The sequence below is a fragment of the Fusobacterium perfoetens genome, assembly GCF_021531595.1.
Classification (GTDB): Bacteria; Fusobacteriota; Fusobacteriia; order Fusobacteriales; family Fusobacteriaceae; genus Fusobacterium_B.
This window is the reverse complement of the sequence record NZ_JADYUD010000008.1, coordinates 57,672-111,249: the sequence shown is the minus strand read 5'-3', so window position 1 is coordinate 111,249 and position 53,578 is coordinate 57,672. Positions and strand designations below refer to the sequence as shown.

The 53,578-nt window shown below is 30.2% G+C and carries 50 protein-coding genes and 2 tRNA genes (1 of these 52 running past the window's edge); 11 read left to right on the top strand and 41 right to left on the bottom strand.

Annotated elements, in window-relative coordinates; all coding sequences use genetic code 11:
• The 3 genes from I6E17_RS06355 to galE form a co-directional block, all read left to right on the top strand.
• Nucleotides 1-194: hypothetical protein (locus I6E17_RS06355; RefSeq protein ID WP_235236231.1), on the top strand; the 194-nt coding region annotated here is incomplete at its 5' end.
• Nucleotides 195-484: 290 nt separating this feature from the next.
• Nucleotides 485-1,444, top strand: a complete 960-nt coding sequence (locus I6E17_RS06350; protein WP_235236229.1) for a YheT family hydrolase — start codon at nt 485-487, stop codon at nt 1,442-1,444.
• 120 nt (nt 1,445-1,564) lie between these two features.
• The gene (galE, locus tag I6E17_RS06345; RefSeq protein ID WP_235236227.1) at nt 1,565-2,578 is read left to right on the top strand and encodes a UDP-glucose 4-epimerase GalE; all 1,014 of its coding nucleotides are present in this window, start codon (nt 1,565-1,567) and stop codon (nt 2,576-2,578) included.
• Between the two features lie 132 nt (nt 2,579-2,710).
• Here galE and I6E17_RS06340 read toward each other — a convergent pair.
• From I6E17_RS06340 to I6E17_RS06260, 17 genes are all read right to left on the bottom strand, one after another.
• Nucleotides 2,711-2,786: transfer RNA gene (locus tag I6E17_RS06340), tRNA-Lys, on the bottom strand.
• A gap of 18 nt (nt 2,787-2,804) precedes the next feature.
• Nucleotides 2,805-2,880: transfer RNA gene (locus tag I6E17_RS06335), tRNA-Gly, on the bottom strand.
• A 270-nt stretch (nt 2,881-3,150) separates the two neighbouring features.
• On the bottom strand, nt 3,151-4,473 hold the full coding sequence (dsdA, locus tag I6E17_RS06330) for a D-serine ammonia-lyase (RefSeq protein WP_235236226.1): 1,323 nt from the start codon (nt 4,471-4,473) through the stop codon (nt 3,151-3,153).
• 129 nt (nt 4,474-4,602) lie between these two features.
• Complete coding sequence (locus I6E17_RS06325) at nt 4,603-5,277, bottom strand: uracil-DNA glycosylase (RefSeq protein ID WP_176829339.1); 675 nt, start codon at nt 5,275-5,277, stop codon at nt 4,603-4,605.
• A gap of 32 nt (nt 5,278-5,309) precedes the next feature.
• On the bottom strand, nt 5,310-7,076 hold the full coding sequence (locus I6E17_RS06320) for a TIGR03960 family B12-binding radical SAM protein (protein WP_235236224.1): 1,767 nt from the start codon (nt 7,074-7,076) through the stop codon (nt 5,310-5,312).
• Between the two features lie 211 nt (nt 7,077-7,287).
• Nucleotides 7,288-7,710 carry an HD domain-containing protein gene (locus tag I6E17_RS06315; RefSeq protein ID WP_235236222.1) on the bottom strand — a complete coding sequence of 141 codons (423 nt, stop codon included), beginning with the start codon at nt 7,708-7,710 and terminating at the stop codon, nt 7,288-7,290.
• Nucleotides 7,707-8,555 carry a KH domain-containing protein gene (locus I6E17_RS10005; RefSeq protein WP_235236220.1) on the bottom strand — a complete coding sequence of 283 codons (849 nt, stop codon included), beginning with the start codon at nt 8,553-8,555 and terminating at the stop codon, nt 7,707-7,709. The genes I6E17_RS06315 and I6E17_RS10005 overlap by 4 nt, the downstream gene beginning before the upstream one ends.
• 167 nt (nt 8,556-8,722) lie before the next feature.
• The gene (locus tag I6E17_RS06305; RefSeq protein ID WP_235236219.1) at nt 8,723-9,961 is read right to left on the bottom strand and encodes a dicarboxylate/amino acid:cation symporter; all 1,239 of its coding nucleotides are present in this window, start codon (nt 9,959-9,961) and stop codon (nt 8,723-8,725) included.
• Nucleotides 9,962-9,997: 36 nt separating this feature from the next.
• Nucleotides 9,998-10,258: a glutaredoxin gene (locus I6E17_RS06300; protein ID WP_176829344.1), complete on the bottom strand. Its 261-nt coding sequence runs from the start codon at nt 10,256-10,258 to the stop codon at nt 9,998-10,000.
• Between the two features lie 176 nt (nt 10,259-10,434).
• Nucleotides 10,435-12,495 carry a sigma-54 interaction domain-containing protein gene (locus tag I6E17_RS06295; protein WP_235236217.1) on the bottom strand — a complete coding sequence of 687 codons (2,061 nt, stop codon included), beginning with the start codon at nt 12,493-12,495 and terminating at the stop codon, nt 10,435-10,437.
• 175 nt (nt 12,496-12,670) lie between these two features.
• A complete protein-coding gene (locus tag I6E17_RS06290; protein WP_235236215.1) occupies nt 12,671-13,948 on the bottom strand; it encodes a serine dehydratase subunit alpha family protein in 1,278 nt (425 codons plus the stop codon).
• Nucleotides 13,949-13,992: 44 nt separating this feature from the next.
• A complete protein-coding gene (locus I6E17_RS06285) occupies nt 13,993-15,177 on the bottom strand; it encodes a MalY/PatB family protein (protein WP_235236213.1) in 1,185 nt (394 codons plus the stop codon).
• Between the two features lie 262 nt (nt 15,178-15,439).
• A complete protein-coding gene (gene udk / locus I6E17_RS06280; protein WP_235236211.1) occupies nt 15,440-16,060 on the bottom strand; it encodes a uridine kinase in 621 nt (206 codons plus the stop codon).
• Between the two features lie 38 nt (nt 16,061-16,098).
• Nucleotides 16,099-17,616, bottom strand: coding sequence for a lipase family protein (locus I6E17_RS06275; protein ID WP_235236209.1), 1,518 nt, complete (start codon nt 17,614-17,616; stop codon nt 16,099-16,101).
• A gap of 15 nt (nt 17,617-17,631) precedes the next feature.
• Complete coding sequence (ybeY, locus tag I6E17_RS06270) at nt 17,632-18,093, bottom strand: rRNA maturation RNase YbeY (RefSeq protein ID WP_235236236.1); 462 nt, start codon at nt 18,091-18,093, stop codon at nt 17,632-17,634.
• 34 nt (nt 18,094-18,127) lie between these two features.
• The gene (locus tag I6E17_RS06265) at nt 18,128-20,200 is read right to left on the bottom strand and encodes an HD family phosphohydrolase (RefSeq protein WP_235236208.1); all 2,073 of its coding nucleotides are present in this window, start codon (nt 20,198-20,200) and stop codon (nt 18,128-18,130) included.
• A 17-nt stretch (nt 20,201-20,217) separates the two neighbouring features.
• On the bottom strand, nt 20,218-22,662 hold the full coding sequence (locus I6E17_RS06260; protein WP_235236207.1) for a helicase C-terminal domain-containing protein: 2,445 nt from the start codon (nt 22,660-22,662) through the stop codon (nt 20,218-20,220).
• 249 nt (nt 22,663-22,911) lie between these two features.
• Here I6E17_RS06260 and rpsT point away from each other — a divergent pair, with 249 nt between their 5' ends.
• Nucleotides 22,912-23,172, top strand: coding sequence for a 30S ribosomal protein S20 (gene rpsT / locus I6E17_RS06255; protein ID WP_176829044.1), 261 nt, complete (start codon nt 22,912-22,914; stop codon nt 23,170-23,172).
• 141 nt (nt 23,173-23,313) lie between these two features.
• Here the strand turns inward: rpsT and I6E17_RS06250 are convergent, their stop codons facing one another.
• On the bottom strand, nt 23,314-24,054 hold the full coding sequence (locus I6E17_RS06250; RefSeq protein ID WP_235236206.1) for a DUF368 domain-containing protein: 741 nt from the start codon (nt 24,052-24,054) through the stop codon (nt 23,314-23,316).
• A gap of 229 nt (nt 24,055-24,283) precedes the next feature.
• Here I6E17_RS06250 and I6E17_RS06245 point away from each other — a divergent pair, with 229 nt between their 5' ends.
• Entirely contained in the window at nt 24,284-25,324 is a 1,041-nt protein-coding gene (locus I6E17_RS06245; RefSeq protein WP_176829042.1) for a 2-hydroxyacid dehydrogenase, read from the top strand.
• 82 nt (nt 25,325-25,406) lie between these two features.
• On the opposite strand, the gene nhaC is transcribed toward I6E17_RS06245, so the two are convergent.
• The 5 genes from nhaC to I6E17_RS06220 all read right to left on the bottom strand — a co-directional run bounded on the left by nhaC (nt 25,407) and on the right by I6E17_RS06220 (nt 29,437).
• On the bottom strand, nt 25,407-26,864 hold the full coding sequence (nhaC, locus tag I6E17_RS06240; protein WP_176829041.1) for a Na+/H+ antiporter NhaC: 1,458 nt from the start codon (nt 26,862-26,864) through the stop codon (nt 25,407-25,409).
• Nucleotides 26,865-27,317: 453 nt separating this feature from the next.
• Nucleotides 27,318-27,656: a histidine triad nucleotide-binding protein gene (locus I6E17_RS06235; RefSeq protein WP_176829040.1), complete on the bottom strand. Its 339-nt coding sequence runs from the start codon at nt 27,654-27,656 to the stop codon at nt 27,318-27,320.
• A 31-nt stretch (nt 27,657-27,687) separates the two neighbouring features.
• Nucleotides 27,688-28,116 (bottom strand): ribose 5-phosphate isomerase B, encoded by a 429-nt coding sequence (rpiB, locus tag I6E17_RS06230; protein ID WP_176829039.1) that lies wholly within the window; start codon nt 28,114-28,116, stop codon nt 27,688-27,690.
• A 139-nt stretch (nt 28,117-28,255) separates the two neighbouring features.
• On the bottom strand, nt 28,256-28,735 hold the full coding sequence (locus I6E17_RS06225; protein ID WP_176829038.1) for an FKBP-type peptidyl-prolyl cis-trans isomerase: 480 nt from the start codon (nt 28,733-28,735) through the stop codon (nt 28,256-28,258).
• Nucleotides 28,736-28,816: 81 nt separating this feature from the next.
• Nucleotides 28,817-29,437, bottom strand: a complete 621-nt coding sequence (locus tag I6E17_RS06220) for a DJ-1/PfpI family protein (protein ID WP_176829037.1) — start codon at nt 29,435-29,437, stop codon at nt 28,817-28,819.
• 128 nt (nt 29,438-29,565) lie between these two features.
• Between I6E17_RS06220 and I6E17_RS06215 the strand changes: the two genes are divergently transcribed.
• The 6 genes from I6E17_RS06215 to argS all read left to right on the top strand — a co-directional run bounded on the left by I6E17_RS06215 (nt 29,566) and on the right by argS (nt 38,702).
• A complete protein-coding gene (locus I6E17_RS06215) occupies nt 29,566-31,917 on the top strand; it encodes an aminotransferase class I/II-fold pyridoxal phosphate-dependent enzyme (protein ID WP_176829036.1) in 2,352 nt (783 codons plus the stop codon).
• A gap of 133 nt (nt 31,918-32,050) precedes the next feature.
• Nucleotides 32,051-32,278, top strand: a complete 228-nt coding sequence (gene secG / locus I6E17_RS06210) for a preprotein translocase subunit SecG (protein WP_176829035.1) — start codon at nt 32,051-32,053, stop codon at nt 32,276-32,278.
• Nucleotides 32,279-32,347: 69 nt separating this feature from the next.
• Entirely contained in the window at nt 32,348-33,580 is a 1,233-nt protein-coding gene (locus I6E17_RS06205; RefSeq protein ID WP_235236233.1) for a replication-associated recombination protein A, read from the top strand.
• Nucleotides 33,581-33,616: 36 nt separating this feature from the next.
• On the top strand, nt 33,617-34,858 hold the full coding sequence (gene hisS, locus I6E17_RS06200; protein ID WP_235236205.1) for a histidine--tRNA ligase: 1,242 nt from the start codon (nt 33,617-33,619) through the stop codon (nt 34,856-34,858).
• Nucleotides 34,859-34,884: 26 nt separating this feature from the next.
• Nucleotides 34,885-36,660, top strand: coding sequence for an aspartate--tRNA ligase (gene aspS / locus I6E17_RS06195; RefSeq protein WP_235236204.1), 1,776 nt, complete (start codon nt 34,885-34,887; stop codon nt 36,658-36,660).
• Between the two features lie 329 nt (nt 36,661-36,989).
• A complete protein-coding gene (argS, locus tag I6E17_RS06190) occupies nt 36,990-38,702 on the top strand; it encodes an arginine--tRNA ligase (protein WP_235236202.1) in 1,713 nt (570 codons plus the stop codon).
• Nucleotides 38,703-38,778: 76 nt separating this feature from the next.
• Here argS and I6E17_RS06185 read toward each other — a convergent pair whose 3' ends face one another.
• The 18 genes from I6E17_RS06185 to I6E17_RS06100 all read right to left on the bottom strand — a co-directional run.
• Nucleotides 38,779-39,783: an ABC transporter ATP-binding protein gene (locus tag I6E17_RS06185; RefSeq protein ID WP_235236200.1), complete on the bottom strand. Its 1,005-nt coding sequence runs from the start codon at nt 39,781-39,783 to the stop codon at nt 38,779-38,781.
• A gap of 17 nt (nt 39,784-39,800) precedes the next feature.
• On the bottom strand, nt 39,801-40,601 hold the full coding sequence (locus I6E17_RS06180; RefSeq protein ID WP_176829030.1) for an ABC transporter permease: 801 nt from the start codon (nt 40,599-40,601) through the stop codon (nt 39,801-39,803).
• Between the two features lies 1 nt (nt 40,602).
• On the bottom strand, nt 40,603-41,454 hold the full coding sequence (locus I6E17_RS06175) for an ABC transporter permease (protein WP_235236198.1): 852 nt from the start codon (nt 41,452-41,454) through the stop codon (nt 40,603-40,605).
• Between the two features lie 3 nt (nt 41,455-41,457).
• Nucleotides 41,458-42,279, bottom strand: a complete 822-nt coding sequence (locus I6E17_RS06170) for an alkaline phosphatase family protein (protein ID WP_235236196.1) — start codon at nt 42,277-42,279, stop codon at nt 41,458-41,460.
• An 18-nt stretch (nt 42,280-42,297) separates the two neighbouring features.
• Nucleotides 42,298-43,380, bottom strand: a complete 1,083-nt coding sequence (locus tag I6E17_RS06165) for an ABC transporter substrate-binding protein (protein ID WP_235236194.1) — start codon at nt 43,378-43,380, stop codon at nt 42,298-42,300.
• Between the two features lie 45 nt (nt 43,381-43,425).
• Nucleotides 43,426-44,238 (bottom strand): histidinol-phosphatase HisJ family protein, encoded by an 813-nt coding sequence (locus I6E17_RS06160; RefSeq protein WP_235236192.1) that lies wholly within the window; start codon nt 44,236-44,238, stop codon nt 43,426-43,428.
• A gap of 124 nt (nt 44,239-44,362) precedes the next feature.
• Nucleotides 44,363-44,770 (bottom strand): NfeD family protein, encoded by a 408-nt coding sequence (locus I6E17_RS06155; RefSeq protein WP_235236190.1) that lies wholly within the window; start codon nt 44,768-44,770, stop codon nt 44,363-44,365.
• Nucleotides 44,771-44,799: 29 nt separating this feature from the next.
• Nucleotides 44,800-45,204, bottom strand: a complete 405-nt coding sequence (locus I6E17_RS06150) for a hypothetical protein (protein WP_176829024.1) — start codon at nt 45,202-45,204, stop codon at nt 44,800-44,802.
• Between the two features lie 27 nt (nt 45,205-45,231).
• Nucleotides 45,232-46,068 carry an NAD+ synthase gene (locus I6E17_RS06145; RefSeq protein WP_235236188.1) on the bottom strand — a complete coding sequence of 279 codons (837 nt, stop codon included), beginning with the start codon at nt 46,066-46,068 and terminating at the stop codon, nt 45,232-45,234.
• Entirely contained in the window at nt 46,058-46,951 is an 894-nt protein-coding gene (ylqF, locus tag I6E17_RS06140; RefSeq protein ID WP_176829022.1) for a ribosome biogenesis GTPase YlqF, read from the bottom strand. Before ylqF ends, I6E17_RS06145 begins: the two co-directional genes overlap by 11 nt.
• 12 nt (nt 46,952-46,963) lie before the next feature.
• Nucleotides 46,964-47,704 (bottom strand): 16S rRNA (cytidine(1402)-2'-O)-methyltransferase, encoded by a 741-nt coding sequence (gene rsmI / locus I6E17_RS06135; protein ID WP_176829021.1) that lies wholly within the window; start codon nt 47,702-47,704, stop codon nt 46,964-46,966.
• Between the two features lie 23 nt (nt 47,705-47,727).
• Nucleotides 47,728-49,011 carry a S41 family peptidase gene (locus tag I6E17_RS06130; RefSeq protein WP_268825961.1) on the bottom strand — a complete coding sequence of 428 codons (1,284 nt, stop codon included), beginning with the start codon at nt 49,009-49,011 and terminating at the stop codon, nt 47,728-47,730.
• Nucleotides 49,011-49,826: a TlyA family RNA methyltransferase gene (locus I6E17_RS06125; RefSeq protein ID WP_176829020.1), complete on the bottom strand. Its 816-nt coding sequence runs from the start codon at nt 49,824-49,826 to the stop codon at nt 49,011-49,013. Before I6E17_RS06125 ends, I6E17_RS06130 begins: the two co-directional genes overlap by 1 nt.
• Nucleotides 49,810-50,664 carry a phosphohydrolase gene (locus tag I6E17_RS06120; protein ID WP_235236187.1) on the bottom strand — a complete coding sequence of 285 codons (855 nt, stop codon included), beginning with the start codon at nt 50,662-50,664 and terminating at the stop codon, nt 49,810-49,812. The genes I6E17_RS06125 and I6E17_RS06120 overlap by 17 nt, the downstream gene beginning before the upstream one ends.
• Nucleotides 50,651-52,456 carry a 1-deoxy-D-xylulose-5-phosphate synthase gene (gene dxs, locus I6E17_RS06115; RefSeq protein WP_235236186.1) on the bottom strand — a complete coding sequence of 602 codons (1,806 nt, stop codon included), beginning with the start codon at nt 52,454-52,456 and terminating at the stop codon, nt 50,651-50,653. The genes I6E17_RS06120 and dxs overlap by 14 nt, the downstream gene beginning before the upstream one ends.
• A gap of 18 nt (nt 52,457-52,474) precedes the next feature.
• Nucleotides 52,475-52,939 carry a divergent PAP2 family protein gene (locus I6E17_RS06110; RefSeq protein ID WP_176829017.1) on the bottom strand — a complete coding sequence of 155 codons (465 nt, stop codon included), beginning with the start codon at nt 52,937-52,939 and terminating at the stop codon, nt 52,475-52,477.
• Between the two features lie 21 nt (nt 52,940-52,960).
• Nucleotides 52,961-53,263, bottom strand: a complete 303-nt coding sequence (yhbY, locus tag I6E17_RS06105; protein WP_176829016.1) for a ribosome assembly RNA-binding protein YhbY — start codon at nt 53,261-53,263, stop codon at nt 52,961-52,963.
• A gap of 55 nt (nt 53,264-53,318) precedes the next feature.
• On the bottom strand, nt 53,319-53,578 hold the 3' portion of the coding sequence (locus I6E17_RS06100) for a ribonuclease J (RefSeq protein WP_176829015.1). Its footprint extends 1,549 nt past the window's final position; the window shows 260 of its 1,809 coding nt (coding positions 1,550-1,809); its start codon lies off the right edge, out of view; the stop codon is at nt 53,319-53,321.

The following is a 53,578-nucleotide window of genomic DNA, read 5'->3' as shown; positions in this document are numbered from 1 at the left end:
CAAGATATACTCTTTATGGAAAAGAAATAGCTCTTACAGGAGAAGAAGATATTGCAGATAACAGAATTGAAGGTCATATAGGAGCAGAATATATCCATGAAAATGGTGTAGGTGTAGACGCAAAATATGAAATGATTTGGACAGATAAAGGAGATAACTCAAGAGTAACAGCAGGAATCTCTTATAGATTTTAGTAAATAAAATCTTAACTAAATAAGCACCCAAATAAAATCCTTAATAAAAACAGAACTCAGTCTTGGTGTTTTATACACTGGGGCTGAGTTTTGTTTTATAAGAATATATTTTAATAAAAAAATATTAAAATAGAAATAGCTTATAAACCTATTATTTACTTTTTATGAAAAAAAAGGTATAATATTTATAAAAATAAGGGTGTCTCGCTACCGATTTAAAGGCGAATGATAATATTTAAAAAGGGTAAGTTGAAAACTTGCCCTTTTATTTTAAAAGGAGGAAAAATATTATGATTGATTATAAACCTAGTTTTATTTTCAGAAACAGACATATAAATACTTGTTTTCCTACCCTTTTCAGAAAAATAAATGTTTCATATAAAAGAGAAAGATATGATACATATGACGGCGATTTTATAGATGTTGACTGGATAAAAAACAATAATGACAGAGCCGTTATTTTATGCCATGGGCTTGAAGGAAGTTCAAAAAGTAAATATATTCAGGGAATGAGCAGATATTTTTCAGAAAGAGGCTGGGATACTGCTGCTATTAACTACAGAGGTTGCAGTGGAGAAGTCAACAGAAAGGTAACTTTCTATCATGCTGCTCTTACAGATGATATAAAGCTTGTAATTGAAAAGTGCAAAAACTATAAATATATAGTTGTTATTGGATTCAGTCTTGGAGCAAATATGACCTTAAAATATTTTGGAACAGAAAAAGATATTCCTGATAATGTCATATGTGGAACTGCTGTCTCTCCCCCTTGTGAATTTTTTTCTTCAAGTGAAAAACTAAAAAAGTTTGAAAACATAATTTACAAACTTAAATTTCTCGGCCCTCTTAAAGAAAAGGCTATTGCAAAAGCAAAAGATTATAAAGGGCTTGTAGATGTAGAAAAAATAAGAAAAGCTAAAAATATAGAGGAATTTGACGATGCTTTCACTGCAAGATTTTTTGGATTTAAAGGAGTTAAGGACTACTATAAAAAAGCAAGTTCTATTAAAGATATTCCAAATATAAAAAAACCTGTTTATATTCTTATGCCTTTAGATGATCCAATTATGGGAAAAGAATGTTATCCTTACAAAGAGGCTGAAGAAAATAAATTTATCACACTAGAAACACCAAGATATGGAGGGCATGTAGGTTTTTCATCTTTTAAGCATTATCCCTATATAACTGAAGAGAGAATTTTTGATTTTGTTAATGAATGTGTCAAAAAATCTGAAAATAAGGCAAAATAAATATATCTTTATGTATTTTATTAAAAAAGTTTTTTAGAATTTTCAAATTATAGTAAAATAAATTCATCAAAGATAGTATAATAAAAATATAAAACTTAAATAAAAGGAGAGGATATCATTATGGCAGTATTAGTAACAGGCGGAGCAGGATATATTGGAAGTCACACTGTGGTGCAGTTATTAGAAGACAACAGAGAAGTAGTGATAGTTGACGATTTAAGCAACAGCAGTCCTAAAGTTATAGACAGAATTGAAGCTATAACAGGAAAAAGACCAAAATTTTACGAAGTTAACATATTAGATGAAGAAAAAATGGATGAAATTTTCAAAGAAAATGAAATTGATTCTGTTATTCACTTTGCAGGATTTAAAGCTGTAGGAGAATCAGTAGCAAAACCTCTTGCATATTATACAAATAACTTAACAACAACACTTATAGTTTTAAACTTAATGAAAAAATACGGTGTTCGTAACTTTGTATTCAGTTCATCAGCAACTGTTTACGGAGATCCTCATACATGCCCTATTTTAGAAACATTCCCTTTAAGTGCTACAAATCCTTATGGAAGAACTAAACTTATGATTGAAGAAATGCTTGTTGATATATGTAAAGCAGATAAAGAATTAAATGTAGCTCTTTTAAGATACTTCAATCCAGTTGGAGCACATGAAAGTGGAACAATAGGAGAAGAACCAAATGGAATTCCTAACAACTTAATGCCTTACATTACAAAAGTTGCTGTAGGAAAATTAGAAAAACTTAGCGTTTTCGGAGATGACTACAATACTCCTGACGGAACAGGTGTAAGAGACTATATCCATGTTGTAGACTTAGCAAACGGACATTTAAAAGCTCTTGCAAAACTTGAAACTAATTCAGGACTTGTAATCTATAACCTTGGAACTGGAAAAGGATATAGTGTTCTTGACATGGTAAAAGCATTCAGCAAAGCTTGTGGAAAAGACATTCCATATGTTATAGCTCCAAGAAGACCTGGAGATGTTGCTATGTGTTATGCTGATGCAACAAAAGCAAAAGAAGAATTAGGTTGGGAAGCTAAATATGATTTAGACAGAATGTGTGCTGATTCATGGAGATGGCAAAGTCAAAATCCTAATGGATACAATGATTAATTAAATTAAATTAAATTTAAAATGAGAGTTCAAAATATGAGCTCTCATTTTTTTATGCTTTATTATATTTATAATTTTAATTTTTCCAAAAAATAAAAAAAGGCTGTCGCGAAAGGCAGTCTTAGCTTTCAATGGTGCATCATACTGGACTTGAACCGGTGACCGTACGATTAAGAGTCGTATGCTCTACCAACTGAGCTAATGATGCATTACCTATATAAAAAAATGGAGCGGGAAACGAGGGTCGAACTCGCGACATTCAGCTTGGAAGGCTGACGCTCTACCAACTGAGCTATTCCCGCAATCTTTATCACAGGAATAATTATAGCACTCTCAAAAAAAATTGTCAAATATTTTTTTAATTTTTTTATTCTAAAGATACCTATGTATGTGCTGTTCAGAATCTTTTCCTTTAAAATCAAGGAAATATAGACTTGTTGTAGTTGCTCCTATAACTACATATATAGCTTCTTTTATATACTCTCTTCCAGATAATAAAAAATTATAACAAAAATACCCAGAAATTATCTGGGTATTTTTAGTTTTTTTAATATAAATTTAAAATTTTTATGCTATTTTAAATGAGTAGCAAGGAATTTTTCCATATCTTCATGAGGAACCATTCTTCCCCCTGTTGCCCAACAAATTTGATAAGCATTTTCTATATTTTTTCCTATTCTCCCTTCAATATATTTTCTGCTTTCTTCATGTTTCATAAGGGTAACTGCTCCTTCAAAAGCAGCACATGAAGAAGGTTCTATTCTCTCATGCTCACTTGAATCAAGACATCTTAAATAATCATAAAGCTTATAATCTTCAAGAGTAAATATTCCACTTAAAATAGAATCCATAAGTTTTCCTACAAGCCCTGAAGGTCTTCCTACTGCAAGTCCATCAGCATGAGTAATTCCTGTTATTCCTATATCACGGACACTTATTTTTTCATGAAGTCCTGTTGCCATTCCAAGAACCATACATGGAGCAAGTACTGGTTCTACAAAGAATATATAAACATTTTCTTTAAATATTCTCTTAAGTCCATATGCAACTCCTCCAGGAGCTCCTCCTACTCCACATGGAATATACACTATAAGAGGGTGCTCTTTATCTATTACAATTCCTTTTTCATCAAATTGCTTTTTTATTCTTGAAGCTGCAACAGTATATCCTAAGAATAAATTCATTGATTTTTCATCATCTACAAAATAACTTTTAGGATCTGCATCAGAGCTTTTTCTTCCCTCTTCAACAGCTTTTCCATAGTCATCTGCATATTCTATTACAGTTACTCCTTTTGATCTAAGCATATCTTTTTTCCATTGCTTTGCATCAGCTGACATATGAACTATTACCTCAAATCCAAGAGCAGCACTTGTTATTCCTATGCTAAGTCCTAAATTCCCTGTTGAACCTACCTGAACTTTATAACCTGAAAAGAATTTTTTAAATTTCTCATCTGCAAGAATTGAATAATCATCTGTTACAGAAAGCATTCTAGCTTCAATAGCTAAATCTTCTGCATGTTTTAATATTTCATAAACTCCTCCTCTAGCTTTTATTGAACCTGCTACTGGAAGGTGACTGTCCATTTTTAAATATAATTTTCCTGGTATTTCTGTTTCATATTTTTTTTCAAGTTCTTTCTGCATTGCAAAAATTGGTTCTAAAGGTGATTCTATTATTCCATCTGTTTCTGCTGTTTCAGGGAAAGATTTCTTTATAAATGGAGCAAATCTTTTTAGACGCTCTTCTGCATCTTTTAATTCTTCATCTGATACAGGAAGATTTTTTTCATACTCTCTATAATCCATCTCTTTAGGATTTATCCATACTATTTCTTGTTTTTCTGCTATTTTTTTTACTGTTTCATTTTTCATTAGTTCTTCTATATTCATTTTTTCTCCAATTTTTATTTTTTATAAAAAGGAGTTATTGCAAATTTATTTGCAGTAGCTCCTTTCTCTAATTAAAAGTAAATCTTCCTAACATTGAAAAGCAATTTATGATTTACAAACAATATTTTTTTAAATATTTGGTATCTGCCAGTTTATTTCTTTCTTTCCTAAAGATTTTAAAATTTCGTTTACTTTTTTAAAATGTCCACAGCCAAAAAATCCTCTGCTTGCTGAAAGAGGACTTGGGTGAACTCCCTCTATTATAAAATGTTTAGGATTTGTTATAAGTCTTTTTTTACTTTTTGCATTATTTCCCCATAAAATAAAGATTACTGGCTCTTCTTTTTCATTAAGAAGTTCTATTATTCTATCTGTAAAGATTTCCCAACCTTTTCCTTTATGAGAGTTTGCCTGTCCATCTCTTACTGTAAGAGCTGTATTTAAAAGAAGGATTCCCTGTTCTGCCCATGGCATAAGATATCCATTATTTGGAATTGTACAACCAAGTTCATCTTTTAATTCTTTATACATATTTTTAAGAGAAGGAGGTGCAGGAATTCCTGGTTTTACAGAAAATGCCATACCATGAGCCTGTCCCTGACCATGATAAGGATCTTGTCCAAGAAGAAGAATTTTTGTATCTGCATAACTTGATACTTTTAAAGCTGAAAAAATATCATTCATATCAGGGTGTATAATCTGAGTTCTGTACTCACTTATTAAAAATTCTCTCAGTTTTTTATAATACTCTTTTTCAAATTCATCTTTTAATAGTTCGTCCCAGTCATTTCCTAAATTAACCATATGCTTCTCCTTAATTTTAAATCATAGATTTATTATTCTTTGTTTGTTGTAAGATTACCACATTCTGGAATTATTCTTCTCATTCCACATCCTAGGCAGCCTTTTCTGCAGTCATGTGAAAGAGCAGCTTCTTCAGATTTTTTAAGCTCTCTTTTAAAAAATTCTTTTGATACTCCCACATCTATTATATCCCATGGAAGATCTGCTTCTATATCTCTTTTTCCTAGATATTCTTCAGGAGTTATTCCAAGTTCTTCCATAGCTTCCATCCAAAGATTGAAGTTATCTCTGTAGTCATCAAGTTTAACTCCTTTTTTGAATGCAAGTTCTATTAAATCTCCTGTTTTTTCATCTCCTCTTGAAATAAATCCTTCAAGATAAGATTTTTTAGGAGGGTGTATTTTAAGAGCTACACCTTTAAGACCTGCAAAAAGATCTCTTAGATAATTATGTTTTTCAGCCATTTCCTCCATGCTCATCTGTTTACACCATTCATAAGGAGTGTGAGGTTTTGGAATAAAGTTTGAAACACTTACAGTTATATTTATTCTTTTATTAATAGGTCTGCAAAGTCCTATTACTTTTTTAGCAAGATCATAAATTCCTTTTACATCTTCCATAGTTTCAAAAGGAAGTCCTATCATAAAATAAAATTTAAGACTTACCCAGCCTGCTTTTACTGCTTCAACAGCTGTTTCAAGAATTTCATGTTCCTCAACACCTTTATTTATTACATCTCTCATTCTTTGAGAACCTGCTTCAGGAGCAAAAGTAAATCCTGTTCTTTTTCCTCCACTTATTTGTTCAGCAACTCTTACTGAATGAGGATTCATTCTAAGTGATGGAAGAGAGATTCCAATATTATCATCTTTATATTTTTCCTGCAGTGTTTTTAAAAGTGTATCTATATTTGTATAGTCACTACTGCTAAGTGAAGATAGAGAAATTTCTGAATATCCTGTACTTGAAAGCATTGATTCAATAAGCTTTAAATTATTTTCAAGGCTTCTTTCTCTTACAGGTCTATATACCATTCCTGCCTGACAGAATCTGCATCCTCTTGTACATCCTCTTTGAATTTCAACAGAAGCTCTGTCATGGACTATTGATATATAAGGCACTAACTGATTTTCATACATTTTAGAATTATTTATATCTTTTAAAATAGCTCTTCTTATTTTCTTTTTTCCATCATGGAAGGCTGGAATATATACACCTTCAAGGTGTTCAATGGCTCTTAATCTTTCTTCTTTTGATTTTCCTTCAGTCTGAACAAAAATTTCGGCAAGCTTAACCATTGTTTCTTCTCCATCTCCTACAACTAAAAAGTCAACAAACTTTTTAAGAGGAGCTGGATTCATAACACAAGTTCCCCCAGCCATAATAAGAGGATGACTTTCATCTCTGTCCTCTCTTCTTATAGGAATTCCTGCAAGGTCAAGAGCATTAAGCATATTTGGATAACACATTTCATAAGAAAGAGAAAATCCTACAATATCAAAGTCTTTCAGTTCTCTCTTACTTTCAAGTGAAAACATAGGAATATTATCTCTTCTCATAATCTCTTCCATGTCATCAAAAGGAATAAATCCTCTTTCAAGTGCAAAACCTTCAACTTGATTCATAAGAGAATAAAGTATTCTTATTCCAAGATTTGACATTCCCACTTCATATACATCAGGGAAAAATAGACACATACTCGCTTTATAATCTGTTTTATGATAACTGTTTATCTCATTTCCCAGATATTGTGCTGGCTTTTCAACAGCCAACAAATATTTATCAATATTTACTTTCATTATTTCTCCTTATTTTTATAATTTCCCTTGCATTAAAAAAATTTTCGTAATTTATGCAGTGAGTTGAACGATAAAAAATGACATGTCTGAGGCAGAGCCGAGTTTGTCATTTTTAGTGAAACGAACAATATAAATAGAAAATCTTTTTCACCAGCAAGGCAGTTTTCTTTTGGTTCATTTTCTTTGGCTGCACAAAGAAAATGAACAATATTTATTTATCATCTAATTTTTGAAATTCTCTCATTTTTATATCTTCTGTTTTAGTATGATGATTAAGAGCTAGTTCAGCAACTTTTAAATTTATATTTTTTAATTTTTCAAAAGATTTATAAGGGTGTTTTTCAATATGCTTATCACCAATAATAACTTTTTTAATCCTTCTAAAAAGAGAATAATTTTCTTTTCCACAGTCATGAAGAAGTGCAAGTTTTAAATAATCTATGTCCTCTTTAAGAAGACTGTTTTTTTCTGTAAGTTTGTATAAATTAAAAGAGTGAATTTTATCATACTCACTCATTTTATCAAAAATATGAAATTCTTCATTACTTAAAATTTTTTTTACTGAAGAATCATTTTCTTCATGATATTTTCCAAAAAGAAAAATAAGTCCCTGTTTTATTCTTGCAGAAGTCATATTTCCCTCACAATAATAGTTCCATACTCTTTTCTAAGTTTCTTTATATTTCTTCCATTTTTTCCTATTACTTCCCCTTTTTTATCTTTTGATACATAAAAAACAGAGAAAGTTTTGTCTTCTGTTCTTTCAACTTTTTCAACATTTTCAATTTTAATATCTTTATCCTCTGTAAGTATATTTTTAAGAAGTTCTTCTTTCAAATATATCTTTTCAAGTGTCAGATATTTTCCTGGAAGTGCTGTTATTTCCCCTGTAAGAATATATCCACTCATTATTCTTACTTGTTTTGGCATAAAAGAATTTCCTATAAATATAAGCTCTCCATCTTTATAACTTACTTCTACAGTTCTTATATGTTCTTTCAGCTTTTCTCCCTTTGTATCTGTAAATCTGCTCACATCATAAGTTCCTGTAAGTTCTTTACACATATTATCAATTTCTTCTTCTGATTTTGTGATTTTTTTCTTTGGAAATCTATAAATATATTTTCTTTTTTCCACATAATCAGGAAAAATTAAATTAGGAAAAGTTTTTCTCACTCCTGTTATTTTTATTTTTCCCTCTGCTCTGCTGTTAAAATCACAAACTATCTTTTGAACATCTCTATTGAAATTACTGCTGACATAAAGACAATTATTTCCACTAACTTTAGCATCTGTTCTTCCTCCCTGCTGAATCCCCTTCGCCCATGTAAACCCAAGTGAATTCATTATTTCTTTAAAATAACCTTTTACTGTTGCTTTGCCATCTATCTCATCAAAGGCATCAAAGCCACTGCCTCTGTAGAACACATCAAATATATAACCTGTTTTCTTGCTTTTTTCTAAAACTCTTATATCCACAGTATATCTTCCTAAATTTAAAATTTTACATTCTTTTTTATTATACCATAATATCCTCTCCTGCTCAATAAAATCAAAGTAATTTTAAAATATTTTTAAAATAAAAAATCAGGTAGTTTGACTTCTACCTGACTTTTTGGGATTAAAATTTTATTTTAAATTCTTGGTTATGCTAATTGTTTTTTAAGCCAGTCTTTTCCTTCAACAACTCTTGTTACAAGCATAGAAGCTATTGTATCTCCACTGGCATTAATCATTGTAGCAAATGGATCTACAAGATATCCTATTGTTGCAATTATTGGAAATGCTTCAGCTGGGAATCCATACATTGTAACTATAAACATTTCTCCTATAAGTCCTCCACCTGGAACACCTGACATTACAACTCCTCCTGCTATTGAAAGAAGAAGAGCACTTGCATAAGTTCCTACACCTTCAAAAGGCACTTGGAAAATTCCAAATAGGAATGATATTTTTAAGATTGAACTTAAAACTGTTCCATCCATATGAGCTGTTGCTCCTATTGGAAGAATAATTTCTCTGATATCTTTTGGAACACCGATTTTTTCACATGCTTCAAGGTTTACTGGAAGTGTTGCAATAGAACTTTGAGTAGCTACAGCTGTAACTGCTGGAGAAACTACATATTTTAATCTTCTTACACCTTCCATTCCTCCTGAAATCCAAGCATAAAGAGGAAATGCTGTAAACATATATACAAGACAAAGAGGATAATAAACTGCCATTGCTCTTGCATAAGAACCTAAAAGTTCTTTACCATGCTCACCAATAAGAGCTGCAAAATAAGCACCTAATCCAATTGGAGCATAATACATTAAAAGTCCAACTATTTTTAAGAATACTTCTGAAAGTGCATCAAGCCCTTTTGCTATTACTTTTCCTTTTTCACCAATCATATTTGTGCATATACCAAATACTATTGAAAATATAATTAAAGGTAACATATTTTTTCTTGAAATAAGTTCAGGGAAATCTGTAACAGTTATAGCTGATACAATTTGATCTCCTGTTTGGAAAGGTTTAAGTGCTTCAGCAGCTGGCATTGCAAGTGAAACTCCTTCAGCTGGTGGGAATACTTTAACTGTTATAAATACATAAACAGCTGCAACCATTCCTGTTCCCACAAATGTTATAAGCATAGTTTTTAAAATTTTTCCAAGTCTGTTCATATCACTCATTCCTGCTATTGAACTACTGATTGTTACAAAAACAAGAGGAACTACTACCATGAACATACCATTTATAAACAAATCTCCAAAAGGCTTAAACATTGTAGCCTTTTCTCCCATTTGAATACCTACAATACTTCCTATAAATATTGCTCCAAGAAGTATGATTGAAAACTTATAAGCTTCCCATATACTTTGTTTTTTACTTTCTCCCATTTTTTTCCTCCCAAAAGTTATTTTATTTTATATATATTAAGAAAGTTTTGATAATACAACTGTAAGATCAAGAGTTTTAGTTCCATCTTCAAGAATAAAGCATGGAATTCCTATTCCTCCAGCAGCTCTTATTCCTGCATACATATCACTTGTCTCACGAACAGAAAGATATTTTTTTAATGAATCTAAACTTTCTGATAAATTTTCAAAATTTACTTCTACATTTTTTTCTTTTAAAACTTCAAGTGCATTTCTTGTGTCTTCACATAAGTGACTTCCGATTACTGTTAATTTCATATTTCTTCCTCCTAAATTTTTATTGTTTTCACTATAATATAAAGCAATTTTTATGCCACTAATAAAAATTTTTTTCTTATTATTTTCACACACTTTTTTTATATTTTTTTTATAATGAAACAAATAAAATAAAAAAATGGCAGAATAAATCAACCCTATTCTGCCATATAACCCATTTATTTTATATTTTTCAAAAACTCTTCTCCCTGTTCTGAGATAATATTTCCTTTTCTTCCCTTGAAAACTTTAATAAAATCTATTTTTTCAAGATTTTTTAAAATTCCTCTTATCTCTTGTTCAGATAAATCAATGCCGTTTTTTTCACATATTTTACATAAATTTTTTCTTCCACTGCTCATTCCAGATTTTTGATTTTCTTTTATCTTTTTTAAAATAAAAATATATTCTTTATATCTATGTCCTGCTATTTCTTTCAATATATTTTCATCACTGATTTCTTCTTTTTCTTCTATTTTATGTTCAAGATAATATTCTTTTACTGCTAAAGGCATATCTTCAAAATCAATATATTCTTCTCCCATGAAATTAAAGAACTCTACATAGTTTTTAAGTTCTCTTATATTCCCTTCCCAATTATACATTTTAAAAGCTTCTTTTGCCTTGGAAGTGAATTTAAAGTCTGCACCTATTTCATTTTTAAATCTTTCTAAAAGAAGATATATATCATCTTCTCTTTCTCTTAAAGGAGGAATCATTATAGGAAGAGTGTTTATTCTGTAATATAAATCTTTTCTAAATTTATTTTCTTTTATAAGTTTTCTTAACTCTTCATTTGTGGCAGCTATAATCCTTACATCTATGTTTATAACCTTATCTCCACCTATTCTCATTATCTCTTTTTCCTGAATCACTCTTAAAAGTTTTATCTGAAGAGCTGGGCTCATTCCCTCAATTTCATCAAGAAAAAGTGTTCCCATATGAGCAAATTCAAACAGTCCTATCTTTCCCCCTCTTTTTGCTCCTGTAAATGCTCCCTCTTCATAACCAAAAAGCTCACTTTCCAAAAGGTTTTCAGGAATTGCTGCACAATTTACTGCAACGAAAGGATAATCTTTTCTGTCAGAATAATTATGAACTGCGTGAGCAAAAAGTTCTTTTCCTGTTCCACTCTCTCCTGTAATAAGAACTGCTGAATTAGTTTTTGCCATTTTCTTAGCAATTTCTTTTATCCTTTTTATAGCTCCTGATTCTCCAAGAATATCATCAAAAGTATATTTTGCCTTGTGCCCTTTATTAAGAAGCTGCCTTCTAAGTTCATGCTGCTTTTGTTCTTCTTCTTTAAATCTTTGAAGAACTGCAAAAGCTCCCATATAATTTTCTGCTTTTATAACTGGAGTGATATTAAGATTCACATACTCCCCATTTACTTGAACAAGCCTTGATCTTATCTCTTTTCCTGTTTCACGAACTTCGCTGAAAGGAACACACGAAAGAATATCACAAGCACTGTTTCCTATAAGATTTATACTTTTTTTATTTAAAATTTTCTCTGCACTTTCATTGCACGAACAGATAAAATTATCTTTATCAACACCTATTATAGCAATATCAAGTATTCCCATAAGAATTCCAAGCTGACTTTCTGACTGTGTTGCCTTTTCAAGAATCTTACTTAAACTGTAGTCATTTGTTGCAACACTATCAAGATATTCTTTTATTTTTTTATAATAAAGAATATGTTCAAATTCAAGTTTTAAAGCAATTTCAATTATAGTATTTGCATCTAATATTCTATGTCCTATATCAATAATCTCTCTTCCTTGTGCTTCTTCTGGAAGTAACTTTGTTTCTGCAGGGGTTATTATAAGAGAATTTTCAGGAAATTTTTCCATATCTGGATAAGCAGGAATAAATTCTATATTATTTACTCCTAGATGATACATCATAGCAATAGCTTCCATACACATTTTCTGTGTTACATTAAAGAAAATTGCTTTTGTTCCCTTAGGAAAATTTTTCAAGAAATTTTTTCTTTCTTTAGTTATTGTATAGTCAACTATAACTATATTTTTATTTTTTAAAAATTTTTCATCAAGATACTCATTAGCACTGCTTGAAATAACATAAAGATCTGATTTTTTTAGATTATCTACAGTATTATCTTCAAGACTATGTATACTTGTTTCCACTAGATCTCCGAAAATCATATCAATCTGATCTTTCATAGAGTTTCTTATTTCTTTTGCTCTTGTTATTACAGCTACCTGTTTTTTCATATTCTCTCACCTATGCAAAATAAATTTTATATCATAATTGTAACTTATATTTAAAAAACTGTAAAATAAAAAACTGCCAATATAAATGAGGTTGCTGCATTTTCTAATTTATAAAAAATAAAATTTTATTTTTATAGATTTACAACAGCTCCATAATATAAGCAGTTTTTTATTTTTATTTTATTTTATTTTCAAAAATTTCAACTATTGTTTTTTCTGTTCCTGTCATTCCTGGAGAGGCTATAAGTCCCATATTTCTCATAGTTTCTTCAGGTGTATTACCATTTATTCCATGAACATTATAAATATATACACCATTCATGGCAAATTCTGCTGAACGAAAAGCTGTATCAGTTGCAGCAATTCCTTTCATTGTACACCCTTGATTTCCTCCGTCACAAATCATTCCAGTTATACTTGAAGCCATGTTATTTATTGTATGAGACATTTCCTCATAAGAACCATTTCTCATAAAAACAATAGCACATGCCATTCCTGTTCCTGCTGCTATTCCACAACCACAGAAAGCAGATAAACGCCCTGAATATTCTTTTATATACATACAAACAAGATAACTTAAAGCTGCCCCTCTTAAAAGTATTTCTTCAGAAAGATTTTTTACTTTCTGTTCTGCAAGTAAAGGCATAACAGCTATTATTCCATGAGCACCAGAACCTGTTATGCTCATTGCTGGCTTATCAAGTCCTATTACCCTCGCTTCAATAGCTCCATTACATAAAAGCTGAGCTGTTTTTAAAACATCATCTGAAAATATTTTTTCTCCATTCATTTTAAAAAGCTGATGTATAAAAGTTGATTTTGAGCTTTTAAGCCCTTCGTTAAAAAGCTCCATATTAACTTCAAAGGCTTTTTTTATAAATTTTATCTCTTCTATATCTACATTTTTTGCATAATCAATAATCTCTTTTAAAGTATATTTATGGATAAGAGGAATTTCTTCTCCTTCATTTTCTTTTTTCTCATCTGCTTTTTCAAAAACTGTTTTTCCATTAAGAGATATTTTTACAATATTTGTATGAGTATCTTTAATAGTTACCACACAAATATCTGTTTCTGTTTTAACTGTAGCTTCTATAAATATATCTGAACTTATTCCAGAAAGTTTAACCTTTACCCTTCCTTCTTTTACAAGCTTTTCAGCTTTTTTATTATCTTCTTCTGTTACATCTGCAAGAGACTCAAGACCTTTTTCAGGATTTCCTGCTATTACTCCAAGAGCTGCTGCAAAAATATTTCCTACTTCATCTGAATTAGGAATTCCACATGTAAAAGCATTTTTATACATTCCTGAATTCATTTCAACAGAAACTTCTTCTACATTTCCTTTTGTAAAACTTACAGCTTTTGACGCTGCAAAAGCTATTGCTCCTGGCTCTGTTACTCCAAGAGCAGGCTTCATGTCATTAAAAATTAATTCTGTTAACTTTTCCATAAAATCTCCTTAAAATTTCTCTTTTGTCTCTGCATTTATAAATATTATTTTTTAATATTTCTTACAGCTTTTTCTATTCTTTCCATAGCATCTTCAACCATATATCTTGGACATGCTATGTTTAATCTTGCAAAACCTGTTCCATTTGCTCCAAATCCTGCTCCGTCATTCATTGCAACTTTTGCATCTTTTAAAAGCATATCTGTAATTTCAGCTGGAGTAAGATTAAGACCGTTGAAATCAAGCCACATTAAATAAGTTCCTTCAGGTTTAAATGTTTTTATTTCAGGAATTCTTTCTTTTATAAAATCAACAACATACTGTGCATTTCCATCTAAATGTTCAAGAAGTTCTGAAAGCCATTCTTCTCCATGTTTATATGCTGCTTCAAATCCTACAAGACTGAATGGATTATTTCTTTTTATATCCATTTCTCCCAATTCTGTATCAAAAGCTTTCCATTCCTCTTCTCTTGGGAATGTTGCAAATGATGCCTGAAGTCCTGCTATATTAAATGTTTTTGTAGGAGAAAAACAAGTTATTGTTATATCTTCTATTTCTTTGCTAATTGAAGCTATAGGTGTATGAGTATGTCCTGGAAGAACAAGGTCTCTCCAGATTTCATCTGCAAGAATTCTTACATTATATTTTAAACAAAGTTCTCCTACTTTTTCAAGTTCTTCTTTCTTCCATACTCTTCCTACAGGATTATGAGGGCTACAAAGAATGAAAAGAGTTACTTTTTCATCTGAAAGTTTTCTTTCTAAATCTTCAAAATCCATTGTATAATATCCATTTTCATCTTTTACAAGTTCATTTGTAACAAGAGTTCTCTTTCCATTTTTTACTGACTCTGCAAAAGGTGGATAAACAGGTGTCTGAATTAATACCTTTTCATCTTCTTTAGTAAGAGATTTTACAAGCATATTCATGCTTGGAACAACTCCTGGACTATGAATAAGTGTTTTAGGATTTATTTTATATCCAAATCTTTTTTCAAGCCATTGTGCTGCTGTTTCATAGTATGAATCAGGTCTGTATACATAACCAAATATAGCCTGATCAGCCTTTTCTTTTATTGCTTCAACAACTTCAGGAACTGTTTTTATATCCATGTCTGCAATCCACATTGGAAGAAGATCATCTGAACCAAATTTTTTACCCATTTCCTCCCATTTTGCTGCATGATTTTTACTTCTGTCAACTTTCTCATTAAAATTAAATTTCATTTTATGCTCTCCTTAATATATTTTCTTTATATTAATATATTAAGCAAATTTTATGCCACTATTTTGATTTTTAATTTTTTATCTTTTCTGCTGCTTTTTTACATTTTTTTCACTATCAGAACTTATCTTATTTTTTATTAGGTTAAATTGGTTAAATATTCTTTCTTTTTATCCTATTTTATTATATCATAAAATTAAAAATAAAAAGACAGATATACTGTCTTAATTTTTTCACAAAACATATATCTGTCTTAAAATATTTTTATTTATTTAAATATCCTTTTAAAGTACTTATAACCATATCAACAGCAACTTTATTTTCTCCACCTCTTGGTATAATTATATCTGCATAACGCTTACTAGGTTCACAGAACTCAAGATACATAGGTTTTACTGTTGCAAGATACTGGTCTCTTACAGATTCAAGGCTTCTTCCTCTTTCATTCATATCTCTTTCTATTCTTCTTAATATCATTTCATCTGCATCTGTATCAACGAAAATTTTCATATCAAAAAGTTCTCTTATTTCAGGAACTGCAAATATTAATATTCCCTCAACTATTATTATCTTTGAAGGATTTATTTTCACTGTTCCCTCTTTTCTTGAATGAGTTGTAAAATCATAAATAGGTCTTTCTATTGATTCTCCATTTTTTAATGACTCTAAATGTTTTCTAAGAAGTTCAAATTCTATTGAATCAGGATGGTCAAAGTTCACCTTCGCTTTTTCTTCCATAGTCATATTTATAAGCTCTCTGTAATAAGCATCTTGTTCCACCAAAGCTGCGTCTTCTGCTTTAAAAGCTTTTACCAGATTATTGGCAACAGTTGTTTTTCCACTTCCACTTCCTCCTGCCACTCCTACTAAAATGCAGTTTTTCATATTTTTCCTCCTGTTTCAATACTAACCGTTAAATTTTTTTATATATAATTTTTTCTAAAAACAATTAAGTCATAAATATCCTGACTTATATAAGGACTTGGTATTTTTTCTATTGTCTTTTCCCATAATGTTTTTAATTCTTCATAGTCCATAAGCTGAATCTTAGCTTTTGCTTTATCTTTATAGAGAATATCATCTCCTGTTTTCTCAATTCCATTTATAATACTTGTTTTAAAGTTCTGAAAATTTTCTTCTGTAATTTCTGTTCTCATAAAATAAAGTCCTAGAAATTCTTTTGTAAAAGTATATTCAAGATAAATTACTTTTCTTAAAACACTGCTTATATAATTTATTGATAAAAAGTCAGCAAATGCTCCACTAGAAGTTATAAAAGGAATAAAGACATCTTCAAAATGATAACTTTGCACAGATTTTTTAAATATAGAAAAATTTCTGAAAAAACTGCTTTTTCCAGCATCTTTCTTCATAAAATTAAGGTCTGCCTGATAAGTAGTTCCTATATGTGGGAAAAGAAAACTTACTAAATCTTTTGAATGGCAAAAATTAACTACATTATTTTCAAATACTTTATTCTCATTTAAAATTTTAATAAATCCAACTGCCTCATAAAGAAGTTCCGTAAGATTATCTATTTGAAACAGTTTATCTATAATTTCTTCATTAAGAAGAAGTTCTCTTCTTCTTTCAAGAGAAAGTTTATTTAATATTTCTTTAAAATTTGTCTGCTTTGAAAGAGCTTCCACAAACACATCATCTATTTGAAAATAAAAAGTTGAATATTTGTCAATAAGAACTGTTCTGTTATCTTTTATTACCTTATATTTTTTCAATTCCTTTAAAAAGAATTCTAAATAAGATTCTTTAAAATCTTTAAAAATTTCTTTTTCTTCTTCTGTCATATGACATGAATCAAGAATTTTTTCATAATCTATAAAATCTTCCACTCCAATAATACCATCACGGTTTATTCCCACTGCATTCCATGTACATACTCTTGGAACTTTTTTATATTTTTTATAGAGCATAACAGCAGCAAACTGTGCTATTCCCCCTCCTAAAGAGTGCCCTGTAATACTTATATTTTCAAAGAGAATTCCTTTTGAGAGAAGGTCTTCAAAAACTTCAAGTCCTTCCCAAAACTGAAGAGGCTTTTTCCCCATTCCTATACGAAGATCTGTTTCTATAAAATCTCTGTATGCTTCTTCAAAAGGATATGTTTCACTTCCTCTATAGGATATTACATATTCGTCCCCCTTATTGAATACAATTGCAAAAAAACTAGACTTTGATTTTCCATTTCCTCCTGAACCTGTTCTGTTGTCTATATCATAAATTTTCCAGCTTTCAAGTTCATTCATAAAATATTCTGTACATCTGCCATAGGCATCATCTCTGAAAAGATTTGCATTAGTTGATATGCTTCTTCCAAAATCAATTCCTTCCAGTGAATTTATAAGAAACTGTCCCTTAACCTCATCTGTAAGGTTATAGTATGAAAGAATACTGAAAAGCAAATATTCTTTTGAAGTCTGCATAATTATCACCTGCTTTTAAATGTCTCTTGTATATCCATAATGTGTTAAAATTTCTTCCTCTTTAGCTCTCATAACTTTTTTCTCTTCCTCTTCCATATGATCATAACCAAGAAGGTGAAGAAGTCCGTGAGTAAGCACATAGTAAAATTCTCTTTTAAAAGAGTGATTATAGTCTTTTCTCTGTTCATTAACTCTTTCAAGAGATATAATTATATCTCCTAAAGTATCAAATATTCCTGTATCTCCTTCATCATTGTCATGATATGCAAAAGAGATAACATCTGTAGGCATATCCTTTCCTCTGAAGTCTCTGTTTACAGTCTGTATTTCATCATTTCCTGTAAGAAGAACTGATATATATACTTCTTTATCACTTGAATATTCTCTGTTTAATACCTCTGTCACATATTTTTCAACTTCTTCAAAATTTATTTCATTCTCATATGTGTCAATATTTATTCCTAAATCTAAATTAATTTTCAATTTTCTCTCCTTTACAATCCAAAAATTTTTATTTTTGTCCTGGATATTTTATTCTCACATGGTGAATCCCCATAAGAGTTTTTGTAAATACTTTTATTATAGTTTCTATTTCCTTAAATGTAAGGTCTGCATCTGAAAGCTGTCCATCTCCCATTTTTCCTGCAATAATTTTTCTTATCATCGCTTCTATAGTTATAGGAGTTTTTTCATCTAAGCTTCTTACTGCTGCTTCTATTGAGTCAGCAAGCATGATAATTGCTGATTCTTTTGTCTTTGGCTTAGGCCCTGAATATCTAAAATCTTCCTCTTGAACATTTTCATCAAGCTGTTTTGCTTTATTATAGAAATATGCAAGAAGAGTTGTTCCCTGATGTTCATACATTATATCTCTTATTTCTTTTGGAATCTGATATTCTTTTCCAAGCTCTGCTCCCTCTTTTGTATGGGCAGCAATTATAAGAGCACTTAAAAATGGAGATATTGCATTATGAGGATTTACTCCTCCTTCCTGATTTTCAACATAGAACTTAGGTCTTTTCATCTTTCCTATGTCATGGTAATATGATGCTACTCTTGTAAATATTGAATCTGCCCCTATGGCATCTGCTGCAGCTTCAGAAAGTGTAGCAACCATCATTGAGTGATAAAAAGTTCCTGGTGTCTTAACTGAAAGATCACGAAGCAGAGGATGAGATAAGTCTCCAAGTTCAAGAAGTTTAAATCTTGTAAGTATATTAAATGTTCTTTCAAAATAAGGAACAAGAGCTATACTTACCATTCCTGAAAGTATTCCGGCTATAATAATCTGTCCTGCTTTCATTACAACTGAAACATTCATTGTATCTATAAAGTAACTTAATATAAAAAATAGTATAAACTTAACTATTGACAGCTGAACACCTAAGTTTATAAGCTGTGATCTTGTTTTTATATCTTTTAAAAGAATTGTTCCTAAAACAACTGCAAAAAGATATATAAAGAAATATATAAGATTATAATCTAATATAGGCATTAAAAATCCAAGAGAAATAAGTGTCATTGTAAAAGCAAATTTTGGATTTACTAAAATACCAAGCATAAAAAATACTACTTCAAAAGGAACTATGAACATATATTCATTACTTAAAAATCTAAGAATGAAAAAAGCACCTGTTATAAGAATCAAAACAGCTCTGTAAGTATTTTTCTTAAGAATCTCTTTTTTAAAAGTTCTGTAAAGTGTTTGATAAGATATAAAAGAGATTATAAAAAGATACATAATATTCATTACAAGTCTTGTTACACTTTCCCCATAAGAATAAATTCCAACAGCACTTAAAAGTTCAAGTTTTTTATCACTTAAAACTTCTCCTTTTTTAGCAACAACACTTCCTGCATGAACTTCAACTATTTGTTCTCCTATTTTGGAAGTCTTTTTCTCTATCTCCTCTTTAGTTTTTTCTTTATCAAAAATATAATTTGGAACAATAAAAGTATGAAGCACTTTTTGTTCAAGAGGGGTAAGCTTTTCTATCTTTTCTCTTTCCTCATCTTTTATTGTTATAATTCCATCTTCTTTTACAACTTTACTTTCATATATTTCACTAAGAAGCTTTAAAAGAGAATCTCTCTGAGCTGTAATTTTTCTTGTGCTCAGCTTAGAAATTTCTTTTACAAGATTTTTATTTATATCTTTTTCAAGATTTTCTTCTATTATCTTATAATTGAAATCTATTTTTGTCCCTTTTTTAAGAGCAATAATCTGATCGTAGAAGTTTTTCATTCCATTGTAATGAGAAACTTCAACTTCAGGAACATGAATATACTCTTTTTTTGAAGTAAGAATAAGTTCTTCTATTATTGCTTCTCTTTTTGCCACATCGTTATATTTTATTGTCTGTGGTGCATAGATATCCTCTTTTACTATACTTCCTTTCTTATAACTATTGTGGTTAAAGAAAAGATGAAACTTGGCACTGAAAGATAAAACAGCCATAATAAGAAGAATATATACTACTTTCTCCTTGAGGTTATATGACTCTGAATAAACCTGAACATCATCTTTATTTTCTTTCTCAAGTTTAAAGACAAATTTAAAACCGAAAAGCTTGAATTTTTTCATAATTCCTCCGTAGTTTTTTAGCCTGTAATTTCACTCTGATCTATCCTTTGAATATTCTTTGTAGGAATACTATCAAGGAAATATTTCCCATATCTTTTTGTCACTATTCTATTATCTAGAATTGTTATAATTCCTCTGTCTTCTTTACTTCTTATAAGACGCCCTATTCCTTGTTTAAATTTAATAACAGATTCTGGAATCTGATATTCTATAAAAGGATTTTTTCCCTGAAGCTCATATGTCTCAATTATAGCTTCTGTAACAGGATCACTTGGAACTTTAAAAGGAAGTTTTACTATTATAACAGAAACAAGTTTTTCTCCTTTTACATCTACTCCCTCCCAGAAAGAGTCTGTTCCAAATAATACAGGAGAATCGCTGTTCTTAAACATTTCTACTAACTTTGTTCTTGGATACATTCCCTGAATAAAAAAATTAATCCCATTTTCTTCAAGTTCTTCCCTTAACATATAATACATATAATTTAAAGATTTATAAGATGTAAAAAGAACAAAAGTTCTTCCCTTTGTTTTTAAAATCATCTTTTTTAAAAGAGGTTCAATCTCATCTAAAAAGTTTCTATCATTTGGATCTGGAAGTCCACTCGGAATATAAACTTTCATTTGTCTGTCATAATCAAAAGGAGAGGCAATTATCTTATCATATGTTTCCTCTTCAAGTCCGATTGATTTTTTAAAATAGTCAAAATTATTTTCAACTGCTATGGTAGCTGATGTAAATATAAGCTGCTTTAAATTTGAATAAAGATTTTCACTTAATTCTCCATCTATATTTAAAGGAGTGGCAACAAGTTTTGAGTTACTCTTTTTATTATTTACTTCAACCCAATAAATAAATTCTTCATCATCAAGATTATTTATAAATTTGAAATTTTCAAAAAATGTTTCAAGTCTTTCTATATATTTACTAAAATCATTAATAATTCCATCATTATCTTCAGTATCTTTCAAAGATGTTATAATTTTTCTTGCAGTACGAAGATAGGTATTAAATTCCAGTATGAAATTTTCTTTTACATCATTAAGCATACTGTAAAAAGATGAAGCCATAATTTCATCTTTTTTTATTCTGAAACTTATGCTTCCAACCTGTCCTTTTGAAAAAATCTCAATAAGTCTGTCAAAATAATCCCGTCCTGCTTTAAAAAGATTATTATGATTTATTCTTACATCATTTTCCAATAATTTTTCTACAACTTCCTTATCTTCATAATTTCTTTTTTTCAAATATTGAAGAAGTATTTCAAGCTGTCCTTTATGTTTCTTATTATTAGAAACATTATGAATCTGATTCATCGCTTTTGTAAAACCATATTTTGAAACTTCATAAGAAAAATAGTCTCTTGCTACTTTCTGAATATTATGGGCTTCATCAAAAACAACTAATCCATATTCAGGAAGAATAGAATAATCTGTATTAAATCCTATCTCTTTTCTTATTGCAAGATCCGAGAAAAAAATATGATGATTAGCAATTAAAATATCTGCTTTTTTCTTTTCTTCTCTTGATTTTAAAAAGAAACATTCGCTTTTATAAGGGCATCTTGAACCTGCACATATATCTGTCTCACTTTGGAAATATTCCCAAACTGTATAATCAACTTCAAAATAAAGTTCAGATTTATCCCCTATTCTTGTTTCTTTTCCCCAGTTTATAAGTGCCTCAAACTGCTTTTTCTGATCTTGTGAAAATTCTTCTAAATCTGCAGGTTTCATTGAAAGAAGATTAGCATGTTTTCTGTTACATAAAAAATTCCCTCTTCCTTTAACTAAAAGATATTTAAAATCTTTCTGCATTATTTTTTTTACAATAGGAATGTCTTTATTTAAAAGCTGCTCCTGTAAATTTATTGTATTTGTTGATATAATAACCTTTTTTCCATTTTCAACAGCCCATTGAATACTTGGAATAAGGTATGCAAGAGTTTTTCCTGTTCCTGTTCCTGCTTCCACAACAACTTTTTTTTCATCGTTAAGACCTTTTTCAATATGCTCAGCCATATGAAGCTGTTCATCTCTATATTCAAATTCCTTAAAGCACTGAGAGAGAAGTCCATTTCTTTCAAAATAAGGTTTTATATCTATTTTTTTATTTTCATCAAAATATGCTTCTGTAATAACATAAACATTTTCAGCACTATTATCTATAATATATGACCCTCCGTCCATTCTGTCTGCGAAAATTGATGCTATTTCTACATCTGCATCAGAAGGATAAAGATATCCTGAAGGATGATTATGTATAATAATTTCATTTTTTTTCATTCTTTTTAAAATAGCAGGAACACTGTATCTGTTTCCTTTAGCAAGGACTTCAACATCTGCTACTATTTTATTTTCATCAAGGATTCCACGAAAGAATACTTCGTTTCCACCAGACTCTTCAATCTCAAAGGCCATTTTTTCTCTGGCTTCAAGAGATATTTTTTCTTCTATATTCATAAGAAATCCTCTCTAAATAAAATTTCAAAACTTATTCAGCCTATATGATAACCTTTTTTTAAAAAAATAGATACTCTTTTTTATTTTTTCCTTTTACATTTCAGCTTTTTATGATATAATATCTTTGGTCCATTGTTTTAGATATGTGTCTCTCTTTTAGATCTTACCTGTTAAATTTTAAGACCATGATAAAATAAGTTACCAAAAAACATTATTATTTTATTTATAATTATTTAGGAGGTTTTTAATTTGGCAAACTCAAAATCAGCTAAAAAGAGAGTATTAATCAACGAGAGAAACAGAGTGAGAAATCAAGCAGTAAAAACTAGAGTTAAAACTATGACTAAAAAAGTTTTAGCAGCTGTTGAAACTGCTGATGTTGAAGCAGCTAAGGCAGCTTTAACTGTAGCTTACAAAGAATTTGACAAAGCAGTTACTAAAGGTGTATTAAAGAAAAATACAGCTTCTAGAAAAAAAGCTAGATTAGCAGCTAAAGTTAACGCTTTATAATTCTTGTTGACTAACAACCAAAACAAAGAAATGCCGAATATCTTTTGATATTCGGCTTTTTTCTTTTTTTCATTATTAATAGATATAAAAAAATTCCTACATTAAAAACATTTTGTCATTAATGCAGGAATACATAATAATTTATAAATTTAATAAAAGCTGTATAAGTGATGCAATTATTATTCCAAGTATAAAGAAAAGAGTAAGACTTCTGTAATTTTTCAAACAGTAATTTATAACTTTTGTAAATCCAAGTGCACCCATTCCCATTCCAACAGCAAGATACATCATAGGAACTATCTGAAAATTATTAATATATGAAAGAATATTTTGATATTCTCCTAATATTAAAAGAAGAAATGAACCAGAAATTCCAGGAATAATCATAGCTCCTATAGCTATAAATCCACAAAAAGCCAATTTTATATAATAAGAAAAAGAAAAAACTGTTCTCACATTTTCAAATTCCTGAGGCCCTCCTGAAACTTTAATTGCTGCATAAGTAAAAAGCATTATAGATATAAAACCTAAAATAAAAGAAATAATATTCTTTTTATCTCTGTAATTTTCCCCCTTCACTATAAGTGGAATTGAAGGAAGAATAAGAATAACAAAAGCTATTTTTGTCTGCACAGGATAATGAGCAAAAAGATATTCTATTACTCTTGCAAAAATTAATATTCCTGCTCCTGCTCCTATACCTATCTGAATAAGAAATTTTGCATATTCTTTCTTTTTCTCTCTTGATGCTGTTAAAAAACAAGCAACTGCTTCCATAAGATAATCATATATTCCAAAAACAACTGCCAAAGTTCCTCCTGAGACACCTGGAATAATATTGGCAACTCCTATTCCTACACCTTTAAGTATATTTTTAAACATTTTTTAAAGCCTCCTGTTACTTTTGTACTACAAATCGTATTTTATCATATAAAAGTTAAAAAAAGAATAAAAAATAAAATATTTATAATGCTTTAAAGCAGTACATAAACTACAAAAAATATATTTTTACAAATTCTTTATTAAAAAAATAAAGAATTTGTAGTAATAAATTTTTTCAAATGATATACTATATACATAAAATTAATTAAATATTTATGGAGGTTGTAAAATGGAAAAGAAAAAAGTATTATTTTTTGACATAAAATCATATGACAAAGAATTTTTTAATAAATATGGAAAAGATTATAATATAGAAATGAAATTTCTAAAAGGAAAACTTACTGAGGAGACTGCACCTCTTACAAAGGGATATGAAATTGTTTGTGCTTTTGCAAATGATACAATAGATAAAAAAGTTATTGATATTATGGCTGAAAATGGAGTTAAACTTCTTGCAATGAGATGTGCAGGATACAACAATATCTCTTTTAAAGATATCAAAGGAAGATTTCAAGTTGTAAGAGTTCCTGCCTATTCTCCTTACTCAATAGCAGAATATACTATGGGAATGATTCTTTCTCTGAGCAGAAAAATTCATAAAGCATATGTTCGTACAAGAGAAGGAAATTTTTCTATAAATGGTCTTATGGGATATGATCTGCATGAAAAAACTGTAGGTATTATAGGTGCAGGAAAAATAGCTCAAATTCTTATAAAAATATTAAAAGGTTTTGGAACAAAAGTTATTGCCTATGATCCTTACCCAAATTATGAAAAAGCAAAAGAGCTTGGCTTTGAATTTGTTGATCTTGATACTTTATACAGAGAATCAGATATTATTTCTTTAAACTGTCCTCTTACTAAAGAAACTCAATATATGATAAATAGAGAATCAATGGCAAAAATGAAAGATGGAGTTATGATTGTTAATACAGGAAGAGGACTTTTAATAGATTCAGTTGATCTTGTAGAAGCCTTAAAAGATAAAAAAATAGGAGCTGCTGCTCTTGATGTTTATGAAGAAGAAGCAAATTATTTCTTTGAAGATAAATCTGATGAGGTGATTGAAGATGATATTTTAGGAAGACTTCTTTCTTTCCATAATGTTCTTATCACTTCTCATCAGGCTTACTTTACAAAAGAAGCTATTGAAGCAATAACAATTACTACATTAAATAATATAAGAGATTTTATTGAAGGAAAACCTCTTGTAAATGAAGTTAAATATATATGCGATAAAAATGATGAAAACTGCCGTGTAGTAGGATAACCAAAAATTTACTTTATAATAAAAAATGTGGGCTGTTGTATTTTATAAATTATAAAATGCAACAGCCCTCTATTATAATTTTTTATTTATGAAAAATATTTAACATTGTAAGTAAAGCTTTTTTAAAATGGAATTTTTTTTCATTTTCTCCATTAAGATATTTAATTGTAAATCCTGTATATCCATATATTGCTGAAATTACAGGGTTAATTAAATTTAAGAAACAATATGGAACATATATCCAAGGAGCTATTCCAAGAGCTGCAATCATGTAAGCACCACAACTGTTCCATGGGAAAAGTGGAGATGATAGTGTTCCTGAATCTTCTAAAACTCTTGAAAGAGTTACTGGATGAAGATTTCTTTTTGCATAAGCATCTTTAAATATTCTTCCTGTAATAACTATTGAAAGATATTGTTCTGCAGCTAAAGCATTTGAAGCAATAGCTGTAAATATTGTTGCAAGAATAAGACTTCCTGTTGATTTTGCAAGGCTTAAAATCTTATTTGCTATAGCATTAAGCATTCCAGCTCTCTCCATAACTCCTCCAAGAAAAAGAGCACATATTATAAGAGATACTGTCCACATCATGCTGTTCATTCCTCCTCTTGTAAGAAGTTCATCTACAACAGCATTTCCTGATTGTGACACATAACCTTTTTGAAGAGCAGTTATAAAATCAGAAAGAGATGTTTTTTGGAATACCATAGCTGCAATTCCACCTATTAAACTTCCACAGAAAAGACCTGGAATAGCAGGAACTTTTTTAACAACAAGTGTTATTGTTATAACAGGAACTATAAATAATAAAGGACTTATATAAAACTGATTCTGTAATGTTCCTAATATTGAATTAAGTGTTGCTGTATCTATATCAGAACCTGCATATCTGCTTCCTATTATACAGAAAAGGATAAGTGTTATTATAAAACTTGGTATAGTTGTGGCAAGCATTGCTTTTATATGTTCAAACAGATTTGATCCTGCCATAGCTGGTGCAAGATTTGTTGTATCTGAAAGAGGAGAAAGTTTATCTCCCATATATGCCCCAGAAATTATTGCTCCTGCTGTTATTTGAGGAGGAATTCCAAGTCCTGTTCCAACTCCCATAAGAGCAATTCCTACAGTTGCTGCTGTACTCCATGAACTTCCTGTTGCAAGAGCAACTATAAGAGCAAGAATAAGAGCTGCTGGAAGAAATATTCCTGGAGAAATTATTTTTAATCCATAAAAAATCATTGTAGGAACTACACCAGAAATAATCCAGCTTCCTACAACCATTCCAATTATAAGAAGAATTATAGCTGCTTCCATTGATGACTTAATTGTATTTAAAATTCCTTCAAGTATATAGTCCCATTTATATTTTAATGAAAACATTGCAACACAAGCTGCAAGCATTCCTGAAATCATAATAGGAATATGTGGATCTGCATTGGTGTACCTTATGGTGTATGTAAGAGAACATACCAAAAATACTAATGGTATAAATGCGTGTATAAATTTTGTTTCTCTGACATTTTCTGTTTTTTGTTTCATAAGATACCTCCTTAATCTCTAGAATATTAATTCAATGAATTAAATCCTAAATATCACCCCTTGATTTTTTGATTTTATTTTAATTTTTTTATAAACAATTTTTTTAATGAAATAAAAAACACCATGACAGTGCATGGTGTTATACAGACTAAATCTATGTAAGACCCCATAGCCCCCCGAAAATGTGTGACGAGGTTAGCATGAACATAAAACCTTTGTTCATAAAGTGGGTCCCCCGCTTTTTTATTAAGATAATAGTGAAATTATATAATAAAACTAAGCGATTTGTATTCGTTGTTTCTTAGGCTATTATAGTATAAAAAAAAATAAGTCAATAATAAATTTTTTTTGAATTATTTTTTTGATTTCATATTTTTTATAACAATAAAAAAAAACAGAGACTAAAACTAAGTCTCTGTGAAAAAAATTTTTTATTTTTATATTTTTTATTTCCTATACAAGAGGACCTAATTTTTTTCCTCCAAGAAGATGGAAATGAATATGAAATACTTCTTGTCCTCCATACTCATTACAGTTTGCAATTACTCTGTATCCCTCTTCTGCTATTCCCAAATCAGCAGCAATTTTTCCTATGGCAAGATAAACTTCACCAATAAGTTCCTTGTCTTCTTCTTTTATATCATTTACTGTTGCTATTTCTTTTTTGGGAACAACAAGAATATGTACAGGTGCCTGAGGATTTATATCCTTAAAAGCTATAACCTTATCATTTTCAAAAACTATAGCAGCAGGTATTTCTCTATTGATTATTTTTGTAAAAATAGATGCCATAATTAAATACCTCCAGTTTTATTTTTTATTATTAGTCTTCAAGCATAGCTATTCTTTCTGCATGTCTTCCACCTTGGAACTCAGCAGTTAAGAACTCATCTACGATTTCAAGAGCAAGTACATCTCCTATCATTCTTGCACCCATTGCAAGAACATTGGCATTATTGTGTTCTTTAGTAAGTCTTGCCATTGTTGTATTCATACAAAGAGCAGCTCTTACACCTTTAACTTTATTTGCAGCAATAGAAATTCCTATTCCTGTTCCACAGATAATAACTCCTAAGTCAGCTTCTTTGTTTACAACAGCGTGTCCAACTGCTTTTCCATAAACAGGATAGTTTACAGATTCAGTTGAATGACATCCTAAATCTAAAACTTCATGCCCTTTTTCTATAAGATGCTTTTTTACTTTTTCTTTTAATTCGTAACCACCGTGGTCACAACCTAAAGCTATTTTCATTACTATTTACCCCTTTTTTAGAATAATTTATCAAAATATTAGACCTTGTTGCATTAAAAAATAATAAAAAAATTTTCTCCAGCAAAGCAAGTTTCTTTTGGTTAATTTTCTTTACTTACTCAAAGAAAATTAACAGAAATTAAAATCCTTGAAATAATGGTTCTCCAGCTTCTATTTCTTTTTCAGTAGCTTCTCTTACTCCTGTAACTTCTATTTCAAATCTTACATCTCTTCCAGCAAATGGGTGATTTCCGTCAGCAGTTACAACATCATCTTCTATTTTTGTTATAACAAAAGATTGTTCAGAACCGTCATCAAGATCAGCTATGAAATCTAATCCTTCATAGATATCTTCAAACTCAGCAAAATCTTTTCTATCCATTTCCATTACTAAGTCTTCGTCGTATTCTCCATATCCTTCTTCAGCTGTAAGAGCTACTTTTGTTTTATACCCTGCTTCTTTTCCTTCTAATTCCTCTTCAACTTTTGGAACGAAATATCCAAATCCATGGATATAAAAGAAAGGTCCTACTTCTTTAGTATCTTCAAGAAGTTCATTAGTTTTGTTGTCATAAACTCTAAATTCAAGTGTTACTACTTTTCCTTCTTCTATTTTCATATTTTCACCTCTTAAAAAATTTATGGTTTTACATTTAAAGCATAACATATATTTTATGAAATTTCACTATTTATTTAAGATTTATATTATATTTTCACAGCATATATGAGAGTATCCCATATTAAAAGCAACCTTCTCCATATTTTCTTTTGAAGTTAAAAGCTCAAGAAGTGTAAATCCAAGAACAAGTGCTGACTGAGGATTTGCTGTTGTAAAAATATTTCCGTCCTTAACAAGAGTTTTCATAACAGGAAATGCTCCAAATTTTTCAAGCTGATTAAAATATCTTTTATTATCAAGAAAATATGTTGTAGCCTTTTTTCCTTTTAATATACCTGCTTCCCCTAAAGCTATCGCACCTGTACATATACCTACTGTAATCTTATCTTTTTCATAAAATTTTCTTATAAGATTCTGAAAACTTTCTTTTTTAATGTCATTAAAATATCCTGCTTTTCCAAAACCACCAGGAATAATTATTCCATCATATTCATCTTCATACTTAAAGTTTTCATCAAATTTAAGCTCTGTTTTTATTTTCAAATTCCATGTAGCATTTACAATTTCTCCGTATGAAATTGTTACAATCTTAATTTTTTGTTTTTTGTCTCCAACAATTTCGTTCCATCCAAAAATATCCACAAAGGGAGAAATTTCTAACATTTCAGAGCCATTTGAAATAAAGAGAAGAAATTTTTTCAAAAAAATACTCCTTTCCATAAAAAATAAAGGTTGACTAAAGCAAAAAAAAGCCCTACAATAATTTGCATTTGTATTATAACATAAATAAAAAAATTTGATAATTTATTAAGTAAATTAAGGAGGTAAGAATGGCAACTTTAGACCAAAATCTAACACCGCTTTTCACAGTGTTGAAAGATGTATATGTAAAAAGAAACATAGTTCCTTTTCATGTTCCGGGACATAAGCAAGGACATGGAGTGGATGAAGAATTTTTGGAGTTTATGGGAACCAACCCATTTAAAATAGATGTTACTATTTTTAAAATGGTTGACGGACTTCACCACCCAAAAAGCTGTATAAAAGAAGCTCAAGAACTTGCAGCAGATGCTTATGGAGTTAAGAAAAGTTTCTTCGCCGTGAATGGAACATCAGGAGCCATTCAAGCCATGATATTATCAGTTGTAAAATCAGGAGAAAAAATACTTGTTCCAAGAAATGTTCATAAATCTGTTTCTGCTGGAATAATTCTTTCAGGAGCTGTTCCTGTTTATATGAATCCTGAAATTGATGACGAACTTGGAATTGCTCATGGAGTAAGACCATCAACAGTTGAAAAAATGCTTGAACAGCATTCAGATATAAAAGCAGTTCTTATAATAAACCCTACATATTATGGAGTGGCAACTGACATTCAAAAAATAGCAAATATAGTTCACAGCTATGATATTCCTTTAATCGTTGATGAAGCTCATGGCCCTCATCTTCATTTCCATGAAGACTTACCATTATCTGCTGTTGATGCAGGAGCTGACATCTGTTGTCAAAGTACACATAAAATTTTAGGGGCAATGACTCAAATGTCTCTTCTTCATGTAAATTCAAACAGAGTAGATGCTAACAGAGTTCAGCAAATTCTTAGTCTTTTACACACAACATCTCCATCTTATCCATTGATGGCATCACTTGACTGTGCAAGAAGACAAATGGCAATCCATGGAAGAGATCTTCTTACAAGAACAATAGAACTTGCAAATTATTTAAGATCTGAAATAAATAAAATTCCAGGAATTCACTCATTTGGAGCTGAAATTGTAGGAAGAGAAGGAGTATTTGCTTTTGATCCTACAAAAATTACTATATCTGCAAAAGGACTTGGAATTACAGGATTTGAACTTGAATCAATTTTAACAGATGACTACAATATTCAAATGGAACTTTCAGATTACTACAATGTTTTAGGGCTTATTACAATAGGAGATACTCCTGACAGTGCTTTAAAACTTATAAACGCTCTTAAAGATATAAGCAAAAGATTCTATGACACTAAAGAAATTAAAAAAGTTAAAAGTTTAAGAATACCTGCAATCCCTGAGCCTGTACTTGTACCAAGGGAAGCATTCTATTCTGATAAAAACAAAGTTCTTTTTGAAGAAAGCGAAGGAAAAATCTGTGCTGAAATGATTATGGCTTATCCACCTGGTATCCCTATTATAGTTCCAGGAGAAAGAATCAGCAAAGAAGTTATTGAATATATTGATGAACTTAAAGAAACTAAAACTCATCTTCAAGGAATGGAAGATCCTAACCTTGAATATATTAATGTAATTGAAGATGAAGATGCTATGTACATCTACACTGAAAAAATGAAAAATAAAATATTTGGTGTTCCATTAAATCTTGGAGCAGATAAATCTGGAATAGAATTTGGTGTTGATGTCCTTGTTGAAAATTATCCAGATACATTTGATGAAATTGAAGTTATTGATATTGAAAAACAAAGAGAAGACTTCAATCATCCAAATATGAAATATAAAAATACAATACTTCATACCTGTGAAAAAGTAGCTAAATCTATAAATGAAGCTATAGAAGATGGATACAGACCAATAACAATCGGAGGAGACCACTCTATTGCTCTTGGAACAATTTCTGGAGTTGCAAAAACAAAAGAAATAGGAGTTATCTGGATTGATGCCCATGCAGACATGAATACAAATGAAACTACAATTACAGGAAATATTCATGGAATGCCTCTTGCACTTTTACAAGGAGAAGGAGACGAAGACATGGTTAACTGTTTCTTTGAAGGTGCAAAAATAAAACCTGAAAATGTTGTTCTTTTGGGAGCAAGAGATATTGATGTAAGAGAAAGAGATGTTATTGAAAAACTTGGAGTAAAAGTATATCATTATGATGATGTTCTTCGTAAAGGAATAGACAGTGTTCTTGCTGAAATTCATGATTACTTAAAAGTTGACAATATCCACATCAGTTTTGACATAGATTCTATGAATCCAATAGCAGCTCCAGGAGTAAGTACTCCAGTTAAAAACGGATTTGATGAAGATGATGTTTATAAAACATTCAAATTCTTATTTAAAAACTACTTTATCACATCAGTTGATATAGTTGAATTTAACCCAGTTCGTGACAAAAATGAAAAAACTGCTGCTCTTGTAAGAGACTTTACAGAATTTATGCTTAACCCAATATATTAATAAATATTTATTGAATAATTTAAAACTCTTGGTTAGCCAAGAGTTTTTTTATTTTTATTAAATATAATTCTTTTCAAATTGCTAAGAATGTATTATAATATTATGAGAATATACACAAAGTCGGAGGATAAAAATGGAAGGTTTATTAACAGCATTGTTATTTATCTTTGCCATAGCCCTAATTGTATTAGTTTTAATACAACCTGACAGGAGTCGTGGACTTTCTGGAAGTATGGGAATGGGAAGTGCAAATACAGTTTTCGGATTGTCAAAAGATGGTGGTCCTTTAGCAAAAGCAACAAAAATTGTAGCTGCTTTATTTATAATAACAGCACTTTTATTATACTTATACTTATCATAAAAAATTGAAGACATGTTGTATCAACATGTCTTTTTATTTCTATGTTTTTCAGGAGAAGATTTTATGAGTATGGGAACTCTTTTTCAAAATAATTACAATGATATAAAACCTCTTTCCTTAAAGCTGAGACCAAAAAAACTCAGTGAATTTATAGGACAGAAAGAGCTTCTTGGAGACAATAAAATTCTTACAAATATTATAAAAAGTGGAAATATAAGCAATATGATTCTTTTCGGCCCTCCAGGGTGTGGAAAAAGTTCTCTTGGAGAAGTTATTTCAAATGAACTTAACTGTAATATAGCTTCACTAAATGCAACTGTTGCTTCCCTTAATGACTTAAGAGATATTGTCTCAAAAGCTAAACAAGATATTGAGCTTTATGGAAGAAGAACTGTTTTATTTCTTGATGAAATACATAGGTTCAATAAACTGCAGCAAGATGCCCTACTTTCTTATACTGAATCTGGTGTTCTTATTCTAATAGGAGCTACAACAGAAAATCCATATCATAATCTTAATAATGCTCTTCTTTCAAGATGCCTTGTTTTTGAGTTTAAAGCACTTAACAGGGAAGATATAAAAGAAGTTCTGAAAAGAGGAGAAAAATATTACGGAAAAAATCTTCCTGAAAATATTAAAAATATCATTCTTGATATTTCAAATGGAGACAGCAGAATTGCTCTTAACTATCTTGAACTTTACTTTAAAAATCTTGAAAATAGTAATACGAAAGATGTTGAAGAAATTTTTTCTCAAAGAAAAGCTTCTTTTCATAAAGAAGAAGATAAATATAATATAATTTCAGCTATGATTAAAAGTATAAGAGGAAGCGATCCTGATGCTGCACTTTATTGGATGGGAAGACTTCTTTATGGAGGAGAAGATCCAAGGTATATCGCAAGACGCCTTCTTATTCAAGCTAGTGAAGATATTGGAATGGCAAATCCAGAGGCACTTCTTATTGCAAATGCTGCATATAATGCTTCTGAAAAAATAGGAATGCCTGAAATAAGAATTATTCTTGCTCATGCTGTTATTTATTTAGCTATTTCAAGTAAAAGCAACTCGTGTTATAATGGAATTAATTCTGTTCTTGCTGATATAAAAGCTGGAGATCTTGAGCCTGTTCCTGCACACATAGCTGATGGAGCAAAAGGATATATATATCCTCACGATTATCCAGGAAATTTTATAGAACAAGCATATAGAAAAAAAGTAAAAAAATATTATGAACCTGGAAACAATAAATTTGAAAACCAGATAAGAGATAAAATTGAAAAACTTTGGAAAAACAGAAAATAAAAATAATTTATGTAAATATATTCAGGAGGGAAACTGATGAAACTTATTAAGGCAGTGAGAGGTACAAAAGACATTATTGAGGGAACTGCCTCAAAATATTCATACATTCATAGAGAAGCTGAAGATTTATTCAAATCTTATGGGTATTCTTTTATAAAAACACCTATATTTGAAGAAACAGACCTTTTCAAAAGAGGAATAGGTGAAGCTACAGATGTTGTTGAAAAAGAAATGTATACTTTTATTGACAAAGGAGACAGAAGCATTACTCTTAGACCTGAGGGAACTGCATCTGTTGTAAGAGCATATCTTGAAAATAAAATTTATGCTAAAGAAGAAGTATCTAAATTTTATTATCTTGGATCTATGTTCAGATATGAAAGACCTCAGGCAGGAAGACAGAGAGAATTTAATCAGGTGGGTGTTGAAGTTCTTGGAGAATCATCCCCTGTTCTTGATGCTGAAGTTATTGCTATGGGATACCATTTCCTTGAAAAACTTGGAATAACTGATCTTGAAGTTAATATTAACTCTGTTGGAGGACAAGAATCTCGTAAAAAATACAGACAGGCTCTTATAGACTACCTTATGCCTGTTAAAGAAGAGCTTTGTGAGGACTGTAAAAGAAGACTTGAAACAAATCCTTTAAGAGTTCTTGATTGTAAAATAGACACATGTAAGAAACATACTGCAAATGCTCCAAGCATTATTGATTCTCTTTCAGAAGAAGAAAGAACACACTATGAAACTGTAAAAAAATATCTTACTCTTTTTGGAGTTCCATATGTTGAAAACCCTAAACTAGTAAGAGGACTTGATTATTATTCAAGTACAGTTTATGAAATAGTTACAAATAAACTTGGTGCTCAGGGAACTGTTCTTGGAGGAGGAAGATATGACAATCTTCTAAAACAGCTTGGAGATAAGGAAATTCCTGCTTTTGGTTTTGCTGCTGGAATTGAAAGAATAATGATGCTTCTTGATGAAATTCCTTCTGAAAATCCTGATGTATATGTTGCGTGGCTTGGTGAAAAAGCTGAAGAAACTGCAATGAAACTTACAAATGATTTAAGAAAAGCAGGTCTTAAAGCAGCAGTGGACTTTGGAGCAAGAGGAATGAAAGGACACATGAAAAAAGCTGACAAACTTGGTGTAAATTATGTTATCATAATAGGTGAAGATGAACTTAATAAAGGTGTTGTAGTTTTAAAAGATTTCAATGCCAGAACACAGGAAGAAGTTACTCTTGAAGAAGTTATAAATAAAATCGCAAAATAATAATCTTTTTAAGGAGAGGATTTAAAATGATATACAGAACACATAATTTAGGTGAATTAAGGAAAGAAAATATCGGTCAGAAAGTTATTCTTTCCGGTTGGGTTGCAACAAAAAGAGACCTTGGAGGACTTACATTCGTAGACCTTAGAGACAGAGAAGGTATTACTCAAATAGTTTTCCACACTGATGTTGCTGATGCAGCAGTTGTTGAGGCAGCTCAAAAATTAAAAACAGAATCTGTTATAAGAGTTGAAGGAGAAGTAAGAGAAAGGTTCAGCAAAAACATGAATATTCCTACAGGAGAAATTGAAGTTTTTGCAACTGACCTTACTGTATTAAACAGCTGTGAAACTCTTCCATTCCAAATGACAGATACAGGTCTTAATGAAAATACAAGACTAAAATACAGATACTTAGATATCAGAAGACCTCAAATGATTCACAACTTAAAAATGAGACATAAAATGATTATGGCAATCAGAAACTATATGGATAAGGCAGGATTCCTTGATGTAGATACTCCTATCCTTACAAAATCTACTCCAGAAGGAGCAAGAGACTTCTTAGTTCCAAGCAGAACAAATGAAGGACAATTCTATGCACTTCCTCAGTCTCCTCAATTATTTAAGCAGCTTCTTATGATTGCAGGAGTAGAAAAATACTTCCAAATTGCAAAATGTTTCAGAGATGAGGATTTAAGAGCTGACAGACAACCTGAGTTTACACAGCTTGATATTGAAATGTCTTTTGTTGAACTTGAAGATGTTACAAGAATAATAGAAGGACTTGCTAAAACTGTATTCACTGCTGTTACAGGAGAAACTGCAGATTATGAATTTCCAAAAATGGAATATAAAGAAGCTATGGAAAGATATGGTTCAGACAAACCTGATACAAGATTTGGTGTTGAATTAAAAGATTTAACAGATATAGCTGCAAAATGTGGATTTAAAGCTTTCACTTCTACTGTTGAAGCTGGAGGAATTGTTAAAGCTGTTGTTGCACCAGGTGTTGCTGATACTTTCTCAAGAAAAATTCTTTCTGATTATGAAGAATATGTAAAAAGATATTTCGGTGCTAAAGGAATGGCTTGGATAAAACTTACTGCTGAAGGAGTAAACTCTCCTATAGCAAAATTCTTCTCTGAAGAAGAAATGAATGCTGTTATAGAAAGAACAGGAGCAAAAACAGGAGATGTTATTATAATCGTTGCAGATAAACCTAAAGTTGTTTATGCAAGTTTAGGAGCTGTAAGATTAAGACTTGGAAAAGAGCTTAACCTTTACAACAAAGATGAATTTAAATTCCTATGGATTGTTCATTTCCCTATGTTTGAATATGATGAAGAAGAAGGAAGATATAAAGCTGAACACCACCCATTCACTTCTATTATGGCAGAAGATATGGATAAATTCCTTGCAGGCGAAATGGATATAAGAACTAATACTTACGACCTTGTATTAAACGGAAGTGAAATTGGAGGAGGAAGTATAAGAATTCACAATCCTCAAGTTCAAGAAAAAGTATTTGAAAAATTAGGACTTTCTAAAGAACAAGCTCGTGAAAAATTTGGATTCTTTGTTGATGCATTTAAATATGGTGCACCACCTCACGGAGGACTTGCATTTGGAATTGACAGATGGCTTATGGTAATGTTAAAAGAAAATTCTATAAGAGATGTTATTCCATTCCCTAAAACAAACAAAGGTCAATGTCTGATGACAGAAGCTCCTGGTTTTGTAGAAAAAGAACAGCTTGAAGAACTTTATCTTGAAAGCACTTATGTTGAGGAAACTAAATAAGAAACGAGAAAAAATAAAATAAATATTGAAATATTGTAAAAATTGTGATACAATCCTTTAAAAGAATAGAAGTTCTGGTCTATGCGTCAGTTTCCTGAGGTTTTGGGCCTATGGTCGCTCAGGGGGTCGGCTCTGTTTTAACTAACTCAGATTCGTCACGAGCATTCAAATGTTACGGACCCTGTATGGTTACTTTAACTGACTACCACTTATTTTAATGGCGACCAAAACCAAGGGAAATACGGTAGACTGGAGTTTATTCTTGCTTAAGGACTAATGAAAAGAGGTCCTTTTTTTATTTAAAAAAATCTATTGACTGGAGAAAATATATGTTAAGAATTGAAAAATATATAGAAGATGTCTTTATGAATGCGATACATAAACTGTATCCTGATAAAGAACTTAAACCAATAGAAATAACTATAGCTACTAATGAAAAATTTGGAGATTTCCAAACTAACTTTGCTATGATGAATTCTAAAATCATAGGAGGAAATCCTAGAAAAATAGCTGAAGAAATTGTAAATGAAATAGGAAGTTCTCCTATTATAGAAAAACTTGAAATAGCTGGTCCTGGATTTATAAATATATTTATGAAAGATGAATATCTTGCTGAATATGTTTCTAAAATGACTACTGAGAAATTTGAATATAATGAACTTAATACAAAAGGAGATGTAATCATTGACTATTCTTCTCCTAATATAGCTAAGAGAATGCATATTGGGCATCTTCGTTCTACAATCATAGGAGATGCAGTAAAAAGACTTTATAATTTTCTTGGGTATCATACAGTAGCAGATAACCACATAGGAGACTGGGGTACTCAGTTTGGTAAACTTATTATAGGATATAGAAAGTGGCTTGATAAAGAAGCTTATGAAAAAAATCCTATAGAAGAACTTGAAAGAGTTTATGTAGAATTTGCAAAAGAAAGTGAAAATGATCCTGCTCTTGATGATATGGCAAGAGAAGAACTTAAAAAACTTCAAGATGGAGACAAAGAAAATTATGCTTTATGGCAGGAATTTATAAAAGTTTCTCTTGATGAATACAACAAGCTTTACAAAAGAATGGATATAACTTTTGACACATACTATGGTGAATCTTTCTACCATAACATGATGCCTTCTGTTCTTGATGAACTTGTTGAAAAAGGACTTGCTGTTGAAGATCAAGGAGCAAAAGTTGTTTTCTTTAATGAAAAAGATAACCTTCATCCATGTATAGTTCAAAAGAAAGATGGTGCTTTCCTTTACTCTACTTCTGATATTGCAACTGTTAAATTTAGAAAAGAGAATTATGATATAAACAGACTTATATATCTTACAGATGAAAGACAGCAAGATCACTTCAAACAATTCTTTAAAATAACTGAAATGCTTGGATGGGATATTGAAAAAGTTCATATTTGGTTTGGAATCATGAGATTTGCTGAGGGAGTATTCTCTACAAGAAAAGGTAATGTTATAAGACTTGAACAACTACTTGATGAAGGTAAGAAAAGAGCTCTTGAAGTTATTGAAGAAAAAAATCCATCTCTTTCAGAAGAGGAAAAAAATAATATTGCTGAAGTTGTTGGAGTGGGAGCTATTAAATATGCTGACCTTTCTCAAAACAGACAAAGTCCAATTATTTTTGAATGGGATAAAGTACTAAGTTTTGAAGGAAATACTGCACCATATCTTCAATATTCATATGCAAGAATCCAATCTATAAAGAAAAAAGCAGAAGAAATGGGAAAAGTTCTTACTGCTGATACAAAAATTATTATAAAAGATAAAATTGAAAGAAACCTTGTAACTTACCTTACTCTTTTCCCTACTATGGTTCTAAAAGCAGGGGAAACTTACAAGCCTAATCTTTTAACAGATTATCTTTTTGATCTTGGAAAAAAATTCAATACATTCTATAATGCTTGCCCTATCTTAAATCAAGAAGATGAAGTTTTACTTTCAAGACTTCTTATAGCAGACAGAACAGCTGAAATTTTAAAACAAGGTCTTGACCTTCTAGGAATTAAAACTGTTGACAGAATGTAATTTTATACAAAATGGGACTGTTGTTTTTTTATAAATTAGAAAATACAACAGTCCCATTTTATTTTTTATTTAAGTTTTAAAATACTTTAATTTCCTTCTTCATAAACATAAGTTCAATCTCTTTATCTTTTCCAAAAAGTTTATTTTCCCCTCTGTTTAAAAGATCAACCAAAAATTCTACATTATTTTTTACAACTGTATATCTTATAATATTTCCTGTTATCATAAAATCTTTTATACAAGCCTTAGTTCTGCAGAAATTTTCTTCCTTATAATTTCTTCCCTCTTCTCTTACATATATTGATTCTGGACGAACAGCTACTGTTTTTCCTTTGATTCCAAAAATTTTTTCTGCATCTTCACCTTTAAAAATATTATAATTTCCTATAAAGTCAACCATAAATTCATTGGCAGGATTTGTATAGATTTCTTCAGGTGTCCCTGACTGAGAAATTTCTCCTTTATTCATTACAAATATTCTGTCTGAAACTGCAAGAGCTTCTTCTTGGTCATGAGTAACAAAAATTGTTGTTATTCCAAGCTGCTTTTGAATCTTTCTAAGTTTATCCCTTAAACTTTTTCTTATTTTTGCATCAAGTGCTGAAAGTGATTCATCAAGAAGAAGAATTTTAGGTCTTGTTATTAAAGATCTGGCAAAAGCAACTCTTTGTTGCTGCCCTCCTGAAAGTTCATTTGGATAATGATTTTCTTTTCCAGTTAATCCAACCATTTCTATCATATTTTTTATTTTATCATCGTAATTTTTTTCTTTTTTCATTTTCAGACCAAATTCAATATTCTCCCATACTGTCATATTTGGAAAAAGAGCATAGTTCTGAAAAACCATTCCAATATTTCTGTCTTTAGGAATTACATTTGTCATATCTTTTCCATCAATAAATATTGAACCACTGTTTATTGAATTAAGACCTGCTATACATCTTAAAAGAGTACTTTTTCCACATCCTGAAGGCCCTAAAAGAGTTACAAATTCTCCTTCCTTTATGTTAAGATTTAATTTTTTTAATACCTGTGTATCATCAAATGATTTTTCTAAATTTTTTATTTCAACAAAACTCATCTGTTATCCTTCCTTTTTTATCTTTTAACCTTTGATTTTGATATTTTTTCTATATTGACTGCTACAAATGTAACTGCAAATATGAATAAGAAAAATAATGTTACCATTGCACTTGTAAAGTGACCACTTTTCCCCTTCATATTGTAAAGATATACTTGAAGCGTCTCAAATCTTCCACCTATAAGAAGATTTGCATACATAAATTCTCCAAGAAGAATAGCAAGACTCAATATTCCTGAACTCATTATTCCTTTTTTAAGATTTGGCAGAATTACATATCTGAAAGCCTGAAAATTTGTTCCTCCAAGAATATTTACAGTTTCAACAAGACTTTTTAAATGAAGAGCATCAAGACTATTCTTTATTCCTCTGTAAAGAAAAGGAAATGCTACTGAAAAATAAGCACCTATTATTATCACTGGAACTCCAAAAATATTAAAATTTAATCCTGAATAAACTTTTAACAATCCTACAGCAAGAACAACTGCTGGGACCATAAAAGGTATAAGAGATAAAAATTCTATTACTTTCAAAATTTTTGGAAAATAATATGCTGATATTATTATTGAAGGAATAACAATAACCATACTTAAAATAAGAGAAATTACACCTATTGCCAAACTTCTTTCAAGAGAAGCAATAAATCTTGAATCAGTTACAAGAGCTGCAAACCATTTTCCTGTAAATCCATCAGGAAGAATTGTTGCTCCCCAGCTGCTGCTTATTGAATAAAGCATAGTTCCAGCAACTGGAACAGAAAGAAGAATAAGAATTACAATGGTTATAATATAATGTTTTCTGTTTCCTTTTTTTCCCATTCTATCTTCCCTCCTGTCTGAATCTGTTATTTTGAATGAATTTTTCATTTATAAAAAATACTGTTAAAATCATTATTATCAAAATTACTGCAAGAGCTGAAGCAAGATTTGGTTTTAAAATTACATCTCCTGATATAAGTGCTCCTATCCTTATTGGAATAATATTGTAATTTGATACCATTATTCCATAAGCTGTTGCATAAGCTCCCATTGCATTTGTAAAAAGAATTATTCCTGTTCCTATAACTGAAGATTTTAAAATTGGAAATCCTATTCTAGTCCAGTAATCAAATCTGCCTCCTCCTAAAAGACTACATGCTTCTTTCCATCTTTCATCAAGAGAGTCAAAGGCAGGATAAAGAAGAAGTGTTCCTAATGGAATTTGAAAATAAGTATAAACAAGTATAAGTCCATATTGTGTATAAATATCAAAACCAGTTATTCCTATTTTTTGAAGAATAAGAGTTACAACTCCATTTGCTCCCATAATTATAATAAAAGCAAAAGCAAGAGGAAGACCTGAAAAATTAGACATCATATTTGAATATAAAAGAACATTTTCCCTTATTTTTTCATTTAATCTGCTTATTGAATAAGCCAGCTGAAAAGAAACTATTATTCCAAAAATTGTTGAAAGGGCAGAGACTTTTATACTATTGTAAAATCCTTGTCTATAAAATTTACTCTGTATTATATATTTATAGTTATAAAGGGAATAGGCAGTCTCCCCGTCTGCCTTAAAACTTCCCTCTATAACAGATATTACAGGTACAATAAGGAAAAATATAACTATCAGTAAAAGAGGAATAAGAAATAATCCATATTTTACTTTTTCTTTAGTCTTCCTCTTCATTTTTTAATACCCCCTGTAAATACTCTCTGCTTTGTTTTTCATACCACTTGTATCTATTCCAAGAAGATTTCCTATAATAGAAGCTACATAAACCTGTTCCATCTTATGACTTAATTTTGTTTCTGCACTGTCATTTATTATCCAAAAAGGAACTTCTGCTTCAAGTTCATTTTTTCCTCCATGCATTCCGTCAGGGCTCATTCCATGATCAGATGTAACAATTATTGTATATCCTGCTTCTGTCCATCTTGGTACAAATACTGATAAAAGATTATCTGCTGTTCTCACATTATATCTATATTCTTTACTTTCTGAACCATATTTGTGTCCAGTATCATCTATATTCATTGAATGAATCATAAGAAAATCTGGATTATATTTTTCTCTTATATGTTCTCCATCAAGAAATACTGATTCATCAGGATAATAATCTAAAGTATAAAATCTTCCATGCTGAATAGCTTTTGTTTCATCATGAGTATTTGTATCTCTTAGTTTATCAAATGGAGCTGAGTTGTAAAGTTCACTCAGCCAATAATATCCTGAAGCTCCTGTTGTAAGACCTATCTCTCTGCAAAGAGAAAAAATATTTTTCTCCTTTGACATAACAGGAATTTCATTTGTCAAGACTCCATGTTCAACAGGTTTTTTACCAGTTAAAATTGTTTCATACAAAGGTTTTGAAAGACTTGGCATCTCTGATAAAACTTTTGCAAATTTTGCTTTTCCTTCTCTTTCAAGTGCTGTCATATATCCCATACAATCTGAATTTTTATAATTTAATCCGTCCAAAAGAACTAATATAACTCTATTTTTCTTTTCCATAATATATCTTTATAAAGCCTATTTGTTTACTTTATAAATTACCTCCTCTTGCCATAACTGAGAAATATTTTCTGATGTTTTCTTCCATGCATCAAAATCTTTTACAGGTCTTGCATTTTTGTATTGTTCATTTGGAAGAAGTTTTGCTTTTACATCATCTGGAAGAACTACATTTGTTCTTATTGGTTTTGCATATCCTTCTGCTAAGTTTATTTGTCCTTCATCACTTAAAATAAACTCTCTTGTAAGTTTTGCTGCATTAGGATGTTTTGCATATTTATTAATTATTGTTGCATATCCACTTGTAAGTGATCCATCTGATGGAATTAAAACTTCAAATTTATCTCTGTCAATTTGATCTCTGTAGTTAAGTCCATTAAAGTCCCATACAAGTCCTACTTCCACTTCACCTTTTTCAAGATTTGCTATCATAGGATCATTTAAAAGAAGTCTTCCTTCCTCAGCCATTTTTCCAAAATAGTTAATTGCTGGCTGAATATTTCCTTCATCTCCTCCAAGTGCAAATGCTGCTGCAAGAACTGAATTTGTTGCCTGAGAAGCAATTCCTACTGCTCCTACAGTTACTTTTGCATTACTTTCACCAAGTTCTTTCCATGAAGTAGGAATATCTTTTACAAGTTCTTTATTTACAATAAATGCTATAGTTCCTGTATAACCTATAACCCAATGACCATCTTTGTCTTTTGCCCATTCAGGAATCTCTTCCCATGTTGTAGGTTTATAAGCCTGAGTTACTCCTTGAGATACTGCTACAGTTCCAAATTCATAACCAATATCTCCAATATCTGCTGTTGCATTTTCCCCTTCAGCTTTAAACTTAGCAATTTCTTCTGCACTTGACATATCTGTATCAACATGTTTTAAACCATACTTTGTATTAATATCTTTCCATGTTCCTACCCAGTTTGCCCAAGCATCAGGCATTCCCACACTGTTTACTTCTCCTTCTGTTTTAGCTGCTGCTGTTATTTCTTCTAAAGTCATCGGTGTTTTTGCTGCTGTTTCCGTTTTTCCCTCTTCTTTATTTCCACATCCTGCAAATGCTCCTAAGATTAAAATTCCAAGTAATAATTTTTTCATTTTTTCCTCCTATATTTTCTAAAATATTTTATTCTTAAATTAATATTATAAATCCTTATATTCTAATTTTCTTTTTGTAAATACACAATATTTTTCAAAGCCAAGTTCTCTTAAAACATCTTTTGCTTTATCAAAATCTCTCATTATATCAAGAGCTCTATGAGCATCTGAACCTATTGTTATTATCTCTCCTCCAAGCTCTCTATATCTTTTTAAAATTTTTCTGCATGGATGAAAATCTCTCAAACCATATCTTAAAGCTGATGTATTAATTTCTATTCCTATCTTCTTTTCTATAAGTTTTTTAAGAATTTTGTCTATAACTTCTTTATGCATTTCAAAATTTATTTTTTTATAATCATCATAGACACTTCTTCCATATCTGTTTATAAAATCAAGATGTCCATATATACTTATTTCAGGAAAAATATCTATATTTTTTAAAACTTCTTCAAAGTATATTCTGTGAGCTTCATCTTTTGCATATTTTTCAAAAAATTTTTTATCTGCTATGTCCATTCCTGCTACACAATGAGAAGAACCTATTATAAAATCTATATCTTCACATGAAAATATCTCTCTGTATTCTTCTTTTAAATGAGGCTGAAGACCAAGTTCTATTCCTATTTTTAAATTAATTTTTTTTCTGTATTCATTTTTTAGCTTTTTTAAAGTTTCTATATAATTGTTTAAATCAAGTGTAAATATATTAACCTCTCCAGGAAAATCTAAATCTAGATGATCTGTTATTGTTATCTCATTCATTCCAAGTTCTAAGGCTCTTTCAATTATGCTTTCAAGTTTCTCCATAGAATCTCCGGAAAAGTTACTGTGTACATGTGAATCTGCTTTATACATTTTACTCCTCCTTTTCTTTTATGAAGAAAGTATACAACACCTGAGTTTAAAAAATATTTATGTTTTGTAAAATATCTGTATAAAAAAAGAGGACTTTAAAAAGTCCTCTGTAAAAAATCATATCTTATTTTTCTATTTTTTTTAAAATCAGCCTTATTCCTTCTATACCTATTACTTCAGCTTTCTCTCCTACTTCAAGATCTTCACTGCTTTTTCCACTCCAATTTTTCCCATCAAGATAAATTTCATAAAAGCCCTTATCATTTATACTTTTTATCTCAACTATACTTCCTCTTATCCTATCAACTCTATCTTTTTTTCTTGTTTTCCATGATTTAGAAATTTTTCTTGTAAGAAAAAACATTATTGCTGAAAGTATTATGAAAAAATAAAACTCATATTTTATACTTTTTATAAAAGGAGAAACTATCATTGTTATAGCTGCAGCTATTCCAAACCACAGAGATACAAGTCCCGGCACTGCTGCCTCAATTATAAAAAATACCACTGCTGCCCCCAGCCATATTAACATAACCTCAACTCCTTTTTTTAAAATATAAATTATTTATTTTCATCTGCATCTTTCTGCTTTTCAGCTTCTTCGGCTTCACGAAGTTTTTTCTCTATTTTATTTATCTTCCCAGCCATTTCATTTATTCTTACTTCAATTGAGTTTAAAATCCAGAACTGAAAGTGATTTGATTTTTTAGTTTCATAAAGCATCCATATTATCTTTGTTATTCCTAAAAGAATAGCCAGATACATAGTCAGTTCAAGAGACATTTTTCTAAGAACTCCACCCATGAATAAAAGAGCTATTATCATTCCAATTAAAAGACTGTTTACTCTCTTTACCTGAGTATTATTTTTTCCACCAATTTTTCCAACTATCTGTCTGATTCTGTCTTTTTCTTTTTCAAACTCTTTTAATTCTTCAAGTAAGCTTTTTTCTTCTTTTTCTCTCATCTATATCTGCCCTCTCTTAAAATAATTTTATACTCCCCAGTCTCTTGGATATTTAAAATTGTTTCCCATTCCTCTTTTTGATACATTAGCAATTACTGGAAGTTTTCTCTTATACTGATTTATTTTTATTTTTCTTGTAACTGCTTCAACTGTTTTTTCATCATATCCAAGGGATATTATTTCACATGGCTGAAGTCTTTCTTCCACAAGATAATATAAAATTTCATCTGCTATCTGATAAGAAAATCCTAACTCCTGTTCATCTGTCTGTCCTTCCCAAAGATCAGCACTTGGTTTTTTCTTAATAACTTCACTAGGAACACCCATATACTCAGATAAAGCCCATACCTGTGCTTTGTATAAATCTCCTATAGGATTTATTGCTGAAGCTGAATCTCCAAACTGTGTACTGTATCCTAAAAGTATTTCTGTTTTATTTGAAGTTCCAAGAACAAGTGCTCCTTCTTTTGCTGAATTATCAAAAAGAACACACATTCTCATTCTTGCCATAATATTTCCTTTTCTAAGGCTTGTCATATCATCATTCATGGCAAAGTAAGCATCTGCCATAGGAGTTATCTCAACCTTTTTTGTATTTATTCCTGATGCTTTAACTACAAGTTCTGCATGTTCAAGACTTTCTTTACTTGAAGTTTTATAAGGCATCATAACTGTATAAACATTTTCAGAGCCAAAGGCCTTGGCTGCAAGAAATGCTACAAGAGCTGAGTCTATTCCTCCTGAAAGTCCTAAAATTACTTTTTTAAATCCTACTTTATGTACTTCTTCTCTTAAAAAATTTACAAGAATCTCTTCTGTTGCTTTTAAATCTAAAGCAAGTCCTTCAGCTGCTCTATTTTTCATTTTTTCCTCCCTGAAGCAGTTCTCTGTCCAAACCAAATTTACCTAATTTAGCAGCTCTGTAGTCTCTTAAAAGAGTAAGAGTTGCCTGATGTACATTAAGATTTCCTCCTTTTTGTATCATCTGCATTCTTTTGGCAATATTTTCTATAATATTTCCTGTCACTCCTTCAAAATCTTCATCAGTTAGTTTATATCTGCTTTTCAGATTATCCTTAAGTCCATATGCAAGCATCTTGTCAAGAAGTTTACAAGCTACATCATCAATAGGAAGAATATCATCTTTTATTGCCCCTGAAATAGCAAGATTAAATCCTACTCTTTCATCTTCAAATTTAGGCCACAAAATTCCAGGAGTATCTAAAAGTTCTAATCCTTCTTTTATTCTTACCCATTGTTTTCCTCTTGTATATCCAGGCATATTACCTACACCTGCACTGTTTTTTCCAACTATTCTATTAATAAGCCTTGATTTTCCAACATTTGGAATTCCTGCTACCATAAGTCTAGTATTTACTTTTCTAAGACCTTTTTTCATAAGTCTTTCTTTTTTTTCTGCAGCAACTTTATCTATAATAGAATAAAGCTTTCTCATATTAAATCCTGTTTCTGCACTAAGCTCAAGAACCTCATCAGCGTCATTATTTTTTATAAAATAATCTCTCCATTGATTAATTTCTTCTTTTTCAACAAGATCTGCCTTATTTATTACTATTATTCTCTTTTTATTTTTTGAAAAAGTTGCAATATCTGGATTTCTGCTTGAAATAGGAATTCTTGCATCTACCACTTCTAAAACTATATCTATAAGGGGCATATTTTCCTTCATCATATCCTTTGTTTTCTTCATATGCCCTGGATACCAGTTTATCTTTGTCATTGACATAAAACACTCCTCCTATTCCTCTTCTTCGTAGTCGTCTTCTTCCTCATATTCATCTTTTGCATATTTATTTACTTTTTCTCTTTTTTCTTCCTGCTCATTTCCTCTTACAATTATTACAAATTCTCCTTTAAGAGTTTGTTTTTCAAACTTTGAAATAAGCTCACTTGTTGTTCCTCTTATAATTTCCTCATAAATTTTTGTTATTTCTCTTACAAGAACAATATTTTTCACTCCCATAAATTCTTCTATATCTTTTAGAGTTTTCACTACTCTGTGAGGAGATTCAAAAAACATTATCGTTCTTTTTTCATCAGCAAAAGATTTAAGAAGAGTTTGTCTTCCTTTTTTCTTAGGAAGAAAACCTTCAAATATAAATCTTCTCATTGAAACACCTGCAACAGAAGCTGCTGCAGTCATTGCACTTACCCCTGGAACTGGAATAACTTTTATTCCTTCATTAAGAGCAGCATCAACAACCTCATATCCTGGATCTGAGATACATGGTGTTCCTGCATCTGTTACAAGAGCTACATTTTTTCCTTCTTTAAGAAGATTTACTATATTTTCAACCTGATGCTGTTTTGTATGCTCATCATATCTGTAAAGAGTATTTGTTATCTCTAGATGATTTAAAAGTTTTTTAGTTACTCTTGTATCTTCTGCAAATATATAATCAGCTTCTTTTAATATTCTCACTGCTCTTAGTGTAATATCTTCCAAATTTCCTATTGGTGTTGCTACTATATATAACATTTTTCCGCCTTTCTTCTTTATAATTATTTTTGACTTGCTCTTTCTTTAAGCATAGAAGCTATTGCAGCTTCTGCTTGCTGAAGTTGTTTATCTTGTTTCTTTGCAAGTTTTTCAGCCTCTTCTTTTCCTACTACATCATTAAGAATTCTTTTCTTACTTTCTGCCTGCTCTTTTTCATTTATATTTGTAACAAGTCCATCATAGAAAAGATAATCTTCGTCTTCCTCTATAATAATATCAGGTTTTATTCCTTTTCCATGAATATTTTCTCCTTTAGGAGTATAATATTTTGCTATTGTAAGTTTTATTCCATCTCCATCTGGAAGAGGAAGAAGTACTTGAACACTTCCTTTACCAAAACTTTTTTCTCCTACAAGAAGTCCTCTCTTATAATCTCTTACTGCCCCTGCAACTATTTCAGAAGCAGATGCACTTCCTTCATTAATAAGGATAACAAGAGGGAAATCACCATAATATTTTCCTTCTCTCATATTTACAGTTTCTTTTCCATCTTTTGTTCTTTCACTTACTATAACACCTTTATCAATAAACATTGATCCAATTTTTATAGCTTGATCTATTCTTCCTCCAGGATTATTTCTAAGGTCAAAAATAAGTCCCTTCATTCCATCCTTTTGAAGTTTTTCAAGACTTTTTGCTACCTGAACATCAACATCGTCTCCAAACTGAGTAAGTTTTATATATCCTATTTTATTATTAAGCATTTTACTGCTTACATTTTCAAGTTTTATTGTTTCTCTCTTAAGAGTTATATCTTTTGTTTTCTTTTCTGATTCTTTATAAATCTGAACTTTTACTGTTGTTCCACTTTTTCCTTTAAGAAGTTTTGAAGCTTCTTCAAGATCCATATTGTATGTTTGCTTTCCATCTATTGAAATAAGTTTATCTTTAGGTCTGATTCCAGCTCTGAAAGCAGGAGTTCCTTCTATAAGAAGTTCAACCATTACAGGTTCTCCTGAAGACTTTCTTATAATCATTCCAACTCCTGAATATTCTCCTTTTATTTTTCCTTCAAGATCTTCCATTCCATCTTTTGAAAAATAATTTGAATGAGGATCATCAAGAGTTTCCATCATTCCTTTGATAGCTCCTTGCATAAGAATTGTTTTATCCAGTTCTTTATCTCCTACGAAATTTTCCTGAATAATATCCATAATGTCAGAAATTTCTTTAAGTTCTCTTACATTATTCATAAAACCTGTTTTAACTTCTTTTTCTTTAGCTGAAACATTTACAGGTATCAGCATTATGAAAGCTGCTGCCATAAATCTTTTTAAGTTATTCATTATAGTGCTCCCCCTAGATTTTCGCATAAATCAACTGTATTTTTAATATTAATATCAATATTATCTGATTTTTTTAAACTAAACAGTGATATATATTCAGAATTTCCTTTTCCTCCTTTTATTGGAGAAAAATCTAATTTTTCTAGATAAAATCCATGCTTTTCAGCTTCTTTTATAACTCTTTCAATAGCAAATATCTGATTATTTTTATCTCTTACTATTCCACCTTTATCTATCATATTTTTTTCCACTTCAAACTGAGGTTTTATAAGAGCCATTAATTTAGTTTCCTCTTTAAAAAACTTTTTTAAAGACTCAAATACATTTGTAATTGATATAAAAGATACATCCATAACAATAAAATCTATCTCTGAATTATTAATCTCTTCCTTTGTTAAATCTCTTATATGTCTGTTTTCTATAGAAGTTACTCTTTCATCATTTCTAAGTTTCCAGTCTAACTGATTTGTTCCTACATCAACTGCATATACATGCTCTGCACCAAAACTTAAAGCACAATCTGTAAAACCTCCTGTAGAAGAACCTACATCTAAGATTTTTTTTCCTTTAAAATCAAGTTCAAAAACCTTAATTGCTTTTTCTAGTTTTAATCCACCACGGCTTACATATTTAAAAGATTTTCCTTTTATTCTTATATTAAGTTCTTTATCATCATCTATTTTTATCTGTGTTCCCGGCTTTTCTATTTTTAAATCATTTACAAGAACTATACCTGCCATAACAGCTCTTCTAGCCTTGTCTATATCTTCAAAAAAACCGTTATTCACAAGAAGAACATCAATTCTTTCTTTCATCTGTTTTTTCTCCCATAGGTTCAAAAATTTCTTCATCTACAAGATAATCAAGAAGTTTATTTGTAAGAATAAGCTGTCTGAATCCTTTTTTTTCAACTGTAGCTATAAGTTTTGCTGTTTCTTTTACTCTTTTAGTAAAAAAATTATCTCCTATTGGAACCTTTCTCGTTTTTTTATAATAGTTTATTAAATGCTTTGTAGTTTTAAGCCTCAGTTCCATTTTTGCTCTTTTAAGCCTGTCTTTTATAACTCCTGTTGTACACATGAATCTTTTGCTAACTTCAACAATGTTTTCACCCATACAAAGTGCTTCAAGAATCTCATTTGCACCTATAGGATTTATTCTGTGATATTTAGCTGAATACATGTCTGCCCTATGAACTATATGAGCTTCTCTTGTATTAGGAACTATTTTTCCCCATCTTCCGTGATGTGATACAACTATATGAGTAATATTTTTTCTTATATTTTCTTTGATTTTTACACCAGCTTCATTTTCCACTTCTTCCAAAAGAGCCTCTGCTTCTTTTATGATATAATCTGGTTTTTTAAGCATCATTTGAGAATGAGACATTGTTTCTGAAGTTTTTCTTATACTTCCTTTACTTAAATCATGAATTATAACTCCTACAATTATTGCAAAAAAATCTATAAATCTCTTTGCTTCATCAAAGTCTCTGTAGTCTCTTTTTATTTCATCAATGGAAACTTTTAATACATCATATGTATGAGCACTTACTTTTACTCCTTGGTCATCATGATTTTCAAGTTCTCCGACCATATCATTATTTACAAGTATGTTTATAAACTCTAATGCTTTTTCATTAGCTTTCCCCATTAATTCTACCTTCTATTCTTTCCACTAATTTTTTTCCTCTTAAACCATACTCCTCAAGCAATATTCCCCTTTTTCCATGAGGCACTGCTCCTGTTTCTATTCCGATTTTTATTATTTTTTTATTTATTTTTGAATTATTTATATATTCAACAATCTCTGTTCCAAAAGAATTAATATAATAATTTTCTTCAAGAACAATTATATTATCATATTTTTCAAAATTTTTATCTATGAAATCTGTATCCATAGGTTTTATAGAAGCTGCGCTTACAATAGTCCCTTCTATTCCTTTTTCTTTAAGAAGATCTTCTGCATCTAAAATCTCTTTAAGCATAGATCCCGTTGCTATATATAAATTTCTTTTTCCTTTTTTTATTTCTCTCCATTTTCCCAAAACAAATGAACCATCTCCTTCTATGTCAAATCCATTTTCTTTTGAGTATCTTATACCTAAAGGAGAATTATAATCTTTTGAAAATTCTAATATCTCTTCAAGTTCTTTTTTTGTTGTAGGAGCAAGTATTGTAAAATTAGGTATTGAAAGCATAAAAGATACATCATAAATTCCGTGATGTGTCTTTCCATCTTCTCCTACTATCCCTGCTCTGTCTATCATAAACTTTACAGGAAGATTCTGAAGAGAAATATCGTGAATAAGTTGTCCTATTCCTCTTGAAAGGAATGTTGAATATACAGCATAATAAGGTTTTTTCCCTGAAACTGCAAGTCCTGCTGCAAAAGTAACTCCGTGTCCTTCAGCAATTCCTACATCAATACTTCTTTCAGGATATTTTTCAAAAAATTCTTTAAGTCCTGTTCCTTTTACCATTCCTGCTGATATAGCACATATATTCTTATCTTCTTCAGCCATTGAAACAAGTTTGTCTCCGAAAATATCAGAATATGTTTTCTGTCCCTCTATTTTATGTGGATTATAAGGACTTACTCCATGAAATTTTTCCTTATTTTCTTCAGCTGGTTTATATCCTTTTCCTTTCTTTGTCCTTACATGTATAAACACAGGTCCTTCTGTTTCTTTAGCTTTCTGAAAAACATCTAAAAGTTCTTCCATATTATGACCATCTACAACGCCAAAATATTTAAAACCTAAGTTTTCAGATATACTCATTGGAAGGAAAAAATTCTTTATTGAATGTTCTGCCCTTCCAAGAGTATTTTTTACTCTTCTTCCAAAATTTCCTCTGTCTATTATATTTTTAACATCTTTCTTCACATTCATGTAAACTCTGCTTGAAATCATTCTACTGAAAAAACTTGAAAGAGAACCTACACTTTTTCCTATGGACATGTCATTATCATTAAGTATAACAATCATATTTTTTAAGTTTCCCATATTATTAAGAGCTTCTAAAGAATGACCATTGGCTATTGAAGCATCTCCTACTACAACTATCACTCTTATATCAGGCTCTGCAAAAGCTATTCCACATCCTGCTGATAAAGCACTTCCTGCATGTCCGCTTATAAAATAATCTTCACTGCTTTCCTTAGGATCAAGAAAAGGCCCTATTCCTTTATATGTTCTTAAAGTGCCAAATTTTTCTTCTCTTCCAGTTAAAATTTTATAAACATAAGCTTGATGACCTACATCAAATAAAATTTTATTTTTTTCATCTGAATTAAATATTTTTTTCAATGCTACTGTAAGTTCTACTACCCCAAGATTTGAAGCAAGATGTCCTCCATTTTTTAAAACAACATCTATTATTTTTTCTCTTATATTGCTGCATAATTCATTAAGGTTTTCTGTTGTCATATTATCTAAATTCATTATACTTTTCCGCCTTTATTATGAAATTAAATATCCCTTAAACATGAAAGCTACTGCAACTCCCAATATCATTCCTGCAAGGACTTCCAGCTGAGTATGTCCCAGCAGTTCCTTTAATTTCTCATCATGAAACATCTCTCCGATTTTCTCAGAAAGTTTGTCCATCATTCTGTTTAAAACTCCCGCCTGCTTTCCTGCTGCCCTTCTTATTCCCATAGCATCATACATAACAATAACAGCAAGAATTACAGAAACCGCAAAATATCCGCTTTCCCTTCCATAAATAATCCCAGTGCATGAAGCCAGACATGATACAGTGGATGAATGCGAACTTGGCATTCCTCCAGTTTCAAAGAAACGCTTTACATCCAGTTTTTTCTGAGCAAATAAAGTATATAGCACTTTATAAAACTGTGCTGTAAACCATGCAATAAAGGTTACATCAAGTATCTTATTTCCAAGAATAATTCCTGTTTCACTCATAGTTTCTGCCTTCTTTTTTTATTATTTTATAGCATTCACTTCTAAAGAAATTTTTGGTTTTTCTGTATTAGGTTTGTAAAGAATTATAGTTTTTCCTATAATTCCAACAACTTCACAACCTGTTTTTGCTTCAATTTCTTTTGCTACTTCTTCTTTCTCAACTCTTGAATTTTGAAGAATCTTAACTTTTATAAGTTCTCTTGATTCAATTACATCTAGTATACTTTGTGCCTGATTATCAGTAAAACCATCTTTTCCAAGTCTTACCATAGGCTCTAAATCATGTGCTGCTTTTCTTAAAAATTCTCTTTGTCTGCTGTTCATTAAAATTTCTCCTCTTTAATTATAAATTTTTCTGTGATATTCTTAAATACTTCAATTATACTTCCATTATTATAGGAAGAATTACTGGATTTCTTTTTGTTTTACTGTATACAAACTTTGCAACAGCTTCTTTTGTCATATTTTTTATAGGCTGCCAATCTTTTATTTTACTATCTTCCAATTTAGCAAGCTTTTCATTTATATGTTCCACTGTTCCCTGAATAAGCTCATCAGAGTCTTTTGAGTATGTAAATCCTCTTGTTACAATTTCAGGTCCGGCAATTATTTTACCAGTTTCTTTATTTAAAGTAAATA

Coding starts and splice junctions, on each gene's coding strand:
- aspS (WP_235236204.1), top strand. CDS start 34,885: ATGATATACAGAACACATAATTTAGGTGAATTAAGGAAAGAAAATATC.
- I6E17_RS06275 (WP_235236209.1), bottom strand. CDS start 17,616: ATGCAGACTTCAAAAGAATATTTGCTTTTCAGTATTCTTTCATACTAT.
- argS (WP_235236202.1), top strand. CDS start 36,990: ATGTTAAGAATTGAAAAATATATAGAAGATGTCTTTATGAATGCGATA.
- I6E17_RS06150 (WP_176829024.1), bottom strand. CDS start 45,204: ATGAGAGAAAAAGAAGAAAAAAGCTTACTTGAAGAATTAAAAGAGTTT.
- I6E17_RS06215 (WP_176829036.1), top strand. CDS start 29,566: ATGGCAACTTTAGACCAAAATCTAACACCGCTTTTCACAGTGTTGAAA.
- I6E17_RS06145 (WP_235236188.1), bottom strand. CDS start 46,068: ATGAAAAATAGAGCAGCTGAAGGACTTGCTTTAGATTTAAAAGCAACA.
- I6E17_RS06300 (WP_176829344.1), bottom strand. CDS start 10,258: ATGAAATTAACAGTAATCGGAAGTCACTTATGTGAAGACACAAGAAAT.
- dsdA (WP_235236226.1), bottom strand. CDS start 4,473: ATGAATATAGAAGAACTAATGAAAAATGAAACAGTAAAAAAAATAGCA.
- I6E17_RS06265 (WP_235236208.1), bottom strand. CDS start 20,200: ATGAAAAAATTCAAGCTTTTCGGTTTTAAATTTGTCTTTAAACTTGAG.
- I6E17_RS06170 (WP_235236196.1), bottom strand. CDS start 42,279: ATGGAAAAGAAAAATAGAGTTATATTAGTTCTTTTGGACGGATTAAAT.
- hisS (WP_235236205.1), top strand. CDS start 33,617: ATGAAACTTATTAAGGCAGTGAGAGGTACAAAAGACATTATTGAGGGA.
- I6E17_RS06295 (WP_235236217.1), bottom strand. CDS start 12,495: ATGAAAAAACAGGTAGCTGTAATAACAAGAGCAAAAGAAATAAGAAAC.
- I6E17_RS06285 (WP_235236213.1), bottom strand. CDS start 15,177: ATGAAATTTAATTTTAATGAGAAAGTTGACAGAAGTAAAAATCATGCA.
- ylqF (WP_176829022.1), bottom strand. CDS start 46,951: ATGTCAATGACAAAGATAAACTGGTATCCAGGGCATATGAAGAAAACA.
- nhaC (WP_176829041.1), bottom strand. CDS start 26,864: ATGAAACAAAAAACAGAAAATGTCAGAGAAACAAAATTTATACACGCA.
- udk (WP_235236211.1), bottom strand. CDS start 16,060: ATGAAAAACTGCATTTTAGTAGGAGTGGCAGGAGGAAGTGGAAGTGGA.
- rsmI (WP_176829021.1), bottom strand. CDS start 47,704: ATGTTATATATAGTAGCAACACCAATAGGAAATTTGGAAGATATTACA.
- I6E17_RS06225 (WP_176829038.1), bottom strand. CDS start 28,735: ATGAAAATAGAAGAAGGAAAAGTAGTAACACTTGAATTTAGAGTTTAT.
- rpiB (WP_176829039.1), bottom strand. CDS start 28,116: ATGAAAATAGCTTTAGGTTGTGACCACGGTGGTTACGAATTAAAAGAA.
- I6E17_RS06235 (WP_176829040.1), bottom strand. CDS start 27,656: ATGGCATCTATTTTTACAAAAATAATCAATAGAGAAATACCTGCTGCT.
- I6E17_RS06155 (WP_235236190.1), bottom strand. CDS start 44,770: ATGTTAATATGGCTGGGGGCAGCAGTGGTATTTTTTATAATTGAGGCA.
- I6E17_RS06315 (WP_235236222.1), bottom strand. CDS start 7,710: ATGACTTCTGCAAGAATAAAACAGGGACTTATTTTTCTTTTTGGAAAA.
- yhbY (WP_176829016.1), bottom strand. CDS start 53,263: ATGAACAGCAGACAAAGAGAATTTTTAAGAAAAGCAGCACATGATTTA.
- I6E17_RS06160 (WP_235236192.1), bottom strand. CDS start 44,238: ATGTATAAAGCAGATTCACATGTACACAGTAACTTTTCCGGAGATTCT.
- I6E17_RS06260 (WP_235236207.1), bottom strand. CDS start 22,662: ATGAATATAGAAGAAAAAATATCTCTTGAAGCCAGAGAAAAAATGGCC.
- I6E17_RS06175 (WP_235236198.1), bottom strand. CDS start 41,454: ATGAAGAGGAAGACTAAAGAAAAAGTAAAATATGGATTATTTCTTATT.
- I6E17_RS06350 (WP_235236229.1), top strand. CDS start 485: ATGATTGATTATAAACCTAGTTTTATTTTCAGAAACAGACATATAAAT.
- I6E17_RS06250 (WP_235236206.1), bottom strand. CDS start 24,054: ATGTTTAAAAATATACTTAAAGGTGTAGGAATAGGAGTTGCCAATATT.
- I6E17_RS06180 (WP_176829030.1), bottom strand. CDS start 40,601: ATGGGAAAAAAAGGAAACAGAAAACATTATATTATAACCATTGTAATT.
- I6E17_RS06290 (WP_235236215.1), bottom strand. CDS start 13,948: ATGGAAAAGTTAACAGAATTAATTTTTAATGACATGAAGCCTGCTCTT.
- I6E17_RS06120 (WP_235236187.1), bottom strand. CDS start 50,664: ATGGGGAAAGCTAATGAAAAAGCATTAGAGTTTATAAACATACTTGTA.
- I6E17_RS06130 (WP_268825961.1), bottom strand. CDS start 49,011: ATGAATAACTTAAAAAGATTTATGGCAGCAGCTTTCATAATGCTGATA.
- I6E17_RS06245 (WP_176829042.1), top strand. CDS start 24,284: ATGGAAAAGAAAAAAGTATTATTTTTTGACATAAAATCATATGACAAA.
- I6E17_RS06320 (WP_235236224.1), bottom strand. CDS start 7,076: ATGAAAGTAAATATTGATAAATATTTGTTGGCTGTTGAAAAGCCAGCA.
- I6E17_RS06165 (WP_235236194.1), bottom strand. CDS start 43,380: ATGAAAAAATTATTACTTGGAATTTTAATCTTAGGAGCATTTGCAGGA.
- dxs (WP_235236186.1), bottom strand. CDS start 52,456: ATGAATTTAGATAATATGACAACAGAAAACCTTAATGAATTATGCAGC.
- I6E17_RS06305 (WP_235236219.1), bottom strand. CDS start 9,961: ATGGGAGAAAGTAAAAAACAAAGTATATGGGAAGCTTATAAGTTTTCA.
- secG (WP_176829035.1), top strand. CDS start 32,051: ATGGAAGGTTTATTAACAGCATTGTTATTTATCTTTGCCATAGCCCTA.
- galE (WP_235236227.1), top strand. CDS start 1,565: ATGGCAGTATTAGTAACAGGCGGAGCAGGATATATTGGAAGTCACACT.
- I6E17_RS06185 (WP_235236200.1), bottom strand. CDS start 39,783: ATGAGTTTTGTTGAAATAAAAAATTTAGAAAAATCATTTGATGATACA.
- I6E17_RS06125 (WP_176829020.1), bottom strand. CDS start 49,826: ATGAAAGAAAGAATTGATGTTCTTCTTGTGAATAACGGTTTTTTTGAA.
- I6E17_RS06205 (WP_235236233.1), top strand. CDS start 32,348: ATGGGAACTCTTTTTCAAAATAATTACAATGATATAAAACCTCTTTCC.
- I6E17_RS06325 (WP_176829339.1), bottom strand. CDS start 5,277: ATGGTTAATTTAGGAAATGACTGGGACGAACTATTAAAAGATGAATTT.
- I6E17_RS06110 (WP_176829017.1), bottom strand. CDS start 52,939: ATGAGTGAAACAGGAATTATTCTTGGAAATAAGATACTTGATGTAACC.